This is a genomic window from Glutamicibacter sp. NPDC087661, assembly GCF_044743275.1.
GTDB lineage: Bacteria > Actinomycetota > Actinomycetes > Actinomycetales > Micrococcaceae > Glutamicibacter.
Genome location: NZ_JBIUWE010000006.1, coordinates 57,672 through 113,556, shown reverse-complemented (window position 1 = coordinate 113,556; position 55,885 = coordinate 57,672). Strand labels below are relative to the sequence as shown.

Sequence of the window (55,885 nt, the reverse complement as noted above, 5' to 3'; positions counted from 1 at the left end):
CGCTGCGCGTTCTTCAGCTTTTCCCGCACGGCTTTGGCATCGGCAAGGGTGCGCAAGGGGTACACCGCGTCCAATTCAGCGCCTGGGCAGGGCAGGTCGCGGTTCCGGGCACCGGTGGCGAAGACCAATTTCGTGTAGTCCAGCAGCTTCCCGTTCGATAGGGTCACGGTGCGCGCGGCGGTATCTACCGCGACGGCGGTCATCGAATGCACCGTGATCGCCTGCCGAACGTAAAACTCGGGCGCGCGTAGCGGGAGTACGGCATCGCAGCTGACCAGGTCCTTGGACAACGGCGGGCGCTGGTAGGGCAAGGTGCCTTCGTCGTCGATGAGGTCGATCGCGCCGGCAAACTGCTGCTCGCGCAGCGAGTCGGCCAGCTGGACTCCGGCGTGGCCGGCGCCGATGATGATGATGCGCTCCATGCTCACACCTGATCGCTGGGAATGCTCACGTGCAGGCTTTGGCCGGCACCCACCGAGATCTGGCAACCGAGCCGGCTGAATTCGGAGCGCGGTGCGGTGGTGCAGTCCAGCATTTCTTCCTCGTCGTCGGCTATTGCAGGCAGCTGGGCTGCATCGGCCGGGTCGACGTAGACGTGGCAGGTGGCGCACATGGCTTGGCCGCCGCATTCGCCGACTATCCCCGGGACGCCCCGGGTGACCGCGGCACGCATGACGTTGGTGCTTTCGGCGAGCTCGACCTCGGTGGCAGTGCCGTCGGGTTGGGTAAAGATGATGGTAGGCATAATTCCTTCTTAGAAAAGTACTGGCATTTTGGTCATGCCGCGGAAAACCCAGCCGGCATCGGTGCTGGCCTGCTCGGGGTCAAGACGCAGCTGCGGCAGCTGGTCGATCACCGCGGGCAGAGCGACCTGGGCCACCTGGGCGCGGGCGATCCAGGTGCCGGCGCAGAAGTGGACCCCGCCGCCAAAGGCCAAATGCGGCTTCTTCTCGCGGAAGATGTTGAAGCTTTCGGGATCCTCGAATATCTGCGGGTCGCGATTGGCTGCGCCGAGCACCACCCCAAGCCGGGCGCCGGCGGGCAATTCGATCCCCTCGAGCACCACCGCCTGGGTCGTCTCCCTCGGGTACATGCCGATCGGGGCGATCCAGCGCACCGACTCCTCGAAGGCCTTGGCGTGAAGCGCCGGGTCTTTGCGCACCGCGGCCAGCTGCTCTGGGTGGTTCAGCAGCGCCCAGACGGTGTTGGCCAGCACGTCGCGTGGTTCATTGAGCCCGCCGCCGATGGTCATCTTCAGGTTGGCGCGGATCGCTTCTAGCGGGATTGGCATGGTGGCCAGGTTGGAGAGCAGCGAGTGGTCAGGGTTGGCGGCGAGGTACGGGATCATTTCGTCGATGGCGGCGTCCACCTCGGCCGAGGACTGCGCTGCCTTGGCCCAGATCTGCGGGTCGTCGGCATAGTTGCCGGTGCCATCGATCATGGTTTGGCTCCAGCGCTGCATATCCTGCTGGGTGGCATTGTGGAATCCGCAAATCAGGCGTAGGTTCTCCGCGGTGTAGGGAGCCGCATAGTCCCAGACGAAGTCGGCGCCGGGGCCCGCCTCCCGCAGGTTTGCCAGCCAGGTGGCGTGGTTTTCTTCGAAAATGCCCATCCAGTGCTTCTTGATGGTGCCCGGACGCAGGGTCGCTCCATAGGCATCGCGGTCCACCTGGTGTTCCGGGTTGTCCTTGCGCAGCATCGAGTGGCCCATGGAGCGTTTCATCAGCGAGTTGCGCTCGTTTGCGGAGAAACGCGCCTCATCCTGTTCGATCTCATGCGCGGCGGCGTAGGAGGTCACCATGTAGCGGTTGACCGCCGGAACCCAGTGCACCGGTGCCTCCTCCCGTAGGCGCTGGTAGATCGGGAACGGGTCCTGGTGCAGGTCTTCGATGCGTACCCAGTCGGCGACCGGGGCGGGGTGGCCGGGGGTGCTGGCTGGGGCAGCCGCAGGGGCTGGGGTGGCAGTGGCCCCGCTGAAGGGGCAGGTTGCGGTATTCATTCGTTCTCCTCGGAGTTGCTTCTCACTTCAGTGTGAGGCGTGTCATAACCTCGGGTAAAGTGGTTATTATCGATGAGTATCCGCGGTTTTAGTGAGGTGATGATGAGATATACGTTGCGCCAAATCGAATGCCTGCGCGCCGTGGGGCAATATGGTTCCATCGCCGCCGCAGCGCAGGCACTGATGCTGTCGGCTTCGGCTGTAAGCGGTGCACTTAACGAGCTCGACCGCGCATTCAATACCCAACTGACCGTCCGTCGCAAAGCGCATGGCGTGAGCCTGACCGCATCCGGTGAATATGTGCTAACAGAGGGGCGCAATCTCTTGCAGCTGGCCGAAGACCTGGACGCGATGGCCGCCGAGGCCGGGGCGGTGCTGCGCGGACGGGTGCGCATTGGGTGCTACCAGTCGCTGGCGCCGACGGTCCTAGTTGAATTGCTCGACGAGTACCTCAAGCGCTACCCGCAGGTGCAGGTGGATTTCTTCGCCGGCACCCAAGAGCAGATTCACCGGAAATTGCAGGCCGGGGAGCTGGATTTGGCGGTGGTGTATGACTTCGGCATGCCCGATGGGCTCAATCAGCGCGTGCTGCAGATCTCCGAACCGGTCGTGGTCCTGCCGCCAGCGCATCCGTTGGCGCAGCAGCCCAAGATCGCTTTGGCACAACTGGTTTCCGAGCCGATGATCCTTCTTGATGTGCAACCCAGCCGCGAGCATACGAATATGCTCTTCGCGGCCGCCGGGTTGACCCCGTGGATCCGGTACCGGACTACCGATTTTGAAGCCACCCGTTCGATGGTTGCGCGCAATATGGGTTACGCGATCCTGATCCAGCGTCCGCAGGGAGATCGCTCCTATGAGGGCAAAGAGCTGGCCGTGCGCGGCATTCATCCGGTGGTCAGCAAGGTCCGGGTATGTCTGGTGAGTCCCGAGGCGCTGCGACCATCGCGTGCGGTGGCCGCCATGCATGAATTAGCTGTAGCGCTGCACTAAAAATGGCCCGTTCCAAAAGGAACGGGCCATTTGCATGGAGATTAGGCGTCCTGGGTGGACTTCACTGCTTCAGCGCGGCGCTTGTCGAAGACCAGCGCGCCCACTTCCTGCTCCGCCTGGTTGCGGAAGGACAGGTCGATTCCTGCCCGGTCGCGGATCAGCGAGACCGCGGTGAACGAGATTGCAACGACGATCAGCAGGTAGATGGCCACCGCGGTGGTGCCGCCGGTCGCCTGCACCAGCGCCTGGGCGATGGTCGGTGCGAACGCGCCGCCGACGATCGCGCCGATCGCGTAGGAGATCGAGACGCCGGAGAAGCGTACCGAGGCCGGGAACAGCTCCGAGTAGAGCGCCGCCTGCGGGCCGTAGGTCAGCCCCAGTCCGATGGAGAACAGGCCGAAGGCCAGGTAGAGCAGGCCCAGCGAGCCGGAGTTGACCAGTGCGAAGACCGGGAAGAGCGAAGCTGCCAGAATAATGAAGCCGATCTGGTAGGTGCGCTTGCGCCCGATCTTGTCGGCCAGCAGGCCAGCGACCAGGGTCATGACCAGCCATACGGCGGCGCCGAAGGCCACGGCGACCAGCACGTCGGTGCGCTCCAGCCCGACCGGGCCATCAGGGTTGGTGGTGTAGGCCTGGAAGAAGCCGCCGGTGGTCATGTAGCCTGCGGCGTTGTTGCCGGCGAAGACCAGCGCGGCAATGAGCACCAGTGGCCAGTGCTTCTTGAACAGCACCAGGATCGGCACGGCGGTCTGCGCCTTGTTCTCGCTGATTTCCTCGAAGACCGGGGACTCGTCCACCGAGCGGCGCACGAAGTAGCCGACGGCGATCAGGATAATCGACACCAGGAACGGAACGCGCCAGCCCCATTCGAGGAACGCATCGCCGGGGGAGATCACCCCGGTCATCAGCGCCATGGTGCCCGAAGCTAGCAGCATGCCCAGTGGCACGCCCACCTGCGGGTAGGAGCCTGCGCGGCCGCGGTGGCCGTCGGAGGCGTGCTCGACGGCCATCAGCACTGCGCCGCCCCATTCGCCGCCAGCGGAGATGCCCTGCAGGATGCGCAGCAGCAGCAGCATGATCGGCGCCCAGATGCCTGCGGTCTCGTAGGTCGGCAGCACGCCGATCAGCGTGGTGGCTGCACCCATCAGCGCCAGGGTCAGGACCAGCATCGCACGGCGGCCGATCTTGTCGCCGAAGTGCCCGGCCAGGAATGCGCCCAGCGGGCGGAAGAGGAAGGACAGGCCGACCGAGGCGAAGGAGATCAGCAGTGCGATCTCCTGGCCTGCTGGTTCGAAGAACAGCTGGCTGAAGACCAGGCCCGCTGCGGTGGCGTAGATGAAGAAGTCGTACCACTCCACGGTGGTTCCGATGACCGTCGCGAAAGCTACGCGGCGCTGGTTGGCCTTGGCGGCCTTGGGTTGTGTCATAGTGCTTCCCTTGCGAGTGGTACCGAGGCGTCAATCACTGGCACCTGAGTTTTGGGTCACTCCAGTGTGGCACCAAGCACAAGTAAGGTAAACTTCAAATATCTGCAAAACTTCTGAAGGTTGGCTTATGTATTCGATGCGCCATCTGGAAATCATGGCTGAACTTCCCGCACACAGCACGCTCGGTTCGGCGGCCAGTGAATTGAGAATCTCGGAATCGGCCTTGTCGCAGGCAATTACCGCCATCGAGAAGCATGCCGGGGAGACCTTGTGCCTGCGCCGCAAGGCCCACGGGATCCGGCTCACCGCTTCGGGTCAGCACTTCGCCGCCATGGCCCGGAAGATCCTCTCCGATGTCGGCGAATTGCGTGCAACATTCCCGCAAACCGAAGGAGCGCTGCGCGGGCCGGTGCGCTTCGGCTGCTTCGCTTCGCTCTCTCCGCACCTGATTCCGGCCACGCTGGAAGGGTTCGACCACCCCGAGGTGCAGCTCGATGTGCGCGTAGGCACCCACGAGGACTTGCTGCCGGCCCTGCGAGAGGGCGAGATCGATGTCGCTTTCGTCTACGACCTGCAGCTGCCCGCGGACATGGACAAGCAGAGGATCTACCAGACCGAGATGCAGGTCGTGCTGCATCCCGAGCACCGGCTGGCCAACCTCGCCCGGCCGCTGGAATTGGCCGACCTGGTCGACGAATCGCTGATCATCTACGAGTCCGACCCGAGCACCGAACACCAGCAGCAGCTCTTCGCCTCCCAGGGCCTGCAGCCCAGGATCGCCGCCTCGGTCCCGCAGATGATCCTGGTCTCCGCGATGGTGGGCCGCGGCCTGGGCTACGGGCTGCTCATGCGCCGCCCGAACAATGCCGAGGTCTCCATCGAGGGCCGCCCGCTGGCCTTCCGCGAGCTCAAGGCCCCCAACTACCCGAACGCGGTCGTGGCGATCACGCCCAAGGGGGTCCAGATCCCGGCCCGCGTCCAGGCGCTGATCGACCACTGCACCTGCGCGATGGCTGAGTCCTGGTAGACGCGAACACCTGGTGCGCGCATAATGGCCACATGATTGGCACGTGGCAGGCCATGGTCATCGACTGCGAGGACCCCGATGCACTGGCCGGATTCTATGAACAGCTCCTCGGGATGGTGCGCATCGACAACGAGCCCGACTGGGTTTCCATTGGCGATGCCCCGGATCACCCTGCGCTCGCCTTCCAAGCGGTCAGCCCGTACGTGGCCCCGCAATGGCCCGGGCATGTGCACCCGCAGCAGGCGCATATCGACGTGAGAGTCGCCGACCTGGACCTGGCCGAAGAACAGGTGCTGCACCTCGGTGCGCGCCCGACCGGCGAAGGGTCCAAGACCTTCAGGGTCTATCTGGACCCGCAGGACCACCCGTTCTGCCTGGTGAGCTGGTAGCCGCGTAGGCGATCTTCGCCGCCTGCAGCCGGGTCGAGACCCCGAGCTTGGCCAGCACCTGGGAGACATGCGTCTTCACGGTGCTCTGCCCGATGCCCAGCCGCTGCGCCAATTGCGGGTTGCTCAGCCCTTCGGCCAACCCGTCGAGCACCTCGCGTTCCCTGCCTGTCAAGCCATCGGGCAGCTTCGCGGTGCCGGGTTCCGGCGCCAGCGCCCGGGCCAGGATCCGCGAGGTCACCTGCGGATCCAGCACGGATTCGCCGCGGGCCGCGGCCCGCACGCCCATGATGATCGCCTGCGGTTCGGCGCTCTTGAGCAGGAACCCGTGCGCCCCGGCCTGCAGTGCGCCAAAAAGGTACTGGTCGTCATCGAAGGTCGTGAGCACCACGACGCGGCAGCTGCCATGCAGGGCCTTGGTGGCCTCGATGCCATCGAGCACCGGCATGCGCAGGTCCATCAGGATGACGTCGGGGGACAGGGCACGGGCCATGGAAATGGCCGATCGCCCGTCGGCCGCTTCGCCCACGACTTCCAGGTCTTCCGCGGCCTGCAGCACCAGCCGGATCCCCATGCGCACGGTCGCATGGTCATCGACGATCAGGACTTTCACGGCTTCTCCATTGCTTCGGCTGGGCCCGGGAATTCGACGTGCACTGCGAAATCCGGGCCGGTGCGGACCCCGAACCGGCCATCGAGCGCGGCGACCCGGGTGCGGATATTCTCCAGCCCGGTGCCCGCTCCCGGGCCGCGGCTGGCGTTGGGCCGCAGGCCGTTGCTCGCCGTGATCGCCAGGCCCTGGTCCTGGATCACGCTCAGTTCCAGGGTAGTGCCCGGCGCATGCTTGGCGTGGTTGACCAGCAGCTCGCAGACCGTGCGGTGCGCGGCGGTATGCACCGCAGGACTGAAGCGCTGCGGATGCGCGACCCGGTACTCCCAGCGCACCGGGCTGCCGAATCCGGCCACCAGCTCAGGCAGATCCTCGATCCGCGCCTGCAGCGCAGGGCCCCCGGCATGCAGCATCCGCACCATCGCGGCCATGTCTTCCAAGCCGGACACCGACTCATCGCGGATGCTCTGCAACGGAGCCCGCACCTCCTGGGGTGCGGCCGGAAGCAGGGCGCCGGAGAGCAGCGCGATTGACGAGAACCTGGCCGAGAGCACGTCATGCATCTCGCGGGCCAGCGCAGTGCGCTCCTGGACGCGGGAAAAGTCGTGCTCGGCGACCAGCTGGTCCTCGCGGGCATCGGCCGCCGACTGCACAGCCTCTGCCCGCTGGGCTTCGGCCTTGGCCAGCTCCTTGGCGGTGCGCACATTCTCCGCCCAGAGCATCGGGGTGAAGAGGATGAAGCCGGCCATGAGCAGGGCCAGCACCACCTCCTGCGGATTCCCGGTGACCAGCCAGGCGGCGATGGCCAGCGAGATGGCCGCCAGGCACAGCAGCGCCAGCGCCACCGTCCGCGTGCGCACCGAACCGAGCAGGAACAACCCGAAGACGCATTCGAAGATCAAGAAGTACCCGCCCAGGCTTCCCACGGCCAGCAAGCCGGCCCCGGCGAGCAGCATGGCCACGGAGCTGGCTACGAGAAAACGGCGACGGACCAGCACAGCGGCCAAGCCGATGAGCAGCAAGACGATCCATTCGTACCCGCGGATCGCGAACCATGGGGGATTGGCCAGTCCCGAAAGATGCAAGATGGCGGTGAGCACCAGATAGGTGCCGACGACCTCGGGTTCCTTGTCGCCGCTGCCCATCCGCCGAATGAAGTCCATGCTTCCAGCATCCCCGAACTGGCTGCCCGCCGGTATCCCCCTTAAGGAGGAGAAGGCGCAGCCCACTGGCCGATACCGCGATCCGGCAGGCCGCGGAACAGTGGAACCCATGGACATCATGACAAGCAATCCCGAACTATCCCTTCTCATCCTGGCGCTGATCGATTCGACCAGCATCGGCACCCTGGTCATTCCGCTGTGGCTGCTGCTGCGGGGACGCCGCGCGGCCATTGCCAAGGTCCTGGCCTATCTGCTGGTGATCGCCGGCTTCTACTGGGTCATCGGCGTGCTGCTGCGCAGCGGGTTGCTGCTCATCGACCCGGCCATCTTCGAGCACCGGTTCTTCCGGCTGGCAGGAATGGCCGCCGGGGCGCTGATGATCATCTGGGCGCTCACCTACCGCACCGATGCGCAGAAGGAAGCCAGCGCACGGAAGAAAGCCATCGCGCATAGCGGCGCGGCACCGGCAGCGCCGGAACCGGCGGATGCAACCGAACAGGTGCCGCTGCGCCTGCGCAGCCGCTTGGGCACTGCGCTGGATACCCGCACCGGGTTGATTGCCCTGGCCCTGTTCGCCGGCCTGCTGGAACTTCCCACGATGCTTCCCTACCTCGCAGCCGTTGGCGTCATGCAGGGCGCCGGCTGGGGCACCGGCCTGCAGCTGCTCGCGCTGATCGGCTACTGCCTGGTGATGATCGTCCCGGCATTGGTGCTGGTTGGCGCGCTTGCGCTCGCCGGGCCGCGCATCGAGGCCTGGTTGCAGAAAATGGGGGCCAAGGCCTCGGCATACGCCCAGGAAACCCTTGGCTGGGTGGTGGGCATCGGCGGATACCTGCTGATTCGCGCGAGCCTTTCCGGGCAGGACCTGCACAGCCTGTTCGGCTAGCCACGCTGTGGGCGAAAGGGCACGGTTCCAATTGGCTTGAAGCGGGGTAATGATGCGAGAATTGACGGCATGGAACCTCTAGGCAGCAGCGCGAAGCAGGGCAGGAAAGTCACCCTGAACGCATCAACTTTGGCAATGTCCGTCATGGTCATCGTCCTTCTGGTGGCAGTGGTATTCGCTGCCAACTCCAACCAGATCGTCGGCTGGTTTGTAGTCGTCATCTCCGCCGGTTGGCTGCTGCTGGCCGCATTCATGATGTTCGGCCTCAAGCGGGGCGCCGAGAAGATCAACAACTCGCTGCGCGAAGCCACCGCGGCGGCCACCCCGCGCGCCCAGCCCGGCACTGTGGTGGTTGACGAAGCCACCAGCCAGCGCGACATGAAGCTGGATCACTCGTTCAAGATCGTCCAGGTCCAGGCACGCGTGATCGCCGAACAGCGCCAGAGCCGGGGCGAGGATCACGAGGCCATGATCGACCGGGCGCTGGAGACGATCCAAATGACCGCGACGAATGCGCGGGACATGATCAAGCCGGCCAAGCCGATGGATGGCGAAATCATCGACTAATTGTCCAGGGCAACGCGCAAGCGTTGCCCTTTTTCGTTGCCCGTGTTCCGGCGCAGGCCAGATCAGCGCGTAATCGATCGCATAATTTTGTAAGCTGGAATAGTGATACCTACCAGTGTGGAAATTCTCAACAAGGACGCCGGCGCGCTGCGCGTCGCGTCGGTCAACGTCAACGGCATTCGCGCGGCCTACAAGCGCAATATGGCGGACTGGATCGCCGCCCGTGACGTGGACATCCTGTGCCTGCAGGAAGTACGCGCACCGGACAAGATCCTGCGCGACCTGATTGGCGAGGGTTGGCATATCCTGCATGCCGAGGCCAAGGACAAGGGCCGCGCAGGCGTTGCCGTCCTCTCGCGCACCGAGCCGGTAGCCGTGCGCGAGCACATCGGCGAGGACTACTTCGCAGAATCCGGCCGCTGGGTCGAGGCGGACTTCGATATCAACGGCGAGAGCTTCACCGTCGTCTCGGCCTACGTCCATTCCGGCGAGCTGGGCACCCAGAAGCAGGAAGACAAGTACCGTTTCCTGCAGCGCATGAACGTGCGCCTGGTGGAATTGAAGAACGAGAAGGACCACGTCCTGGTGGTAGGCGATTTGAACGTCGTGCACACCGAAAAGGACATCAAGAACTGGAAGCCGAACCACAACAAGCGCGCCGGCGTGATGGACGAGGAGATCGCCTACTTCGACGGGTTCTTCGGTGAGATCGGCTACAAGGATGTGGCGCGCGAGCTGGCCGGCGACGTGCAGGGACCGTACACCTGGTGGTCCTTCCGCGGACAGGCCTTCGACAACGACGCAGGTTGGCGCATCGACTACCACATGGCCACTCCGGCGCTAGCCGCCAAGGCCATCAAGTCCCACGTAGACCGTGCCTCGGCCTACGATTTGCGCTTCTCCGACCATGCACCGCTGGTCGTCGACTACCAGTTCTAAGGAAAACCATGGAAACAACCCGTCCCCGCGTCCTGTCCGGAATGCAGCCATCGGGCGATTCGCTGCACCTGGGCAACTACCTGGGCGCGCTGGTCAATTGGGTCAAGACCCAGGATGACCACGACGCATTCTTCTTCATCCCGGATATGCACGCGATCACCGTCTCGCAGGATCCGGCGGAGCTGCGCGCGCGTACCCGAAAGACCGCTGCGCAGTTCATCGCCGGCGGCATCGACCTGGACAAGTCCACCCTGTTCGTCCAGTCGCAGGTCCCCGAGCATGCGCAGCTGGCCTGGGTGCTGAACTGCATCACCGGTTTCGGCGAAGCCAGCCGCATGACCCAGTTCAAGGACAAGTCCTCCAAGGGCGGCGCGGATGCCGCCAGCGTCGGGCTGTTCACCTACCCGGTCCTGATGGCCGCGGACATCCTGCTCTACCAGCCCGAAGGGGTCCCGGTGGGCGATGACCAGCGCCAGCATGTGGAGCTGGCCCGCGATCTGGCCAAGCGCTTCAACCACCGTTTCGGGCAGACCTTCACCGTGCCGGAGGCGTTCATCCCCAAGGAGGGCGCACGCATCTACGACCTGCAGAACCCGACCTCGAAGATGTCCAAGTCCGCCGAATCCCCTGCCGGCTTGATCAACGTCCTGGATGAGCCGAAGCTGATCGCCAAGCGCATCAAGTCCGCGGTGACCGACGCCGGGTCCGTCGTGGCCTACGACAAGGCCGAGAAGCCGGGCGTTTCGAACCTGCTCGATATCCTGGCTGCCGTGACCGGCAAGAATGTGCCAGAACTGGTCAACGAGTTCGAAGGCAAGATGTACGGGCATCTGAAGGTGGCTGTGGCAGAAGCCGTGGTGGAGCAGCTGGCTCCCATCCGCACCCGTACCCTGGAGCTGCTCGATGATCCGGCGGAGCTGGATCGCCTGCTGCTTGCCGGTGCGGCCAAGGCGCGCGTCGTCGCGTCGAAGACCGTTGCCGACGTCTACCAGAAGGTCGGCTTCCTGCCGCCGCTGGGAGTCTAAGAGCCAATGGTTTTCGAGTACACCCTGGGCGTGGTGATCCCGGTGCCGCAGCCGCACCGCGAGACTCTGCGCGCGTGGCGCCAGGAATACGGGGGAGAGGCCACCGCGCCGATTGCCCCGCATATCACCTTGGTGTCCGGGTCGTACCTGAATTCCTGGGAGAAGGCGGCTGCCCAGGTGCGCCGGGTAGCCGCCACGGCGGAGCCCTTCACCATCCATCTGGGTCCGGCCCGGACCTTCCGGCCGGCCAGCGAAGTAGTCTTCCTGCCGCTGGAAACCGGAGCGGACGAATGCTGGAAGCTGCACCGCGCGCTGCTGGGCGACGCGCTGAGGCACGAATCGGCTTTCGCCTACCATCCGCACCTGACCATCGCGCAGAACGTGGCTGCACGGCAATTGGACGCCGCGCAGGCAGCATTGGGCGAGGCGCACCTGTCCTTCGCAGCGGATCGTATCCATTTGTTCGATACCCGTGGCGGGGATTGGAACTTCAGCGAGCAGATTCCGCTGGGTTCCTCGCTTGCCTAGTTCACCCTGCAGAAAACGCCAGCCTCGCGGCTGGCGTTTTCCGTGTCGGCTGGCGAGTCACTTCTGGCGGACGTTGGCCTCGATCTTCGCTCCGGTATCGGCGTCGATGTTCTTCCAGTATTGGATCGCGTTGGACAGCACCGGCTCGATGACGCCATCCAGCGCCCCGGTGACGGTGTCCACCAGTTCGGCGCGCTGGGCATCATCCATCACCTCGCGGACCAGGATGCCGGGTTGTACGAAGTCCCCATCGTCCTTGCGCAGCGTGTAGGCCTCGCGGACCAGTTCGCCGTCGGACTCGAAGGAATTCTCCGCCGGTCCGGTTTCATCGCTCCATGAATCCCCGAAGGAGTTCGGCGCATAGACGCTGCGATCCCCGGTGTGATCGTAGGTCATGCTCCCCTCGAAGTTGTACGAGTGGACCGGGCACTTGGGCTTGTTCACCGGCAGCTGCTGGAAGTTGGTGCCGATGCGGTAGCGCTGCGCATCCGCGTACGCGAAATTGCGTCCCAGCAGCATCTTGTCAGGACTCATCCCCATGCCCGGGACCATGTTCCCGGGGGAGAATGCGGCCTGCTCGATTTGCGCGAAGAAGTTCTCCGGGTTCCGGTTCAGCGTCATGGTGCCGACCTTGATGCGCGGATAGTCCTTCTTGGACCAGACCTTGGTCAGGTCGAAGGGGTTGAACCGGTAGGTCTTGGCTTCCTCGTAGGGCATGATCTGCACGTACAGGTCCCACTGGGGAAAATTTCCGGCCTTGATGGCATCGAACAGGTCGCGACGGTGGAAGTCGGCGTCGGATCCGGCCAGTGCCTCGGCCTGCGCCCCGCGCATGGTCTCGAACTTCTCGGACTGCTTGTTCAGGAAATGGTACTTGACCCAGAATTTCTCTCCGGCAGCATTGACCCACATGTAGGTGTGCGAGCCGTAGCCGTTCATTTCGCGCCAGGTCTTGGGCAGGCCGCGCTGGCCCATGATGTAGGTGACCTGGTGGGCGGATTCCGGATTCTGCGTCCAGAAGTCCCACTGCATGGTTCCATCGCGCAGCCCCGAATCGGGCAGCCGCTTCTGGGAGCGGATGAAGTGCGGGAACTTCATCGGATCGCGCACGAAGAACACCGGCGTGTTGTTCCCGACCAGATCGAAATTGCCTTCGGAAGTGTAGAACTTCATCGAGAAGCCGCGCACATCGCGCCAGGTGTCGGGAGAGCCGAGCTCGCCGGCAACGGTGGAGAAACGCATCAGCGTTTCGGTTTTCACGCCAGGCTGGAACAGGGCCGCCTTGGTGTACCGGGATACGTCCTCGGTGGTTTCGAATTCGCCGAAGGCTCCGGAACCCTTGGCATGCGGGCGGCGCTCGGGAACGTTCATCCGGTTGAAATGTTGCAGGGTCTCGACCAGATGATGATCGTGCAGCACGATGGGGCCGTTGGCGCCCACCGTCAGCGAGTTGCGGTCGCTGGCTGCCGGGATTCCTGCTTGGGTTGTCGAGGTGGTTTCTTCACTGGCCATGTTTGCTCCTCAGCTATGTGGTGCATTGGGAAAAGGGCGAGTACTGCCCATCATGCCACGCGAGGCGGGGGCGTTGAAGGGATGCAAAAAGGGCCCGAACCGTTGAACGGTTCGGGCCCTCAGCGCGTCCTTAGACGGTGCGCGCCAGAATTGCCTGCTTGACCTCGGCGATAGCCTTGGTCACCTGGATGCCGCGTGGGCATGCTTCGGTGCAGTTGAAGGTGGTGCGGCAGCGCCACACGCCTTCCTTGTCGTTCAGGATCTCCAGGCGCATGTCGCCTGCATCATCGCGCGAGTCGAAGATGAAGCGGTGGGCGTTGACGATCGCGGCCGGGCCGAAGTACTGGCCATCGGTCCAGAACACCGGGCAGGAGCTGGTGCAAGCAGCACACAGGATGCACTTGGTGGTGTCGTCGAAGATCTCGCGATCCTCGGCGGACTGGTAGCGTTCCTTGGTTGGCTCGTGGCCCTTGGAGATCAGGAATGGCATGATCTCGCGGTAGGACTGGAAGAACGGTTCCATGTCGACGATGAGGTCCTTTTCAAGGGGCAGGCCCTTGATGGCTTCAACGGTGATCGGCTTGGAGGTGTCCAGGTCCTTGAGCAGGGTCTTGCAGGCCAGGCGGTTGCGGCCGTTGATGCGCATGGCATCGGAACCGCACACGCCGTGGGCGCAGGAGCGGCGGAACGACAGCGAGCCGTCCTGCTCCCACTTGACCTTGTGCAGGGCGTCCAGCACGCGGTCGGTGCCGTACATGGTCAGCTTGAAATCTTCCCAGTATGCGTCCGCAGTAGCCTCTGGCAGGTAGCGGCGAACGCGCAGGGTGATGTCGAAGCTCGGGATCTCTCCGCCGCCGCCAACGCCTGGCTTCAGGTCGATCTTTGACGGTGGTTCTGGCAGTTCGGTGCTCATTAGTACTTACGCTCCATTGGCTGGTAACGGGTAAAGACCACTGGCTTGGTCTCCATGCGGATGCCCTTGATGTCCTCGGTGACGGCTTCTGCGTCACGGTAGGACATCGAGTGCTTCATGAAGTTCTCATCGTCGCGGTCTGGGAAGTCCTCGCGGTAGTGGCCGCCGCGGGATTCCTTGCGGTGCAATGCAGCAACGGTGATGACCTCGGCCAAGTCGAGCAGGAAGCCCAGCTCGATGGCTTCGAGCAGATCCAGGTTGAAGCGCTTGCCCTTGTCCTGGATGCTGATGTTCTTGTAGCGCAGGCGCAGATCCTCGATCACGTCGCGCGCTTCCTTCAGCGAACGCTCGTCGCGGAATACCTGGACGTTGGCGTCCATGGTCTCCTGCAGGATCGAGCGCAGGTCCGAGACGCGCTCGGTGCCGTTGCCGGTCAGCACGCCGTCGATCTGCGCGGTGACGAATGCTTCCGGGTTCTCCGGCAACTCGACGAAGTCGGCGGTCTTGGAGTACTCGGCAGCGGCAACGCCGGCGCGCTTGCCGAACACGTTGATGTCCAGCAGCGAGTTGGTGCCCAGGCGGTTCGAGCCGTGGACCGATACGCAAGCAACCTCGCCGGCAGCGAACAGGCCAGGAATGACGGTGTCATTGTCCTGCAGCACTTCGGTGTTGATGTTGGTTGGAACGCCACCCATTGCGTAGTGCGCAGTGGGGTAGACAGGCACCGGATCGGTGAATGGCTCGACACCCAGGTAGGTGCGGGCGAACTCGGTGATGTCCGGCAGCTTGGATTCGATGTGCTCTGGTTCCAAGTGGGTCAGATCCAGCAGCACGTAGTCCTTGTTCGGGCCGCAACCGCGGCCTTCGCGGACTTCGTTGGCCATCGCGCGGGCCACGATGTCACGTGGAGCGAGGTCCTTGATGGTCGGCGCATAGCGTTCCATGAAGCGCTCGCCATCCGAGTTGCGCAGGATCGCGCCTTCGCCACGTGCACCCTCGGTGAGCAGGATGCCCAGTCCGGCAAGGCCCGTTGGGTGGAACTGGAAGAACTCCATGTCCTCCAGCGGCAGGCCCGAGCGGAAGGCGATGCCCATGCCGTCACCGGTCAGGGTGTGCGCGTTGGAGGTGGTCTTGAAGACCTTGCCGGCGCCGCCCGAAGCGAAGATGACCGACTTGGCCTGGAAGACGTGCAGTTCGCCGGTAGCCAGGTCGTAGGAGACGACGCCGGCAACGCGCTTCTGCTTGTAGGCGGTGCCGTCCTCGCGGTAGGCATCTTCTTCGACCATCAGCAGGTCGAGCACGTAGTACTCGTTGTAGAACTCGACGTTGTGCTTGACGCAGTTTTGGTACAGGGTCTGCAGGATCATGTGGCCCGTGCGGTCAGCTGCGTAGCATGCGCGTCGCACGGCGGCTTTGCCGTGGTCGCGGGTGTGGCCGCCGAAGCGGCGCTGGTCGATCTTGCCCTCTGGGGTTCGGTTGAATGGGAGGCCCATCTTCTCCAGGTCCAGCACGGCGTCGATGGCTTCCTTGGCCATGACCTCGGCTGCGTCCTGGTCAACCAGGTAGTCGCCACCCTTGATGGTGTCGAACGTGTGCCACTCCCAGTTGTCTTCCTCGACGTTGGCAAGTGCTGCGCACATGCCGCCCTGGGCCGCACCGGTGTGCGAGCGGGTTGGGTAAAGCTTGGTTAGCACTGCGGTGCGTGCGCGCTGACCGGATTCGATCGCTGCACGCATGCCTGCACCACCGGCACCGACGATAACAACGTCGTACTTATGTACCTGCATTCTTGATGCTCTCTTTTCTAAAAATCTGTGTGGCTATTGGCTGGAACTAGGGGAGTTCCAATTAGCACTGCGGCAGGGTGCTGCCGGCTACGCATGGATCGAAGGTGAAGATCACCAGGGAACCAAGCACGATGATGAAGATCGTGGCGACGTACAGGATGCCCTTGAGCCATGCACGGGTAGCGTGCTTCTCTGCGTAGTCGTTGATGATGGTGCGCACGCCGTTGGTGCCGTGCAGCATGGCCAGCCACAGCATGGCCAGATCCCAGAACTGCCACAGCGGCGAGGCCCACTTGCCGGCCACGAAGCCGAAGCTGATGCCGGAGATGCCTTCGCCGACCATCAGGTTGGAGATCAGGTGTCCGAAGATCAGGACGATCAGCACGACGCCGGAGAGGCGCATGAACAGCCATGCCAGCATTTCGAAGCTTCCGCGGGACTTTGGTCCGCGCTTGTACTTTGGATCAATGCGCTGGCTGCGAGGAGCAGGAATAGAAACGCTCATGGCTTAGTGGCTCCCAAATGCGATCGACAGGTGACGGATGGCGAAGCCCGCAAAGACGATGACCCAGAGGATCAATACGCCCCAGAGCAACTGGCGCTGGTACTTGGTACCCTGCTTCCAGAAGTCGACCAGGATCAAGCGCAGACCGTTGAATGCGTGGAAGAGGATTGCTGCAACCAGACCGGTTTCACCAAGTGCCATCCACGGGGTCTGGTAGGTGCTAATGATTGCGTCGTAGGCGCCGGCATCGACACGGACCATGGCCGTATCGAGCACGTGCACCAGCAGATAAAGAAAAATAACGACACCGGTGACTCGGTGTCCCACCCAGGACCACATGCCTTCATGGCCGCGGTATAGGGTGCCTGACGAAGTCTTCGACACTGAACTAAACCTCCAAGGCTCGCAACGGCGCATGTGTATATTGCACACAATGAGATTTGACGCACTTGTGCGAGCGTTCCTTGTGCGAGTCTAAACCACTTGGCTAGCTCCAATCTATTTCGTGTCTCGTTCCTGTGAGCATGTTCACCGAAAAGGGGTAATTATGCGCTAAAAGGCCGAAATCCCGCCCGTAATACCTCATGCGATGTTTTCGTATTTAATCTGTTGCACAGGTTTCAATGGACAGGATTATCCACCGAATGAATTAGTCTGGAAGGCGTGAATGCAGACCTATTAGCCCGATTCCACGGCGTGATCCCCGCCGGCGGCGTCGGCACCCGATTGTGGCCCCTCTCCAGGGCTTCCGCTCCGAAGTTTTTGCACGATCTGACCGGATCCGGATCCACGCTGATCCGCGCCACCTATGACCGCCTGGTCCCGCTGGCCGGCGAACGGATCATGGTGGTCACCGGGCGTGCGCACCGCGGAGCCGTAGTGTCCCAGCTGCCCGAGCTGTGCGACGAGGACCTGGTGCTCGAGCCGGAGCCGCGCGACTCGGCCGCCGCCATCGGCCTGGCCGCCGCGATCCTGTACCGCCGCGACCCGAACATCATCATGGGCTCCTTCGCCGCGGACCAGGTCATCGCGCCGGTTGAGGTGTTCCAGGCCGCGCTGAGCGAAGCGATCCACACCGCTGCGACCGGCAAGATCGTGACCATCGGCATCCACCCGACGCACCCTTCCACCGGTTTCGGCTACATCCAGACCGGCGAACCGCTCCAGGTTCCCAATGCGCCGTCGGCGCGCGGCGTGGTGCAGTTCGTGGAGAAGCCCGATGAGGACACCGCCCGCAAGTACCTGGCCTCGGGCGGGTTCCTGTGGAATGCCGGCATGTTCGTCGCGCCGGTGAGCCTGATGCTCAAGCACCTGGAAGCCAACGAGCCGGCGCTGTACGCGGGCCTGATGAAGATCGCCGATGCCTGGGAAACCGATCAGCGCGAAACCGTGATGCGCGAAGTCTGGGCCGATCTGCCGAAGATCGCCATTGACTACGCGGTGGCCGAGCCGGCCGCCGCGGCTGGGGACGTCGCGGTGATCCCGGGCGTTTTCAACTGGGACGACGTGGGCGACTTCGCCGCGATCGGCCGCTTGAACAAGGCCAGTGCCGAGGAGGGCATCATCAACCTGGGCGGCGAGTCGGTGCGCGTGTATGCCGACAGCGCTACCGGCGTGGTCTATTCGGACCGCCCGCGCGTGGTGGCCCTGGTCGGGATCGAGGATGTGGTCGTGGTGGATACCGCCGACGCGTTGCTGGTGACCACCAAGGAGCATGCGCAGAAGGTCAAGCAGACCGTGGAGGCCTTGAAAGCCGACGGTGCTACCGAGGTGCTCTAGCACAGCAGGATTGCGAACGGGGCGAGCTGGCCGGCAATAGGTCGGCGCGCCCCGTTTCCCTTGCCTGATGTTGCGCAATGCGCCCGAACATTACGGAAAACTGTCATTTTCTGCACCGTGCCGAGTATCTTCAAAAGGTGTCCACCGTGAATGAAAATGGCAATCCGGCTTCCGTCAGCGACTTCACCGAGCCGCTGATCGACCAGCTGATCGGCTTCCGCAGGGAACTGCATCGCAACCCGGAGCTGTCCTTTGCTGAGCACCAAACCACCGAGCGGATTCTCGAAACCCTGCGTGCTGCCGGGCTGGCTCCGCAGAAAATGGCCGACACCGGCGCCTTCGTGGACATTGGCGAAGGGCCCATCCGCATCGCCTTCCGTGCCGACATCGACGCGCTGCCGGTGGTGGAGGAAACCAACCTGGACTTCGCCTCGATGACCCAGGGCGTGGCGCACGCCTGCGGCCACGACATCCACACCACCGTGATGATTGGCGTGGCCTTGGCCCTGGGCAGGATCCATGCCGCCGGCAAGCTCGATGGCTGCGTGCGGGTGATCTTCCAGCCCGCCGAGGAGAAGCTTCCCGGCGGGGCGCTGTCGGTGATCGAGCAGGGCTTGCTCGATGGCGTGCCGCGGGTGCTCGCGCTGCATTGCGACCCGCGGATCGACGCCGGGCATATCGGCACCCGCATCGGTGCGATCACCTCGGCCAGCGACACCATCCGCATCGAGGTCAACGGCCGGGGCGGGCACACCTCGCGCCCGCACCTGACCGAAGACATCGTTTTCGCGATGAGCCAGATCGCCACCCAGGTCCCGGCCGTGCTCGGACGCAAGGTCGACGTGCGCTCGGCCGTCTCGGTGGTCTGGGGCCAGATCCATGCCGGCAGCGTGCCGAACGCGATCCCCGCCACCGGATACCTGGCCGGCACCATGCGCTGCCTGGACGGCGATGTCTGGTACGAGGCCGGTGAGCTGCTGGACCAGGCCGTGCGCCAGATCGCCGCTCCCTACGGAGTGGAAATCAAGCTGCAGCACACCCGTGGAGTGCCTCCTGTGGTCAACGCTCCGGCGGAGACCGCATTGATCGAGGACGCCGCGCGCCGCGAGTTCGGGGCCGAGGCCATCGAGCTGACTCCGCAGTCCATGGGCGGGGAGGACTTCGCGTGGATGACGCAGAAGGTTTCCGGTGCGATGCTGCGGCTGGGAACCCGCACCCCGGGCGGCAAAACCTATGACCTGCACCGCGGGGACTATATCCCGGACGAATCGTGCATTGGCGTGGGGGTTCGCATCATGGCGGCCGCCGCCATGCAGGCTGTGCGCGAGGCGAACGCCAAATAGGGCGTTGGCCACATCAAACCCGAAAGTTTTTAACATTTCTTTGACGCTTTAACAATTCGGTCAGTGACTTGGGCTTTGGCGTTAAGCGCTTGCCGTTTTGCGGCCCGTAAGTTATCTGTTTGTAATCTTTATCGTCTTTACCTGTGACATATCTCCGATAGGCTATGGAAACGATGGGAATGCTATGACTTTTGGTGTGCTCGAGTAAGGCCTAGGCAATGAAGCCTTGCACGAGGGTCAGGTGTCTTGCCTCCCGCATTATCTCGCAAGATTCTTTGGAGGAACAGATGCGCTTCGTATCGCGCAAGACCGGTATGGCTGCAGCCATGCTCGGCATCTCGGCATTAGCTTTGAGCGCCTGCGGCGCTGCACCGGAAGAGACCAGCTCGGCTGGCCAGTTCCCGGACTACGTTGGCTGCATTGTGTCCGACTCCGGTGGATTCGACGACCAGTCCTTCAACGAATCTTCCTTCCGCGGCTTGAAAAACGCCGAGAAGGACCTGGGCATCCAGACCAAGGATGCCGAGTCCAAGTCGAACGCCGACTTCGCGACCAACCTCAACGGCATGGTCAACGCAGGCTGCGACCTGACCGTCACCATCGGCTTCCTGCTGGGCGACGCAACCGCTGAGGCTGCCGCGGCCAACCCGGACAAGAACTTCGCCATCGTCGACTTCCAGTACGAGAAGCCGATCGAAAACGTCAAGCCGATCATCTACGACACGGCCCAGGCTGCCTACCTGGCAGGCTACGCAGCAGCTGCCGCTTCGAAGACCGGCACCGTTGCCACCTTTGGCGGCATCAAGATCCCTACCGTCACCATCTTCATGGACGGCTTCGCTGACGGCGTGGCCAAGTTCAACGAAGACAAGGGCAAGGACGTCAAGCTGCTGGGCTGGGACAAGAAGAAGCAGGACGGCACCTTCTCCGGCGACTTCGAGAAGCAGGATAAGGGCAAGCAGATCACCAAGAACTTCATCGCTTCCGGCGCTGACGTTGTCATGCCTGTCGCCGGCCCAGTGGGCAAGGGCGCTGGCGCTGCAGTGGTCGAGGCCAACGACGGCGGCAAGGAAGCCAAGCTCGTGTGGGTCGACTCCGACGGCTTCCTGACCGCTCCCGACTACAAGGACGTCATGCTGACCTCGGTCGTGAAGACCATGGACACCGCAGTCGAAGATGTCATCCGCACCGATGCCGAGGGCAAGTTCGACTCGACCCCGTACGTGGGCACCTTGGAGAACGAGGGCGTTGCACTGGCACCGTTCCACAACTTCGATGAGGAAATCGGCGAAGACACCAAGAAGGAGATCGATGCCCTGAAGCAGCAGATCATCTCCGGTGAGCTGGAGATCGAATCGGCCTCCAGCCCCAAGTAGGTCTAGGCAAACCAGCCATGGAGCGCGTCACCGCTCGCCGCAATACAGCGGTGGGCAGGTGACGCGCTTTATGCCTGCCTAAGGGCCAAAACAACCTGCAAGCAAGAACCTCGCCAAACGAACAATGAAGATGGTGGAATCGTGAAACTCGAACTACGAGGAATCTCGAAAGCCTTCGGTTCTTTCTACGCCAACAAAGATATCGACCTGACGGTCGATGACGCCCAGATTCACTGTCTGCTCGGCGAAAACGGTGCTGGAAAGTCCACGCTTATGAACGTGCTCTACGGGCTGTACCAGCCGACCGAGGGCCAAATTTTGCTGGACGGGAAGCCCGTCGAGTTCTCCGGACCGGGCGACGCCATGGCCTCGGGCATCGGCATGGTGCACCAGCACTTCATGCTGGTCCCGGTCTTCACCGTGGCAGAGAATATTGCCCTCGGCGCAGAAACCACCAAGGCTGGCGGCGTGCTTGACCTGCAGGTCACCCGCAAGAAGATCCGCGAGATCTCCGACCGCTACGGCTTCGACGTGGACCCGGACGCGGTCGTCGAAGACCTGCCCGTTGGCGTGCAGCAGCGTGTCGAGATCATCAAGGCCCTGGTGCGCGAGGCCAAGATCCTGATCCTCGATGAGCCGACCGCGGTGCTGACCCCGCAGGAAACCGACGAGCTGCTGGACATCATGCGCCAGCTCAAGGCCAACGGCACCTCCATCGTCTTCATCTCGCACAAGCTGCGCGAAGTGCGTGCCGTGTCCGATGTGATCACCGTGATCCGCCGCGGCCAGGTCATCGATTCGGTCTCCCCGGAATCCTCCACCACCGAGCTGGCCAACCTCATGGTCGGCCGCGCCGTGGAACTGAACCTGAACAAGGCCGCAGCCACTCCCGGGCAGGCGGTACTGCAGGTCAAGGACCTGACGGTCGTCGACCCGGCGGGCACCACCACGCTGGACTCGGTCACCTTGGATATCCATGCAGGCGAGATCCTGGCGATCGCCGGCGTGCAGGGCAACGGCCAGACCGAACTGACCGAAGCGATCCTGGGCACCCAGCCGGTGACGGGCGGCTCGGTCAAGCTCGCCGGCCAAGAGCTGGTTGGCAAGTCGGTCAAGCAGATCCTGCGCTCGGGCCTCGGCTTCGTTCCCGAAGACCGGTCGGTGCACGGCCTGGTCACCCAGTTCTCCATCGAGGAGAACCTGGTGCTGGACCTCTACGACCGCCCGCCCTTCGGCAAGGGCATCTCGATGAACCTGGAGGCGATCAAGAAGAACGCCGCGCAGCAGATCCAGGGCTTCGACGTGCGTACCGATAATCCGCTGAACCCTGCCTCCAGCCTCTCGGGCGGCAACCAGCAGAAGGTCGTGATGGCCCGCGAGCTGAGCCGCGATTTGAAGCTGTTCATCGCTTCGCAGCCGACCCGCGGCGTGGATGTGGGATCCATCGAGTTCCTGCACCGCCGCATCGTGGCCGAGCGAGACAAGGGCACCCCGGTGATGATCGTTTCCACCGAGCTGGACGAGGTCATGGAATTGGCCGACCGCATCGCCGTGCTCTACAAGGGCAGGATCAACGGCATCGTGCCGGGCGACACCTCCCGCGAGGTGCTGGGCTTGATGATGGCCGGCGTTTCGCAGGAAGAAGCCCTGGCCCAGGCCGAATTCGCGAAGGCGGAGAACGAGCCGGTTGAAGCCCAGCCAGCTAGCGAGCATGACAACCAGGAAGGAGAAGCGCAGTGAGCGAGAAAGCACCTGTGGTTCCCGGCTCCGGCAAGCCGGGCAATGACCTCTTGCGCCAAATCACCCAGGGACCAGGCCTGGTCTCGGTCCTCGGCGTCATCGTCGCACTGGTCATCGGCGGCCTGCTGATTGCGGTCACCGATGAGAAGGTGGGCGAAACGGCCGGCTACCTCTTCGCCCAGCCTTCGGCCTTCTTCGGCGAATTCTGGCGTGCGGCCACCGAAAGCTATGTGGCGCTGTTCAACGGCTCGATCTACAACTCCTCGCAGGGGTTCAAGCCGTTCCTGGAGACCCTGACCGTCTCCACCCCGCTGATCTGCGCCGGCTTGGGCGTGGCCGTGGCATTCCGCGCCGGCCTGTTCAACATCGGTGCCCAGGGCCAGATCATCATCGGCTCGGTGCTGGCCGCCTACATCGGCTTCGCCTGGCACCTGCCCATCGGCCTGCACCTGCTGCTGGTGATCGTCTTCGGCCTGCTCGGCGGCGCGATCTGGGGCGGCCTGGTCGGCCTGCTCAAGGCCAAGACCGGCGCCCACGAAGTGATCCTCACGATCATGTTCAACTACGTGGCCGTGTACCTGATCGACTTCCTGATGAACACCCAGGCCTTCCGCCGTCCCGGCGAGACCAACCCGATCTCGCCGATCCTGGACAGCTCGGCCATCTTCCCGGCGATCCCCGGTTCGCGTTTGCACCTGGGCTTCGTGATGGCGGTGCTGCTGGTGCTGGCCGTGTCCTGGATGTTCAAGCGCTCCACCGTGGGCTTCGAATTCCGCGCCGTGGGCCACAACCCGGAAGCCGCGCAGACCGCCGGCATCAACGTGGCCCGCACCACCATCATTGCGATGGCGCTGGCTGGCGCCTTGGCCGGTGCCGCAGGCGTGGCACAGGTGGCAGGCACCGAAAAGGTGCTCACCGGCGGCATCGCCGGCTCGCTGGGCTTCGACGCGATCACCGTGGCGTTGCTGGGCCGCTCCACCCCGTGGGGCACCTTCTTCGCCGGCCTGCTCTTCGGCGCGTTCCAGGCCGGTGCGGTGAACATGCAGATCACCACCGGCACCCCGATCGACATCGTTTCGGTGGTGCAGTCGCTGATCGTGCTGTTCATCGCCGCCCCGCCGCTGGTCAAGGCCATCTTCGGCATGAACCGCAAGAAGAAGCGCAGCTCCAAGCTCGAACCTACTAAGGCAGGTGCCAAGTGACCTCTTCCACCTTGCAGCCGGCAATCAACGTCCTGCCGAGCAAGAAGACCCCGATCATCCTCTCGGTGATCGCAGTGATCGTCTTCTTCAGCTTCGGCCTGCTGGGCAACGACCAAGCCGCCCACTTTACGCTGAACAGCGCCGGCGACGCCTTCGAGCTGCCCGAACTGGTCTTCCCGGGCCGCATCACCAACATCGTGTTCGGCGTGCTGCTGCTGGCCATTGCCGCCTACGCGTGGATGCAGCGCAAGCAGGGCAGGATCCTGGCCACCTGGATGGTCGCCATCGCGGCGGTCCTGTTCGTGCTGGGCTTCCTGATCTGGGTGGTTTCCGGCGCCAACATCAACAGCATTTCGCTGGCCAGCCTGCTGGCCGGTGGCGTGGTGCTGGCCGTGCCGCTGGTCTTCGGTTCGCTTTCGGGCGTGCTGTGCGAGCGTGCCGGCGTGGTCAACATCGCCATCGAGGGCCAGCTGCTGGGCGGTGCTTTCACCGCGGCACTGGTCGCCTCGCTGACCCAGAGCGCCTTCGCGGGCCTGGTTGCCGCCGGCCTGGCCGGCGCCATGGTCTCGCTGGTCCTGGCGGTCTTCTCCATCAAGTACGTGGTCAACCAGATCATCGTCGGCGTGGTCCTGAACGTGCTGGTTTCGGGCATCACCGGCTTCCTGTTCACCACCGTGATGCAGGAGGACCCGGAGCGCTTCAACTCGCCAGCGCACCTGCCGGTCATTGAAATCCCGCTGCTCTCCTCGATCCCGGTCATCGGCCCGATCCTGTTCAAGCAGTCGGTGATCGGCTACCTGATGTACCTGGCCGTCTTCCTGGTCTGGTTCGGCCTGTTCAAGACCAAGTGGGGCCTGCGCGTGCGCGCCGTGGGCGAGCATCCGAAGGCAGCCGATACCCTGGGCATCAAGGTCAACGCGATCCGCTTCTGGAATGTCACCCTCGGCGGCATCGTGGCCGGCATCGGCGGTTCCTTCTTCACCCTGGTGGCCATCGACTCCTTCACCAAGGAAATCTCCGGCGGCCGCGGCTTCATCGCGCTGGCCGCAGTCATCTTCGGCCGGTGGAACCCGATCGGCGCTTTCCTGGCCGCCCTGCTCTTCGGCTTCGCCGATAACTTGCAGGTGATCCTGACGATCATCGGCACCCCGGTACCGAGCCAGTTCATGGCCATGATGCCTTACCTGGTGACCATCTTCGCGGTGGCCGGATTGGTGGGGCGTTCGCGCGGACCGGCAGCTGCGGGCGAACCCTACGTGAAGGAATAGCGATTTCCCATGAATAGCAACAACGCGCCGTGGCCGCAGCTCGAAGCTGCGGCTGCGGCCGCGCTGTCCCAGGCCTACGCGCCCTACTCCGAGTTCCGGGTGGGTGCGGCGGCACTGACCAGCGACGGCCGCCTGATTTCCGGGTGCAACATCGAGAACGCCGCCTACGGGGTCACCCTGTGCGCTGAATGCGCCATGGTGGGCCAGCTCTTCGCCACCGGCGGGGGCACCATGGAATACTTCCTGTGCTTCGGCCAGCTGCGCGAGGGCGAGCTCGAACTGATTACCCCGTGCGGCCGGTGCCGCCAGCTGCTTTTCGAGCACCGCGGGGCGCAGCTGCTGATCAAGACAGCCCGCGGCATCGTGGGAATCGACGACCTCTTGCCTGACGCGTTCGGGCCGCAGAATCTCAACTTCTAGCGCCGGAGCACACCGGCCAACAGCAGAATGGAAGGTGCCTGATATGGCTACCGAGCAATTCAGTGCCGTCGAAGTCATCCGCGCCAAGCGCGATGGCGGCGAACTGAGCAACGAGATGATCGACTGGACCATCGATGCCTACACCCGCGGGGCCATCGCCGAAGAGCAGATGTCCGCGCTGAACATGGCCATCTACTTCCAGGGCATGAACCGCAACGAGATCTCGCGCTGGACTACTGCGATGATCAACTCCGGGGAACGCATGGACTTCTCTGCCCTCACCGACCCGTCGGGCAAGAAGCTGGCCACCACCGACAAGCACTCCACCGGGGGCGTGGGGGACAAGATCACCTTGCCGCTGGCTCCGCTGGTCGCCAGCTTCGGCGTGGCCGTCCCGCAGCTCTCGGGCCGCGGGCTGGGCCACACCGGCGGCACCCTGGACAAGCTCGAAGCCATTCCCGGCTGGAAGGCGGATCTGTCCAACGAAGCGCTGTTCTCCCAGCTGTCCAACGTCGGCGCGGTCATCTGCGCCGCCGGCACCGGACTGGCTCCGGCGGACAAGAAGCTCTATGCCCTGCGCGATGTCACCGCCACTGTGGAAGCCATCCCGCTGATCGCGTCATCGATCATGAGCAAGAAGATCGCCGAAGGCACCGGCACCCTGGTGCTGGATGTGAAGGTCGGCTCCGGCGCGTTCATGAAGGACGAGGCCATGGCCCGCGAACTGGCCGAGACGATGGTGAACCTGGGCACCGATGCGTCGGTGAACACCGTGGCTCTGCTGACCAACATGGAAACCCCGCTGGGCCTGACCGCCGGCAACGCCATCGAGGTCGAGGAATCCGTTGAGGTCCTGGCAGGCGGCGGACCAGAGGACGTCGTGGAGCTGACCGTGGCCCTGGCCACCGAGATGCTTGCCGGGGCAGGCATCAAGGATGCGGATGTCCCCGGTGCGCTGAAGAACGGCAAGGCCATGGACATCTGGCGCAAGATGATCGCGGCCCAGGGCGGCGATCCGGATGCCAAGCTGCCGGTAGCCAAGGAATCGCACACCGTGGTGGCGCCCGCCGAGGGCGTGCTGATCAAGCTCGACGCGATGGACATCGGCCTGGCCGCGTGGACCCTGGGCGCAGGACGTGCCCGCAAGGAAGACAGCGTCCAGGCCGGCGCCGGCGTGCGCATGCACGTGAAGCCAGGTGCCTTGGTTCGCCGTGGCGAGCCGATTGCCACCTTGCTGACCGACACCCCGGCCAAGATGGAGCGTGCCATCGAGCTGGTCCAGCGCGCCATCAGGATCGGTTCGGCCGATGACCGTCCGGACACCCGCCTGATCCTGGACCGCATCGCCGCCAAGTAGCCGAATCCGGATTGGCGCTCAAGGAGCCGGGAAACACGTTGCCGTGTTTCCCGGCTCTTTCGCTTGCCGGCGACCGATCCGCTGGCAATCAGTGCCCCGCTCCAGAAATATCGGGAGCCTGGTCGCCCTGCGAGTGCTCTTCCCCGGCCTCGCTGCCTGCATCAGCTGGGCTTTTCTTTTCCGGAGGGCTCTGCAGGTCCGTTCGTCTTCGAAGTTGCGGTAGCAATGGCCTGGCATCCTGGTGGTTCCCAGGCCAGCTGCCGCAGTGGAAGTTCCCAGAAAGTTCCCGGGAACAATAACGGCGTAGTCAAACGTTAGTCAGTTAACTCCTACCTGGGTAGCAGATGGGAATTGTCCACAACGCAACGTAAGCAGGATGCGCGCAGGTGAGTTCTCGAGCGAAAATGGAGAGACATTCAGCGCATGGAGCGCCTTGGGAAAGTAGATGTAGGCACGCATGGAATTAGTCAATGAGGCAATCACGCAGGCCGCCAGCGCATGGTGGATCCTGCCGTTATTGTTTCTGTTCTGCATGATCGATGCGATTTTCCCCCTCGTCCCGAGTGAATCCTTTTTGGTTTCGCTGGCCGCGGTCGGCGTCCACACCGGTGTTCCCAACCTTGTCTTGATTGGCTTGCTCGGTGCCGGCGGTGCCTTGCTCGGCGACCAGATCACGTACGCCATCGGACGCAAGATCGGATCCAGGGGCTTCAAGTGGATGCGCGGGCAACGCGCGCAGCGGGTGCTGAACTATGCCGAGAAGAAACTTGAAACCTCGGGCGCTCTGCTGATTTTCACGGCCCGATACATCCCGATTGGCCGAGTGGCCGTGAACCTGACCGCGGGCGCCACCGGATTCAGCCACAAGCGCTTCACCCTCTTCGACACCATCGGCGTACTGACCTGGGCTGCCTACTCCGTCAGCATCGGTGCGCTGGCCGGCAACTGGATGCACGACAACAAGCTGCTGGGCATTGCAGTTTCCATTGTCATCGCCGTAGTGCTCGGATTCGTCATCGACCGGATCGTCAGCTGGGTGCTGGATCGCCTGCATCGGCGCGCGGCGAAGCGCGAAGGGCACCCGGTGCAACCAGCCAGGCAGACCGTCCCGCCAACCCCTGACGAGGGTTAACCTCCCGTATTGATCAGGGTCACATAGTGGCTCGCAGATCTTTACCCGTTGGAGCTGTCAGTTCCGCGAAAATGCGACTAGGCTCAGTGGTGTGACTGAAGAAATGATTCATACTGACTACGATCCCGAATTCGACTTCCGGGATCTGCCTAAAGTTTCGCTCCATGACCACCTCGACGGTGGTTTGCGCCCTCAGACGATCATCGAGCTGGCCGCCGAGATTGGACACGAGCTGCCAGAGACCGAAGCAGAAGCTTTGGGCGAATGGTTCCGTGAATCAGCCGACTCCGGCTCGCTGCCACGCTACCTGGAAACCTTCGAGCACACCGTCGCGGTCATGCAGACCCGAGATGCGCTGATCCGCGTTGCCCGCGAATTCGTAGAGGACCTCGCTGAAGACGGTGTCATCTACGGCGAAGTCCGCTATGCACCAGAGCAGCACCGCCGCGAAGGCTTGAGCCTGGACGACGTCGTCGACGCCATCCAGGAAGGCCTGGACCAGGCCTGCGAGCAGCTCAACGCCGAGGGCCACCCGATGCAGATCGGCCAGATCGTTACCGCCATGCGCCACAGCGACCAAGGCGTGGAAATCGCCAAGCTGGCCCTGCGCCACCGTGGTCGTGGCGTCGTCGGTTTCGATATCGCCGGTGCTGAAGATGGCTTCCCGCCCTCAGTGATGAAGGAAGCTTTCGACCTGCTGGCCGAGAATCTCTTCCCAACCACCGTGCACGCTGGCGAAGCAGCCGGCCTGGATTCCATCAAGGAAGCCATCCTGATCGGCCGCGCCCAGCGCCTGGGCCACGGAGTCCGCGTAGCCGAGGACATCGAGATCGAGTTCGGAGCTATCGACGAGAACGGCGAAGAACTCAGCGACGATACCGGCCTGGTATCGCTGGGCCCGGTAGCGAACTGGGTCCGCGAACGCGGCATCCCGCTGGAAGTCTGCCCGTCCTCGAACCTGCAGACCGGTGCTACCTCCAAATTCGGCGAAGGCATCGGGAACCACCCGATCGACCTGCTGGTCCAGACCGGTTTCAATGTCACCATCTCGCCGGATAACCGCCTGATGTCCGGCACCACCTTGTCCGATGAGTTCGAATTGCTGGTAGAAGCCTTCGACTACGACTTGGAAGATCTGCTGGATCTGACGCTGAACGCCGCCGAAGCTGCTTTCGTCCCGCTGGAAATGCGCGAGCTGCTCGTTGAGTACATCAACGACTACTACGACAACCTGCTGGATGACGAGGACTACGAAGAAGACGAATACGAAAACGTCGCCGACTAGTTCCAGGACCCAGCCGCCAGGCAACCACCGAAGCCGTCCCTTGCCCAAGCAAGGGGCGGCTTCGCTGGTTCCAAGGGCAGGTGGTTCCTAGAACGGGTACTGCTTCTTGGTGGACTGCACGCCGACCCAGTGATCGGTGGTGAATTCCTCGATAGCCCACTCGCCGTTGAAACGGCCCAGACCCGAATTCTTCTCGCCACCGAACATCACATGCGGTTCATCATTGACGGTGATGTCATTGACGTGAGTCATCCCGGCCTTGATGCCGCGGGCAAAGGCGACGCCCTTCTCCAGGTTTTGCGTGAAAACGGCCGAGGACAAGCCGAATTCGGTGTCGTTGGCCAGTTCCAGCGCATGCTCTTCGGAGTCGGCCTTGGCGATGCCCACGACCGGGCCGAAGATCTCCTCGCGGAACAGTTCCATGCCGCTGGTGACATCTGCGAAGACGTGGGGAGAGACCACACGGCCTGTGATCGAACCTGCCAGGACTTCGCGGGCGCCCTGGCCACGTGCGGTCTTGATCTTGCCGCTCACCGACGCCAACTGCGCATCATTGATGATCGGTCCCACGAGGTTGGCTGGATCGGCGGCATCGCCATAGCCGAGCTTGCCGACCTGCTCGATGAACTTCTCGATGAAGGCCTCGTAGACCGGAGCCTGGACGATGATGCGGTTGATGGCCATGCAGATCTGCCCCTGGTGCAAGAACTTGCCCAGGGTCGCGGCCTTGGCTGCTTCGTCAAGATCAGCGTCTTCGAGCACGACGAATGGCGCGTTGCCGCCAAGCTCCAGCGCCACGCGTTTCATGTGCTCGCCGCTGACCGCGATTTTCCCGACGTTCTTGCCCACCGGAGTCGAACCGGTGAACGAAACCAGCGACGGGGTCCGATGCGCCACGAAGTAATCGCCGATTTCCGAACCGGACCCAACCACTGCGTTCAGCACGCCATCTGGCAGGCCAGCCTCGGCGAAAGCCTTGGCCAGGACCAAGGCTCCCACCAGCGGGGTATCCGAGGCGGGTTTGAGCACCACCGCATTGCCCAGGGCCAGGGCCGGCGCTACGGACCGGGCCGACAGCAGCAGCGGGAAGTTCCACGGGCTGATGACGCCCACCACGCCGACCGGTTCGCGGTAGACCCGGTTCTCCTTGCCCTCGGCATTGGAGGGCAGGATCTTGCCGTGCACGCGGGTGGGGAAGGTGGCTGCTTCGCGGATGGCAGCGATGGTGCCGCCCAGTTCGATGTTCGCCTTCAACTGCGTGGAACCGGACTCGGCGGTCAACAGCGCCAGGATGCCCTCGAAGTTCGACTGCAGGTAGTCGGCGGCCTGGTTCAAGACCTTCGAGCGCTTGCCGGGGGAGAGCGCCGCCCAGCCTGGCTGCGCAGCGGCGGCAGCGCCATAGGCGTCGTCGACGTCGTCGGTCGACGCCTGGCGGATCTCGGCCAGGAGCGAGTCATCAAAAGGGTTGGCAGTGCGCAGGATGCGCTCGGAGCGCCCCTCAACCCACCGGCCGCCGATGAAGAGTTTGGCTGGAAGCTGATCCAGGAATTCCAGCTGGGCGGTGTCTTGGACGGTCATTGGCAATCCTTCGCGTCGTCGGGATGAACTACGGCCATGCTAGCCCGAATGGGCAGCAATGGGCAGCTCCTTGGCCGCAGGCTGAAAGCCCGCTTCGATAGCATGTTCCTATGCCGGAGAACAGAACGCAGCTAGAGCAGCTCAACGCCACCGTACGGACCCTTCGCAGCAGATGCGCCTGGACTGGCGCGCTGACTCACGAGTCGCTGCGCACCTACCTCATTGAGGAAAGCTATGAGGTACTGGACGCCATCGCCGAACGGAACCCGGATCTGTTGAAGGAGGAGCTGGGGGACTTGTTCTTCCAGATCCTGCTGCATTCGCTGATCGCCGAGGAGCAAGACCATTTCGGCCTGGAAGATGTCGCCGAAACGCTGAATGCGAAGCTATTGCGCCGCAACCGGCATATTTTCGACGAGCAGGGCCAGGTCCGCCAGGACGTCATCACGGATGTGGATGAGATTATCCGCGTGTGGGATGCGGCGAAGCAGGCCGAACGCGCCGGCCAGCCGAAGAAGCGGAAGAACGCGGGACTGCCCGCTGGGCTGCCGTCCCTGGCGCTCGCGCAGAAATTGCTTGATCGCCATGCCAGAGCAGGATCGGCACAGCCCGCGGCCGGGCTAGTCACCGAGCAGATCCGTGAACGAATCGTCGACGAGTTCTCCCTGGCCAAGGAATTAATGGCCCTGTCAGCGAGGGCCGAGGAGCTGGGCCTGGATGCCGAATCGGTGCTGCGTGCGGCCCTGGGCCAGCAATACGGCGCGGAAACTGGCGCAACAACATCGCCCAAATCACCTTCGAAGCGCTAGGCTAGAGACAGGCAATGGCGCCGACGGTCTTATCAGCGACCGCTGGTTGACCTGCCCCAAGACCACCCCTTTTCTACAAGGAGTCCATACTCATGGCATTGATTGACGCCATTCACGCGCGCGAAATCCTTGATTCCCGCGGCAATCCGACCGTCGAGGTCGAGGTCCTGCTATCCGACGGCTCGCATGGCCGTGCTGCTGTTCCTTCCGGTGCATCCACCGGCGCTTTCGAAGCAGCTGAGCGTCGCGACGGCGACAAAGACCGGTACCTCGGCAAGGGCGTACTGGGTGCTGTAGAGTCCGTCATCGACGAAATCGCCGACGAGCTGGAGGGCCTTGACGCCACCGACCAGCGCGCCATCGATGCCACCATGATCGAACTGGACGGCACTGCCAACAAGTCCAAGCTGGGTGCAAACGCCATCCTCGGCGTCTCCCTGGCAGTGGCCAACGCCGCTGCAGTGAGCGCCAACCTGCCACTGTTCAAGTACCTGGGCGGCCCTAACGCGCACGTACTGCCAGTGCCACTGATGAACATCCTCAACGGCGGCTCCCACGCCGACTCCGACGTGGACATCCAGGAATTCATGATCGCCCCGCTCGGCGCGCCGACCTTCTCCGAGGGCCTGCGCTGGGGCGTCGAGGTCTACCACAACCTCAAGTCCGTGCTGAAGGAGAAGAACCTCTCCACCGGCCTGGGCGACGAGGGCGGTTTCGCTCCGAACCTGCCAAGCAACCGCGCGGCTCTGGAACTGATCACCGAAGCGATCAAGCGCGCTGGCTACACCCCGGGCGAAGACATCGCCCTGGCGCTGGATGTCGCTTCCTCCGAGTTCTACGAGAACGGCGCTTACCAGTTCGAGGGCCAGGCGCTCTCTGCCCAGGAAATGAGCGACTACTACGCTGGCCTGGTGGCCGACTTCCCATTGGTTTCGATCGAGGATCCACTGGATGAAGACGACTGGGATGGCTGGAAGACCCTGACCGACGCCATTGGCGACAAGGTGCAGCTGGTAGGCGACGACCTGTTCGTCACCAACCCGCAGCGCCTGGCCGACGGCATCGCCAAGGGCACCGCCAACTCGCTGCTGGTGAAGGTCAACCAGATCGGCACCCTGACCGAAACCATCGATGCAGTGACCATGGCGCAGCGTGCCGGGTACACCACCATCACCTCGCACCGTTCGGGTGAAACCGAAGATGTCACCATCGCTGACATCTGCGTGGCAACCAACGCCGGGCAGATCAAGACCGGTGCACCAGCTCGCTCCGAGCGCGTAGCCAAGTACAACCAGCTGCTGCGTATCGAAGAAGACCTGGGCGCCTCGGCGGTCTACGCTGGCCGTAGCGCGTTCCCGCGTTTCAACAGCTAATTTTCAGTAATAGCGAATAAGCTCGTCGGTAGTGGATACCGGCGGGCTTTTCGTTATTTAATGGAATTATCTTGCCAAGTCCACGGCAACACCGCAAGAAAAGCACCACGGGAATTGGGGGAGTATGGCTCAGCGACCACCGCGAATGCCTCGCCGTAATACTCCGGATCCGGCCGAAGAAGCCGTAATAACCCCGGTTGACCAGACGAAACATGACGGCGCAGGTTCCGAAGCTGAACCGCCTACCGACGCTCTGCGCATCGTCAGGCCACAAGCGCAGGCCAGGCAAACTCCTGCAACGCCGCGCCCACCGAAGGCCGCTCCCGCTGCGCAGAAGCCCAGAAGCGTTGCAGCACAGCCGAAATCGACGGCACGCCCAGCGTCAGATGCGTCACGTGAGCCGAAAAAATTTGCAGGAAATTACGCGCCGAAGCCGAAGGTGCCGCTGCGCGAACGTGCCAAGGAAAAGCAGAACGAACGCCGACGCGATGACCGGGTGAAGTTCTCTGCTGCCGTACGCCGCAAGCCGGGGCAGAAGCCGTCTGGCCAGAACCACGTCCCCGAGGGCGAACCCGTTGCTGCGCACCGGTTTTCCGGCCGTATCGCCGCCTTGATCGTGGTCCTGGCCTTCTTCGCAGTGATGCTCGTGCCCACGGTGAATTTCTACCGCACGCAGATGGCGGAGCTGAATGAGCTGAATGCCTCGATCGAAGCGCTGGAGACGCAGCGCGATGACCTCAAGGCAGAGATCGCGCGCTGGGATGACCCGCTGTACATCAAGCAGCAAGCACGCGAGCGGATAAACTTGGTAATGCCTGGTGAAAAGCTCTACATGGTGGTGGGTGAACGCCCTAAGGATGAAGAGACGCCCGCCGACGGCAACGGAAGCACCTTCGAGGTGCGCCAGGAACTTCCATGGGTTGATGCTCTGCTCGACTCCGTTCGACGTTCTGCCACTGACTAACCACTTTAAACACGAAGAGACTTATAACCGTGACTGAACAGCCAATCCGCGAAGCCCTTGACGCCGCCGGACGAGTACCCAGCGAAGCTGACCTCGACACCCTGTCCCGCCAGCTGAACCGCCCGGTGCGCGATGTGGTGGAGATCGGTGCGCGCTGCGTTTGCGGAAACCCTCTGGTAGCCACCACGGCACCGCGCCTTTCCTCGGGTATTCCCTTCCCCACCACCTACTACCTGGCGCACCCGGTGATCACTGCGGCAGTGTCGCGGTTGGAAGCTGCCGGGTTGATGAACGAGATGAATGACCGCCTGGGTGAGGACGCGCAGCTGGCGCAGGCTTATGTAGCTGCCCACGAGTCGTACCTGGCCAACCGCGATGCGATTGGCCAGCGCTCGGGAACCGGGGCCGTTCCGGAAATCGCTGGGGTCTCCGCTGGTGGCATGCCGACCCGCGTCAAGTGCTTGCACGTGCTGGTAGGGCACTCGCTGGCTGCCGGCGAGGGCGTGAACCCGCTGGGTGATGAAGCGCTGGCTGGGATTGCCCAGTGGTGGACCAAGGACAAGTGCTACTGCGTAGGTGCTTGGGATACCGAATCCGAGGCGCCGAGCCGTGACCGCTCGCGCCACGTGAAGACCCAGGAACAGCAGGACCCAGCGGCCAAGCGCGCAGAACGCGCCCGGAAGCGTGCCGTGCGTGAATCCGCACAGGGCGCTGACCAGGATGACGCCTAATGCGCGTGGCCGGTATTGACTGCGGAACCAACTCCATCCGTCTGCTGATCGCGGACATCGGGGCCGATGGCCCGCTGGTCGACGTGCTGCGCACCATGCGCATCGTGCGCTTGGGCCAGGGCGTTGACGCTACCGGCGCTTTCGCTCCCGAGGCCTTGGAGCGCACCTTTGAAGCTGCTCGCGAGTACAAGAAGCTGTGCGATGAGCATGGGGTGGAAGCCATCCGTTTCGCAGCGACCTCGGCGGCCCGCGATGCATCGAATCGCGAGGTCTTCACCGAGCGGATCACCAAGATCCTGGGCGTCGCCCCGGAAGTGATCAGCGGTGAAGAAGAAGCCTCCCTGTCCTTTGCCGGTGCGGCTTCGGTTCGGGACGGGCAAAGCGGCAAGAGCCTGGTGATCGACCTCGGTGGTGGATCCACTGAATTCGTTCTCGGTGATGCCACCGGCCCGTTGGCAGCCAAGAGCCTGGACATGGGTTGTGTGCGCGTTACCGAACGGTTCCACCAAGCGGGATTGCGTTCGGACCAGGCCTTGGAATTCATGGACAGCACCTTGGAATCCTTGGCCGGATCGGTTGACGTTGCGCAGGTCGACGCGGTGATCATGGTTGCAGGCACTTTCACGACGCTCACCGCCCAGGCCCTGGGATTGAAGCAGTACGAGTCGGAAAAGATCCATGGGGCGCAGCTGAGCTTCGCCCAGATGCGCCAAGCCACCGCCAGCATGCTTTCCTACAGCCGGGAAGAGCGCGCGGCACTGGGCTTCATGCATCCGGGACGAGTTGATGTGATCCAAGCTGGCGCAGCCATTGTGCAACGCATCCTTCATTACCTTGAAAAGGCCAGCGGGAACCGCGAAATGGTTCTGATTGCTTCCGAACACGATATTCTCGACGGAATCGCGGCTTCAGCTGCCGCCGCCTGAACCTGTCACCCAGTCACCGACCCAAGGAGATGTCTTGAGCTCAGCTTTGCGTGCCAGGAAAAGAATGGGCTTCCTCAAGCTCGGCTCTCTGCTTGTCGCAGCGCTGTTGGCCTTCACCCTGCTCAGCGTGGGCGTACCTGCCCGCGCTGACAACATGCGTGAGTCCGAATACTGGCTCAAGTCGTTGGGCGTGGCCGAAGCGCACAAGACGACAAAGGGCGAAGGCGTCAAAGTCGCGATCATTGATACCGGCATTGATACCGCGCATCCAGACTTGAAGGGTGCCGTGGTTGGCGGTGCTGATATGTCCGGCTCAGGCGGAGACAAGGGCAACAAGCCCATAGGCGTCATGAGCGAGCACGGCACCTTGGTGGCTACCTTGCTCGGCGGGCGCGGCAACAACAAGGGCGAAATCAAGCGGGTTAAATCCGAGAACGAGCGCTTGAAGGCCGCGTGGGAAAAGGCCAAGAAGACCGCCGAAGACGAAGACGAGGACATTCCCCAGGAACCTGAGTACGAAAAGGTGCCAAAGCTGAAGAGCGGCAAGGACGGCGTGCTCGGCGTCGCTCCGGCAGCAGACCTGCTGTCTGTGTCGCTGTGGATGGGCGAAGGCAACCCGGCGAAGATTCCAGTGGAAACCCAGATCCCCCGTGCCGTGAAATGGGCCGTGGATTCCGGGGCCAAGGTCATCAACATGTCTCTCGGTTCAACCAGCCCAGCATGGCCGGAAAGCTGGGATGACGCCTTCAAGTACGCAGAAGACCATGACGTGGTTATTGTTGCCGCTGCAGGCAACCGTTCGGGCGGCATGAGCCAGGTGGGCGCCCCGGCCACCATTCCGGGAGTGCTGACCGTGGCCGGCGTTGATGCCAGCGGCAAGGCTTCGCAGGATTCCTCGACCGAAGGCATTTCCATCGGCGTTGCAGCCCCTGCCGAGCAGTTGGTCGGCGGCTTGCCAGATGACGGCTACGCGCGCTGGTCCGGTACCTCCGGCGCGGCTCCTTTGGTGGCGGGCGTGGCCGCATTGATTCGTTCGGAATACCCGAACATGAAAGCTCCTGAGGTCATCAACCGCATCCTGAAGACCGCCAAGGACACCGGCACAGCCGGCGTGGACAACCTCTACGGCTACGGAATCATCGATGCGCAGGCGGCAGTGACGGCGAGCGTCCCCTCGGTATCCGAGAACCCGCTGGGCACGATCAGCGAGTGGATTCGCGTGCACCGCCGCGACACCCAGAAGACTGCTGATACCCCAGCTCCGGGCGTCTCGATGGAGAAATCGGACCTCAAGCAGGTCGCGGCGCCAGATCCGGTTCTTCCCGATGACTCGGCACCGGCGCTTCAGCCGTTGCTGATCGTCGGCGGGGGAGTGCTCTTGCTGCTGGTGATCATTGCAGGCATCGCCCAGACCCTGGTGCGTCGTCGACGCGAGAAGGCTGCGGCGCGGCTTGGTTCGGCTTCCTTGAGTTCATTGAAAGTCCCGGATCAAGCTGGCGGCCGGGATCTGTTCGACGAGATTCCCGAAGAAGAGAAGTAAATAGCGGACAAAGCGGAGTGGAAACTGAAGATCCACCCCGCTTTTTCGCGCCTTCCGATGCTTAATTCGACAGGTTGGCGCGAACCTCGGCAGTCGGAAACGCCCATGCCTGGCGACGACGTGACACACCGAACGGAAATAGTTAGTGAATGTTTTCACTAACTCGAAAAATCCGCGTAGAATCAACAGTATGTCGATCATCGAAACCTCCCAGAAGCGTCCGCGCATTCTTATCGTCGGCGGTGGCTACGTAGGCCTGTACGTCGCGATGAAGTTGCAGAAGAAGGTCAAGGCACACGGCGGCATCGTCACCGTTGTCGACCCGAACCCGTACATGACTTACCAGCCATTCCTGCCAGAAGTTGCCGGTGGCCAGATTGAACCACGCCACGTTGTGGTCTCGCACCGTCAGCACCTGAAGCACTCCGAGCTGGTCAACGGCCGCGTGCTGAGCATCGACCATGCCAACAAGAAGGCTGTCATTGCTCCGGTCAACGGCGAGCAGTTCGAGCTGGAATACACCGATGTCGTGATGTCCGCTGGTGCGGTCACCCGTACCTTCCCCATCGCTGGCCTGGCTGAAACCGGCATTGGCCTGAAGACCATCGAAGAGGCCGTCGCCCTGCGCAACAAGGTTGCCGAGCGCATCGAGTCCGCTTCGAACATGAGTGATCCAGTTGCACGCAAGCGCGCCCTGACCTTCGTGGTTGTCGGCGGCGGCTTCGCCGGCATCGAGACCATCGCCGAGCTGGAAGACATGGCCCGTCACTTGATCGGCCTCAACGACCGCATCGATGCGAAGGAAGCACGCTTCGTCCTGATCGAGGCCATGGGCCGCATCATGCCAGAAGTCACCGCCGAGCAGGCGGAGTGGGTTGTCGATCACCTGCGCAGCCGCGGCATCGAGGTCTTGCTGAACACTTCGCTGAACAATGCCGAAGAAGGCAACCTGGAACTGATCAACATGGCCGACAAGTCCCCAGCGGGCGAGTTCGGTTCCGACACCTTGATCTGGACTGCTGGCGTCATGGCCAACCCGATGGTTCGCTCCACCGATTTCCCAATCGAGCAGCGCGGCCGCATCGAGACCCGCACGGACCTTCGTATCAAGGATGCCAACGGCGAACCTCTGGAAGGCGCCTGGGCAGCCGGCGATATCTCGGCAGTCAAGGACGTCACCGGCGGCCTGCCGGACGGCACCTGCGTTCCCAACGCACAGCACGCAGTGCGCCAGGCCAAGCTGTTGGCCAAGAACCTGTACGCTGCGCGCTACGGTGTTGGCACCATCAAGGAATACAAGCACTCCAACCTGGGCGCAGTTGCCGGCTTCGGCCGCAACAAGGGCGTTGCCAAGGTTGTTGGCATCAAGCTCAAGGGCTGGCCAGCATGGATGGCACACCGCGGCTACCACGGCATGGCCATGCCGACCTTCGAGCGCAAGTTCCGCGTCGTTGGCGACTGGCTGGTTGCACTGGTCTTCAAGCGCGATGCCCTGCAGCTGAACAACCTCGAAGCACCACGCACTGCTTTCGAAGAGTCGGCCAAGCCGAAGAAGTAGGCTTGAGCCGTAGTTGATCGACGATGATGCGAGGGGCCAAGCAATTGGCCCCTCGCGTACGTCAGCAAAGAAGGATTTTCTATTTGCTTTGCCGATCACGTAAAATTTGAGAGTCTTGCCCCTATGGTGGAATTGGCATACACGGCTGACTTAAAATCAGCTGCCGAAAGGCTTGTGGGTTCGAGTCCCACTGGGGGTACCAACACATAAGGCCTCTACTTCTCTTTATTTACAAGGGAGTAGAGGCCTTTGCTGTTTCTGAAAACAATCAAAAGGGCACATTTAGGGCACATTCATCCGTGAAACAGCCTCATTCAAGGCGACTGCAACACCGTCTAAATCGTCATCAAACAGCTCTGCATACACGTCTAGAGTCATCGCAGCCGAGCTATGCCCAAGCATCCTCTGAACCGCTTTCACGTTCGCCCCGGCACTGACCGCGAAGCTTGCAGCGGTGTGCCGTAGATCGTGTGGTGTCACCCTGGGCACGCCTGAATCTATGACGGCTGAACCGAACCATGATTTCCGTTCGCGCATGTCGATATGGCGCAGGTAAGTGCCATCAGGATTCGGGAACACCAGGTCTTCACGATGCTTGCCTCTGCAAAGTTCACCGATGGCCGGCGCTAGGAACGCGGGAAACGGCACAGATCTTTGCTCATGGCTTTTCGGTGTGCCAACTTTGATCTTCCCGCCAACATCGACGGCATTCTGATTGACGTTCAAGCGCCGGCGAATCATGTCGACATCTTGCACCCGTAGCGCGGTGGCTTCACCCCAGCGGAGCCCGCAGTAAGCCAGCACGCGCACCAGGGCTGGATACTTCGAGCAATCAGCCAAATCGCGTATTTGCTCATGGCTCAGGAACACGTGGGCCTTTTTGGTTTTTCGTGGCAGATCCACTCCACGCGCAGGATTGGTCTGTAGCCGGCGGTCTTTCACCGCGTCATCCAGGATCGCAGCCAGAACGCCATATGCGCGGATTACTGTTGTCGCTGATTTGGGCTTTACAGCGGGCGTTGCTTTTGCTTCACCGATGGACAGTTTCGTAACCCATGCTTGCACTTCGGTATGGACTATCTCAGCGATGGGCCACTTGCCCCAGACTGGCTCCACATGCACCCGCCAAGCTATCTCTAACGGACGATACGCGGACGGCTTGAGTGCTTGCTTGCGTTCCAACCAGGACGGCCCCAGTGACGCTACAGTGACGTTAGCCTTAGCCGGGTCAATATATGTTCCACTGGCTTTATCGACCTCCACTGTTGCCATGAATAGCTTGGCGTCGCGTTGGTTTTTGAAGCCCTTCTTCTTGGTTTGAGTGCGATCAGGTTTCCTGTATCTGACCATGTACCTTGTTGCGCCGTCTTGCAGCAGATACTTCTCAATCGTTGCCATCGAAATATTCCTCGAATAACCCCATATCTCGTGCCTTCTTGATCCATTTAGTAGCTGTGGTTCGGGGCAGTGGTGTAAATCCGTCCGCAAAAACCTCTTGAACGAACAATGCAGGGGCGAGCCCAATAGTGTCCGCGAACGTGTAGAGATCGACTACATATTCGAGCGTCGAGCGCTCAGGTCCCCGTAATCGCATTCGATCCAGCATGTGTGTGGGCAGTTTGATGGATGATTCTCGGGCAACTTTGCCATCCCACTCTTCCCACTCGAATCGGAATAGGCGCTGATACGTAACATGCTTGACGATGGCTGCACGCCAAAGATTCTTTGTCTGCACTGCCCGTAGATCGGTTGAAGTTATTTCTTCACCAATTAAGGATGAAACCGTAATCGCTACAGGGCGCACGCCTGTGCCCTCGATCCAGTCAACGCGGAATGAAACTGATTGGCCGCTCACTGGTTGACCCTCGACTACCAGCGTTCCGGGAAGCTCGATGATTACCGAGCCGAGATGAACCCTCTCGGAATCGGCGTCTGGCTGATACGTCGAAACAATTTCTTTTACTTCCATGATTTCTAGTTTGTCACGGTGGTTCACCGATGACAACCCAAGGTCTTAGTGATTCACGCTTGACGACACTGCGCACGTGTTGTTACGCTGAGTGTAGATTCACAGATGACAACAGTGACTCACTCGAAAATTAGGAGAGGAAATGACCACCCAAGCTTCGTTGGAGAAGTTACTTACGGTAGATGAGTATTGCGAATGGAGGGGAATCTCAAAAGGCGCAGCCGCGCAAGAACGCTACCGAGGCAATGGCCCCAAGTTCATCAAGGCAGGAAGGCAGATTCGCTACACGGCATCTAGCATTCAAGCCTGGCTTGAACAGCAGACCCGAGACCGCACCTAAACATTCTTTCGCCTGAATAGGCGGCTAAGGAACAGACCAATGGAAACAGACGTAATTCTGTGCTCGGTCACCATGAAAGACCTTGCAAACTACTTTCGTAGTCGCGACGGTGGCAGCCATAACCGCAGGTTCGCGGAAAAGCTCGCCCGTGAAGTGACCAAGAATTCAGAACAGTCCAAGGAACTTTTGCCCACCGGCTGGCATGAAATTCTTCATCCGCCAAAGCAAGCGTTCATCCGAAGATTAGGTTTCGACCTATTTGCAGATTCACGCGGCGGGGGAACTCAGTATCTCCCAGCCACGGACACAGAGAGACAAGACGCTCTCGAACAGATAAAGAACGGCCCCGATGCCCTGTCGCCAAACATTCGCATCGAAGCCGCCTAACCAACCCACAGAAAAGGGATTGATCCATATGAACAAGACTACCCGCATCTCCCCAGCAACTCCACCAGCAGGATTCCCCAAAGCTGTCTACCTCGATTGCGCCGACGAATCCGGCGAAATCCCCGCAGAATGCCAGCCCTACGGCTCATGCGCTTGCGACCGCGAGATCAGCTACCACGGCCCAAACGCCTCGGGAGAGACTTTCGGCGGCGTCACCTCGCAGTGGACACCAGAAAAGGGCATCTTCTTCATCCTGCAAAAGACTGACGGTGAACTGTGGACCCGTGAGCAGCTGGCAGAACTGCCGGCACTCATCGACAGCATCGAACAGAAGATTGACCAAGAGATAGCAGTAGATCTCATGAAGAGCCGGCCAGAGATGCTTCGCGCAACCACCACAGTAAATAAGCTCTGCGACTTCGCTGTAGATAACGGTGTCACCGCTAGTGCAGCGTTCGCCGCCTACCAGGAACTCACCAAGGGCGGTCACCATGCATAAGGTCACCCGGGGCATCGTGCGCAGCGTCTTCTACAGCACAATCTTCATCATCATGGTCACCGTTCCCCAAGCCATCGCACAAGCGGTAGGAGCACCCATTGCATATTGACCCGAATGCGCTCATAGAAGGCGTGCACGTAGTAGTCGTGGAAGTCGAGAAGCCAGACAGCCTGCACTACAAGCGGCGCACCTACTTCAACCTCCCAAGCGCACAACGAGCCGTAGACCTCGCACACGCACGCGGACAATCCGCAGAACTGATCCTCTGCAAACTAGTCCCAGCAGGTGAACCAGATGACTGAATACTGGCAAGCCCTGAACCCTGAAGCATTCCACCAAGGGATGCTCCACGGCTATAAGCAGGGATACAAACACGGAATGCAAGACGGCATCAGAGAATGCGACGAAGCCGACCAGCAAGCCCGAGAAGCATTCACCCGGCAAGCAGCCAGATCCGCAGCACAGGGCATAGAACTGCACGACGCAAGGATGAGGCTCATCGCAAGCTGAATCCACCACCTAACTCATTCGAACTCACTTGAAGGCTCCCGGCACCACGCTGGGGGCCTTCTGCGCACCCACCAGAAAGGGAAAACTTGACCATCAGCCCCACCGCAGCAGACCCGTTGGACGAAGTGTTCAGTTCAGCTTGGCTCACAGCTCAGCAGTTCCAGCCGGTCGAATATGTTGTTCCAGGAGTAATCCCGGAAGGTCTGACTATCCTCGTTGCACCCCCAAAAGTCGGCAAATCGTGGATGGTGCTTGGCATAGCTCAAGCCGCCGCATCAGGCGGTAAAGCGTTCGGTGCGATTCAGGTGAAGCAACGCCCAGTCCTATACCTCGCATTGGAGGATGGGCCCCGGCGTTTGCAGTCCAGGCTCAGCGTCATCGGGGTTACTGAGGGGATTCAAGATCTCATGTTCCTAACGAGGCTTGGAGCCAGTGTTGTCGATACGATCACCGCGTTCCTTGAGCGTCACGGTCACAACAAGCCGCTAATCATCCTGGACACCCTCGGCAAGGTTAGGGGCACGTATGGGGGCAATGACGCTTACGGAAACGACTACTCGCAAATGTCCGCACTCAAGGGCTTAGTGGACGACGTTCCAGGTTCTTCGCTGCTCGTTGTGCACCACACTAACAAAGGCGAAAAGTCGGACTTTCTCGATAGCGTCTCAGGCACTCAGGGTTTAGCCGGCGCAGCGGACTCAATTCTTGCTATCAAGCGCGAACGCAACACAGACAATTCAACGTTGCACGTCACAAGCCGAGATGCAGCTGAAGGCGAGTACGCGCTCACGCTCACGGACGGCGTATGGAGCATGGACGGCACAACGCTGCAAGAGGCGGCAAACGCAGTCGTAGCCCGAGAAGCATCAGCCGGTGTTGGCGACGACATGAAGCGAATCATCGAGCAAGTGAATAAGTATCCCGAAGCGCGAAACGCTGAGGATATTGCCATTCCGTTAGGCCTGGACAAGAAACTTGTCGGAACCTATTTGGCTCGCGCAGCCGAAGACGGTCGCATTCATCGGCAGTCTCGCGGAATGTATGCGCCAATACCATCGCCGGTCGCAGTTCACCATCCGTAGAAACCGTGTGGAAAGTGTGGAAAGTGGAAAGCAGGTTCAAAACCCAATTCCACTTTCCACACAATCCACACACTTTGAAAGCAACAGGAACAGTCTTGGCCTACTCACCAGCATGGCGACCATCAGCCAGCGCCAAAAAATACAACTGGCTAACACCAAACGGCGAAACCATCCCCGGCATCGCACTCATGCACCGGCACAAGGTACTAGCCCACATGACACCCGCCGAAGCCCGAGCAATAGCCGACAAGCTCCACGACATAGCGGACCAACTCGAACAGGACGAAACCTAATGGCTCCCATCTACGGAGAACTCAAAAACGGCAAGAGGTACGTGCTCACGCCAGCCTCGGAAATTCCGCCACGAAAAGCCATCGACCCCTATAACCGTGAGCAGGTCATCAAGCTACTGCGCCGCAGTGCCGACCACATCGCCCAGGGCATCCCGAATAACCAACTACACACTGAGCTTCACCAGCTCAGCGACCACCTAGAACAGGAAGACTAAACCATGGCACGACTCAACGACCTCACCTCGAACAAGGTCCAGGAACGCAAACGCCAAGTACGAACCTACGGCACCAAAACAGACCTCGCTTCAAGCACCATCGACCGAGGCAACACACACTGGACCCAAGGCTCCCGCGTATCCATCGACGGACTACTCGACATTGACGGAACCGCCACAGTCTCAGGACTGCTCTCAGTCACCGGCACACTCAACGGCAGCGGAAACATTAACCTCTCCGGCAGTACGGCGATTACTGGTCCGTTGAACGTTACTGGTACGACGACTATCGGTGGTAATACGAACATTACGGGCGAGCTGAACGTGACTGGGCCGACCACGTTGGATGGCGTTTTGGACATTGGTGGGGACACCACGCTCTCAGGCACGCTGGCAGTTGACGGGCCAACAACGATCTCCGGAAAGCTCGACGTTACCGGGGCGATGTCAACGAAGGGGACGCTTTCAGTCGAAGGTGTAACGACACTCAAGAACGACCTGAACGTGACCAGCGGCGGCAAGATCCGCGCAGGAAATCTGGAAATCGAACCAGCCAACGGCGGCCAAATCAACTTCACCGGAGGATCACTCTCAGCATCGCCAACATTCGGCGCACTACTCAACAACACCAAGGGTGTCCGCATCGAAGGGCCAACCGTAGAGATAAACGCGCCTAACACCAACGCAAGCGGACGAATGACAGTCGAAGGAAGGCTCACCGCAAAAGAGAGAGTAGTCCTCCCCAACACGCCACAAGCCTCCTGGCCAGCGGCACCAAACATATATATGGACGCCAATGGCGTTCTCTACCGTACACCGTGGACCCCATCCCCCTAAGGAGTGAAACCAATGGCCGGCTACCACTACTCAGACCGACAAATCCAAACCTATACAGAACACGCACAAGCAGCAGTCCTATGGGAACGCGCAAGGCACTTCGAACTGAACGCGAACTACTGGAAACAGCGGGCACAGTCCGCAGAACGTCGAATGCTCGAACACCACTGCGAAGGAGACAAATAAATGACTCAGCAACCCTCAATCCGCGACTTACTCGCAACACACCTCGGAGCAAGCAAACCTCCCATCAGCGTGGACCTCTCAGGCAACCACACCGAAGACCCCAGACAGCCACCAGCGCTCAACGGCCCCGAACTCAAAACCAGCATCATGAACGCAATCGCAGGAACCACCGAACAGGACGGCAAATAACCATGAAAACCACCCCCGCAGACTTCATCAACCAGGTAAACACCATCACCGAAAACGGCGGCACCACCACCACCAAATTCGAAGCACTCACCAAACGGTGGAACACCTTCGCCAACCTCGAAGATGACATGCAAGCCGAACTCATCAAAGCCGTCCTCGACCCCAAAGTAAAGCCCGAAGAACTCGCACGCCTACACGCCCTCGCAATCGCCGCAGCAGGTAGCAACCCGGTCACCGAAGCAACCGTGCGCAACAGCGTCGCAGCCGAGATCCTCGCAGCGCTCCGCATCGAATACCGCACCGTCGCCGAAGCCAACTACGAAACCATCCGCGAACGCTTCAACGACCTAGCAGAACAACTCACCGACGCACTCGAAGTAGTGGACTCAGACGCCAGCCCAGAACTCATGGTCAAAGCCGACAGCACCACCCGCACCGCATGGGCAGACGCACCGGCTCACGCCTACCAGCTCACCGCACTACTCCCCACCCTGCACACCGCAGCACTACTCGCCGGCACCACCCAACCAAGCGGACACGCAGACAAACTACTCATCGGCCTCACCACCAACACCGAAGGCCTCCACCGACGCCGAGTCTGGGAAGCCTGGAACAACACCACCGGACGCGCCCTGCAATGGCGAGAACTATGGAAGCTCGGCGCAACCATCGAAGCACCAGCACTCAACGACATCAAGCCATACCGGGAACCAAAGCCAATGGAAACACGAGCCGAACGAGCAAACTACGGTGTTCGACAGTTCGCCTACGACCCCGAAGACGAAACCTACGAAGCCGAACGCGACCAACTACAGCGCACCGCAATCGCAGCAGGCATCAACCAGATCGACTACACCGACAACGAAACCGGCGTACACATCAACTAAGCACCAACACCCAACTGTGAGCCGTCACCACAACGGCGGCGGCTCACAGCGCACCCGGGGCGGCATATCCCCACCCCACCCCCAGGGCACTCCTCTGGCATAGGGCTGTTCTCTCTCCCGCCTGCTGAATGATTAGACCTATTCTTCGATTTACCCGCTTGTTCTCAATGAAAGGAGTGTTCGAATATGGAACACAAAACACCTACTACTCTCAAGGCCGGCGGCAAGAAGCTTTGGGAGGCAATAACCGGAGATTTTGAGCTTGGACAGCATGAACTATCCGTGCTGCTCGAAGCTTGTCGCACTGTTGACGCTTTGGGCGCTTTGGAGAAGATTGTCCGTGACGAGGGTGTCACGCATCAGTCTCCTCAAGGCGTTCGCGCACACCCCGCTTTGGTAGAAGCCCGCCAGCAGCGCGTTACCCTGGCTAAGCTTGTTGCTTCACTCAGAATCCCATTGGATGACGCTCAGGGCGAGGGCCGGCTACCTCAGCAGCGGTCAGGAGTACGCGCTATTAGTGGCGTTGCCTAGTGCGTCGCCGCGAGAAGCCCGTAGAGAGCCTTACAGGTGCCCCGTTAGAGCCACATCTAGAATGGTTCGACCCTGCTCATTATGAGGGCGGATCAGATTGGGAAAAATACGAGGCTTGGCAAGATGCGAGACAGGCTTGGGCTAAAGACAATTTGCCTGAAGGGTGGCTGCCGATACCTTTGGGTATGCCTGTGCCGAGTCAGCCGTTCAACCCGTATGGGCCTAATGGTGAGCGGCATATTTCCTTCGGGGTCTATTCGCACCTGTAGGGGTTATCGGATAACCGTTTTTTGTTTTATTGGTGTTAACGTCGCGGCGTACTGCAACAAGGTAAGTGCCGAACGATGGCAGCGAGCATCCCAGTAGAAGTTGCGAAGACCTGCCAGCACCAGGAGCAGCAGAAATATGGTTGCTTTTACTTGAAAGGAAGCACCCCCACCTGTAGCGACTATGCTATTCCAACCGTTTAGCCCCCAGTGTCTTCGGATGCTGGGGGCTTTTCGTGTTTACGGGCATGTTGTCCGAGCAGTCGGATATGCTCGCGCATACCAGTAATCACACATTGGAGTTAGTCATGGACATGAACACCGAGCTTCTGCAGAAGATCTTGAAGACGCTGGATAATATCGATGCTTCGATAGTGGATATTCAGGACAATGTTTCTGAGTTGCGTCAGAACCAGGAGCGAAACTCATAGAAGCATGTTTAGCGGCGGCATCCTTCACGGGGTGTCGCCGTTTGAGCCTCTCTGATCAGGTTCGAATACAGTTGGTTACATAATTTACTCAAAGTATGGCTCATCTAACTGAATAAACATTATCTTCCCTCATAATAGACCTGTGAATAAAGATTTCAGAGTGGGTGGAATTAAGCGAGCTTGGAATCGAATTAGTGTCTTTGTCTTTGTGCTTTGCGGTTTGCTGTCGTCACTAATTCTGGCCTTTACCGGCCTCGGTTTCGAATGGATGAAAGGATGGCTGGGCGCTCCTGATTATTGGGTTTCCGCAATACTTGGGATCGTTCTCGGTGTCGCAGGGTCCATTGGAGCGACAGCCGCGGCCGTTCGGCGTGAGTCAGCAATTCTGGCGGACGGGACCGCGCTCATGGATTCAACTTTGATTCCAACAGCGAAACTTCTAATCGGATTCATGGCCCTTCAAAGCACGAATGAGTCTAGCGAGAGACAAGTTGTTACAGGGATTGTCGGCCGACTGCGAGAGTATCTGAAGGCAGGTAAACCGCTTGGGTTTTCGGCAGATGCTAACTTTTATTTGCTGATAAATGGCAACAGTAGTTTGCATGAGAGAAAGCTTGTCAGGATTAATGAAACTGAGACAGGCGCACGTGTTTCTTTCAATGGGAGCAAAGCGACGAAGCTTCAGTCGGACACTGCGAAGGAAGAAGCTGCGGTCATCGCACGGGTTTGTCAAGAGATGACAGTTCAGTGCAACAACATAAACGACGAGTCTGAGCAGGAACGACTCTCGCTCGACCCCAATCAGAAAAGGTCCTACAAAAGCTTCGTCTCGGTGCCCGTAGTGATCGAGAACCGTAGTGGTGGCTCCCCTACCCCTGAAGTGATCGGTATGCTGTCAGTGAATGCAGACCAAAAAAACTACTTTCAGCGACAACACCTTGTGTATATCTCAGGTATAGCGAGACTCATAGGAAAATTACATGAGGAACGTAGCCTAACCCCACCGGCTAAATGGCATACTGTAAGTAACGGCAAGGATTGGAGCCAGAATGAAGCAAAAGAAGTCGCTCGACGTGCCGAGCGTAACTAACTCGCGTATCTCGGTTGCTGACAAGATTGCTTCGCTTCGAGACACCGAAGTGCGAAAGAACAGAAGCTTGTTTTTCCGATCGGGACGAAATGGGTCAATTTCCGAACGGACTGAATCATACTTCGATTTTGACATTGAACTACCTAAATCGGCTGGTAATCATCAGCCAGCCTAGAAAGGCCTGAGCTCTATCAGTACCGAGGGCACAAAAGGGGCACACCTTCCACTGAAGCACGGTGATTTGTCGTTATTCAATGTAGCCAAAAACCCCTAGAATCCGGGGGAGTGGCGCAGTCTCAAGAGGTTCGAAAGGTTTCGAGTCCCACTGGGGGTACAGAATAAGGCCGTTGCTGTTCCGGATTTTCCGGTCAGCAGTGGTCTTTTCTTTTGCCAAAAGTGGGAGCGCATCCATCGTTCAACCTCAGGCATCGTGCATTCCACCAAAATCGGCTGCCAAGGCAACCTTGATGGTAGAACTTTCAAGAATATCGCTGACAGAGTAGTTTTTCTTCGGAAAAATGCCCTATATCATCCTTCCGACTGAGTGATTTCACAGCAATGCTCAATAGGATTAAGCAAAAGATCTTCAGCTAGCCACGTGCCGGCGCAATCGCAATCTATGGGGGAATGACATTGGGCAATCCAATTTTTGGTTCCAGCAGCCGCTCTGATGCTTGGGGAACCAAGCCTGGAAGTGCTGTTGGATTCCGTGACACCGCAAATATGAGCGCAGACCAGCTGCAGCAGATGTACCAGCAGCCTGCTGCAACCAGCGCCGACACCGGCCGCATGACCATCGGAACCACGATCAACAAGACCGTGCTCTGCCTGGCCTTGGTTGTTGTTGGCGCCGCGATTGGCTGGGGCATGCCGGCCCTCATGTTGCCAGGTGCCTTGGTTGGCTTTGTCCTCGGTCTGGTTAACGCTTTCAAGAAGCGCCCATCGCCTGTGCTCATCCTGCTGTATGCCGCGGCCCAGGGCCTGTTCCTTGGTGGTCTCTCCGGCTTCCTTGAAAGCCGGCCGGGCCTTGAGGGAATCGCTATCCAGGCTGTGCTGGCTACCCTGTGTGTTGCCGGCGTAACCTTGGCGCTGTACCGCTCGGGCAAGTACCGCATGACTCCCAAGCTGAACAAGATGTTCATGATCGGCATGGTCGGCCTGATCGTCTTCTCGCTGCTCAACATGGTTCTGATGCTCACCGGCGTCATCGATGGCATGTTCGGCATGCGCGGCGGAGTGCTCGGCTTGGTTATCGGTGTAGTTGCCGTTCTGCTGGCAACCTACGCACTGGTTGCCGACTTCACCATGATCGAGGAATTGTCCGACCAGGGTGCTCCAGCCATCATGGCATGGCGCGGCGCCTTCGGCCTGACCATGACCCTGATCTGGCTGTACACCGAGATCCTGCGTATTCTCGCGATCCTGCGTGGCGACGACTAGCCGCAATAGCATAGCTTGCAAGGACCAGTGCCCATTTCGGGCACTGGTCCTTGCCCGTTAATCGCCTGTTCAAATATGAATTTTTATGATCGACTGCAACCGCCTATGCCATGGAAAATGACAGCTGATTGGGCGCTCATGCGAAACCTTGGTTAGATTCTCCTGTAGCTATTCAGTTACTCAACTCACAGCAGATTTGGCAGGAGGAACGCAATGGCAGTCGAGCAATCAGCGGGAAAAACGCCGGGGCTGGTGAAATCCTTGGGCAACTTGGATGCCCTGGCCCTAGGGTTCGGTGCAATGATCGGCTTCGGCTGGGTAGTGCTGACCGGTGGGTGGCTGGATAACGCCGGCACCATGGGGGCGGTCCTGGCCATGCTCGTTGGCGGTGGCATCATGGCGGTCGTTGGCCTGACCTATGCCGAACTGACCGCGGCCATGCCCAAAGCCGGTGGCGAGCATAACTTCATCCTGCGCGCCTTGGGCGCCCGGCCTTCGTTTATCGGATCGTGGGCAATTACCGGCGGCTATGTCACGATTGTGGCTTTCGAGGCGGTTGCTTTGCCACGAACCGTGGAATACATCTTCCCGGGCATGAGCCAGATCCCCTTGTGGACGGTTGCCGGTTTTGAAGTAAATCTGACGTGGGCGTTGGTAGGCGTGCTTTCAGCGGTGGTGATCACCTGGATCAATATTCGCGGCGTGAAGCAAGCTGGCGTATTGCAGACCTTCGTGGTGCTCTTCCTGGTGGCAATCGGTGCCCTGATGATTGCCGGCGCCTTTGCCGGCGGCGAAGCCAAGAACATGGAACCTTTCTTCACCCCTGGAACCAGCGGGTTCTTTGCCGTGCTGGTGGCGGTGCCATTCCTGTTCATCGGTTTTGACGTGATTCCGCAGTCCGCTGAAGAAGTGAAGATTCCGGCCAAGCAAATTGGCAAGCTCGTAGTCGTCTCCGTAGTCTTGGCCACCATCTGGTACGTCATGGTTGTCCTGACCACAGCGTCAGCGATGCCAGCTGCGCAACTGGCTGGAGCTGACATTGCAACGGCGGATGCTTTCGGGGCCATGTTCGGTTCGGAGCTGATGGCCAAGGTGCTGATTGCCGGTGGCATTGCCGGCATCTTGACTTCATGGAACTCTCTATTGCTGGGAGCTTCGCGATTGGTCTACTCCCTGGCCCGAAGCGGCATGCTTCCTTCCTGGTTTGGCACATTGCATCCCGAATACCGCACGCCAGCCAACGCACTGGTCTTCATCGGTGGAATCTCCATGCTGGCCCCATTCTTCGGCGCTGAAATGCTGGGGTGGCTCGTGGATTCGGGGGCGCCAAGCATCATCGTGGCCTACTTCCTGGTCTCGGTCACCTTCCTTGTGCTGCGCAAGCGCGAACCCATGATGGATCGTCCGCTGCGCGTTGGCGGCAACGGAATTGCTGGGACTATCATCGGCTGGACTTCAGTCCTGCTCACCGCTGCGCTCTTCAGCCTCTACATGCCCGGCATGCCGGCCTCGCTGAGCTGGGAACCGTGGGCCATCTTCGCCATTTGGTGGGCACTGGGGGCAATTTTCTTCTTCAAGGTACCCGCGGGCATCAAGCCCGGTGAAGACGCTGAGGAGAGGGTCCTTGAAGCGGTCATGCGCCGCCGGAGATAGCATGTGCGAAGCGCCTGATGAGCCGTGTTTTCAAGTTGGCGTGAGCAATAAGAGGCAGCCTGTGCAATCTGGTTACCCTCGGCAAGAGCAAATAAACATATTGAATTAGATTTCTAGGACCAGTGCCCATATCGGGCACTGGTCCTTGGTTTTTGTCACAATTGAGACATGGATCAAGAAGCTGTCTGGCAAACGCGATAGCGTGGTTCCATGAAGAAGAGCCGGTTGGAACGTCTACGCCGTTTTCGTGTTTCACTTCCGAGTCAGCCGGCGGAAACTCCTGCCACACCAGGGCCAGATCTGACGGATTTCAAAAGCGCCGAGGATATGCCGTATGCCATGCGCATGGCAGCAGCGTGGGCTTGGCGTTTCCTGATCATCGTCGCAGCCTTGGGCGTGCTGGTGTGGGCGCTGTCAAAAGTCTCCTTGCTGGTCATCCCGGTTTTCATCGCAGCGCTGCTAGCAGGGCTGCTCTCACCGGTTGTGAATACGATGAACTCCAAGCTTGCTGTACCTCGCGGGTTGGCCGTCGGCATTACTCTCATCGGCTTCCTTGCGCTGGTCACCGCAGGGCTATCGGTAGCAGGGCAAAAACTTTCGGCCGGTTTTACCGCCCTGTGGACCCAAGCGCTTTCGGGCATCGAGCAGGTCCAGGACTGGCTGTTCAATGGCCCGCTCAAGCTGACCAACGACGACCTGCAGAAGGTGCTGGACGATACCCTCGTCCAGCTTCGCGGCAATGCCACCAACATCCTAAGTGAAGCAATCAGCTGGACTTCCGCGATCGGGCAGATCCTGACAGGCACATTGCTGGCCGTCTTCGCCTTGATTTTCCTGCTGCTTGACGGGCGCAAGATCGGTTTGTTCCTGGTGAACCTCTTGCCGCGCCGCGCCCGCCCGGCGATGGACGGCGCCTTGACCCGGGGCTGGGCCTCGCTGGTCACCTATGTGCGAGTCCAGATGATCGTTGCGCTGATCGACGCCATCGGCATCGGATTCGGTGCATTCTTCCTGGGCGTGCCACTTGCCATGCCACTGGGCGTCCTGGTCTTCATCGGCTCCTTCATCCCGATCGTCGGTGCACTGTTTACCGGTGCCCTGGCAGTTTTGCTCGCGTTGGTAGCCAATGGCTGGGTCAACGCATTGATCATGCTGGCCGTAGTGCTGCTGGTCCAGCAGGCGGAGTCCAACATCCTGCAGCCACTGATTATGGGCAAGGCAGTGAGCCTGCACCCACTGGCAGTGGTCTTGTCAGTAGCCGGCGGCACCATGCTTGCAGGCATTCCGGGTGCGCTATTCGCCGTACCGCTGCTGGCGGTGGTCAACGCGGTCGTGAAATACCTGTCGGGCCGAACCTGGGAAACCGACCAATTCGTGATTGAGCACTACGGAAACCAAGTAGTGGCGCAGAGCCCCAAGGCGAGCGACCCAGCGAAGGCCGACCCGCCGGCTGCAGCTGCAGGACCTGCCGCCGCACCAACAGCTTCGCCGGAAACCCGGCACCCTGAGTCCACAGCAGATGAGGAATAATCCATGAGCACCGAACCTACTTTGCCGGTTACGCTGGCTGATATCGAAGCCGCCGCTGAAGTACTCAAACCGGTTATTGCCCGCACCCCGGTGGAGCATTCCCGTGTTTTGTCCCAGCATGTTGGCGCCGAAGTTTTCCTCAAATGCGAGAACATGCAGCGCGCCGGATCCTTCAAGGTCCGCGGTGCCTATGTACGCATGTCCAAGCTCAGCGACGACGAGAAGGCCCGAGGCGTGGTCGCCGCGTCGGCAGGCAACCACGCGCAGGGCGTTGCCCAGGCCGCCAGCCACCTCGGAATCAAGGCGCGCATCTACATGCCCCGGGGCGTCGCCTTGCCGAAACTGACCGCGACGCGTGATCATGGTGCAGAAGTCGTGCTTTTCGGTGACACCGTGGATGAAGCGCTGGCCGAGGCGCAGCGTTTTGCCGACGAGTCCGGGGCAGTCTTCGTGCATCCTTTCGACCACCCGGACATCATTGCCGGCCAAGGCACCATCGGCTTGGAACTGCTCGAACAGCTTCCTGAGGTGGACACCGTGCTAATGGGTGTTGGCGGCGGTGGACTGCTGGCCGGCGTCGCCATCGCGCTGAAGGCCAAGGCCCGCGAACTGGGCCGCGAGATCAAGGTGGTGGGTGTCCAGGCGGAGAACGCCGCGGCCTACCCGCCATCCCTGGCCGCTGACGCGTTGGTCCCGCTGGATAACGTGCACACCATTGCCGACGGCATCGCTGTAGGCAAGCCAGGGCAGCTGCCTTTCGCGATCATCAAGGAATTGGTTGATGACGTGGTGACGGTATCGGAAGATACGCTCGCACGAGCTCTGGTGGTGCTCCTGGAGCGCAACAAGCTCGTGGTGGAACCAGCCGGTGCGGTGGGCGTCGCGGCACTGCTGGAGAACAAGCTGGAAGCGCACGGGATCAATCCGGCAACCACCGCGGTAATCCTTTCTGGCGGCAACATCGATCCGCTGCTGATGCTCAAGGTGATCCAGCGTGGCCTGTCAGCGGCCGGCCGCTTCTTGACCATACGCATGATGCTTCCAGACCGCCCCGGCTCGCTCGCGCAGATCTCCAACATCATCGCCGAATCGGATGCGAATGTCACCCGTCTGGACCACACCCGTATCGGTGGTTCGCTGTCCATGGGCGATGTCGCGATCACCATCGACCTGGAAACCAAGGGCCATGAGCATTCCAAGACGGTGCTCAATAACCTGCGCGCCGAAGGCTTCGACCCGCAGATCACCAATACTGCCGGCGGTTCAGTCGCCTAGCGCATAAGCAGCAAAGTCCGAAGGCCGCCAACCCAGATGGGTTGGCGGCCTTCGGACTTTGCATTGCAGCCTAGTTGCTAGGACTGGTAAGGCTTTGCAGAGATGATCTCAACCTTGATGTCGCGGCCGTTTGGAGCCAAGTACGACAGCTTGTCGCCGACCTTTGCGCCGTGCACGGCAACGCCAATAGGGGACTGCTCGGAGTAGACCTCGAGGTCGGTGTCGCCGGCAACTTCGCGGGAGCCGAACAGGAAGGTGGTCTCGTCGCCAGCGATATTGGCGACAACCAGCATGCCTGGCTCAACAACACCGTCATCGGCAGGAGCATCGCCTACATCGGCGCGGCGCAGCAGATCCTTCAGGTAGAGGATGCGCGCTTCGGCCTTGCCCTGCTCTTCACGGGCGGCGTGGTAACCGCCGTTCTCCTTCAGGTCACCTTCCGAACGTGCCTGCTCGATACGGGCAACGATCTCGGCACGTCCCGGGCCTGAGAGGAAAGTCAGTTCGTCCTGGAGCCGATCGTAGGCTTCCTGAGTCAGCCAAACGACAGGTTCGTTGCTGTTGGTGCTCACGTTGTACTTCCTTTGGTCAGTTAGGACTTCGATTGGCCTTGGGACCGATAAGTGGTCCTAAAGCCGAAAGCCACCGAAACGGTGGCGTCGACGAAGTCGGATTCGGTACGGATCTGAGGGCTCACACGTTATGGGCGATGCAAGCAAAGACCCCGCCAGGCTCATGTCCTAGTACTCAGCTAGAACCATGCGCCGATGCGGGGCGAAACGTATCTTTTCAACGATAGTAGTCGCCAAAACGATTTAAGCCCAATAGATTCAGCTATTAGGGGATGAAGAAGCTGAAATATTAACCCTTGTATTCCTGCGGAACCTCGTAGCAGGACTCCACGCCAGCGGTGGTCGCCAGGTTGTCGGTGTGCAGGTCAATCTCCAGGCGTTGGGTGATGTGCCCGGTAGCTTCTCCAGGATCAAGCAAAATGGTGTCGTATCCGACGATGGCCTTGGATTCGTTCATCGCACGAATATCGCACTGCACGCGGTGCTTGGTGTTGTATTCGACTGCGACAATGGCCTTGGCCTTCGTTGCGGAAATGACCTCGAACTCGATGTCCTGCGCGCTGATGGCGCTGTAGTTGTTGAAGCCGACATAGGCGGCCCCCGCAACGCCGACTGAGAGCGCGGCAGTAATTAGCCAGTTACGCGTTTTCCTGGGAAGACTGCGTTTCTTGGGGTTGTTGTAGCGAGCCGTTAAGCTTGGATCAGACATTATTTGCCTTGCACCACTCTCTTGCCTGGCGGCATTTGAACTGGGAATGCCGTACGTTGGTTCCTTACTCAAGTTTACCGTCTTTCAGCATGGGGGAATAACCGGTGGTCGGCTGTGAGTTGTTATGGATGACGGACAGATTCGAAGCTTCGGGCCGTCCAAAACGTGGCATAAGGAAAGAAGATAAGTGGAGATTCACGACGTGAAGAAAATTGCTCCTTCGCAGGGTCTGCGGCTCATGGCTATTCACGCGCACCCGGACGACGAATCTTCAAAGGGTGCTGCAACGATGGCTGCCTATGTTGATGCTGGCGCCGAAGTGATGGTCGTTTCCTGCACCGGCGGT

60 protein-coding genes and 1 tRNA gene (2 of these 61 only partly in view) are annotated in these 55,885 nt (G+C 60.9%); 45 read left to right on the top strand and 16 right to left on the bottom strand.

Features of this window, described 5'->3' with window-relative positions; genetic code table 11:
• The 3 genes in view from ACIOTN_RS15725 to ACIOTN_RS15715 are tightly spaced (at most 9 nt apart) and all read right to left on the bottom strand, a layout consistent with a single transcriptional unit that may run on beyond the window.
• Positions 1-422, bottom strand: the 5' portion of a protein-coding gene (locus ACIOTN_RS15725) for an NAD(P)/FAD-dependent oxidoreductase (RefSeq protein ID WP_402735666.1). The gene continues 784 nt to the left of window position 1, outside the view; 422 of the gene's 1,206 nt are visible here — the first part of the coding sequence; its start codon is at positions 420-422; its stop codon lies off the left edge, out of view.
• Between the two features lie 2 nt (positions 423-424).
• A complete protein-coding gene (locus ACIOTN_RS15720) occupies positions 425-745 on the bottom strand; it encodes a 2Fe-2S iron-sulfur cluster-binding protein (protein WP_402735665.1) in 321 nt (106 codons plus the stop codon).
• Positions 746-754: 9 nt separating this feature from the next.
• Positions 755-1,999: a cytochrome P450 gene (locus tag ACIOTN_RS15715; protein WP_402735664.1), complete on the bottom strand. Its 1,245-nt coding sequence runs from the start codon at positions 1,997-1,999 to the stop codon at positions 755-757.
• 114 nt (positions 2,000-2,113) lie between these two features.
• Here ACIOTN_RS15715 and ACIOTN_RS15710 point away from each other — a divergent pair, with 114 nt between their 5' ends.
• Positions 2,114-2,992, top strand: a complete 879-nt coding sequence (locus ACIOTN_RS15710; protein ID WP_402735663.1) for a LysR substrate-binding domain-containing protein — start codon at positions 2,114-2,116, stop codon at positions 2,990-2,992.
• A 41-nt stretch (positions 2,993-3,033) separates the two neighbouring features.
• On the opposite strand, the gene ACIOTN_RS15705 is transcribed toward ACIOTN_RS15710, so the two are convergent.
• The gene (locus ACIOTN_RS15705; RefSeq protein WP_332731617.1) at positions 3,034-4,419 is read right to left on the bottom strand and encodes an MFS transporter; all 1,386 of its coding nucleotides are present in this window, start codon (positions 4,417-4,419) and stop codon (positions 3,034-3,036) included.
• 127 nt (positions 4,420-4,546) lie between these two features.
• Here ACIOTN_RS15705 and ACIOTN_RS15700 point away from each other — a divergent pair, with 127 nt between their 5' ends.
• Both ACIOTN_RS15700 and ACIOTN_RS15695 read left to right on the top strand, forming a co-directional pair.
• Positions 4,547-5,446 (top strand): LysR family transcriptional regulator, encoded by a 900-nt coding sequence (locus ACIOTN_RS15700; protein WP_105657412.1) that lies wholly within the window; start codon positions 4,547-4,549, stop codon positions 5,444-5,446.
• Between the two features lie 32 nt (positions 5,447-5,478).
• Entirely contained in the window at positions 5,479-5,835 is a 357-nt protein-coding gene (locus ACIOTN_RS15695; protein ID WP_402735662.1) for a VOC family protein, read from the top strand.
• Here the strand turns inward: ACIOTN_RS15695 and ACIOTN_RS15690 are convergent.
• On the bottom strand, positions 5,783-6,445 hold the full coding sequence (locus ACIOTN_RS15690; RefSeq protein ID WP_402735661.1) for a response regulator: 663 nt from the start codon (positions 6,443-6,445) through the stop codon (positions 5,783-5,785). The two genes, ACIOTN_RS15695 and ACIOTN_RS15690, sit on opposite strands and share 53 nt — an antisense overlap.
• Positions 6,442-7,605, bottom strand: coding sequence for a sensor histidine kinase (locus tag ACIOTN_RS15685; RefSeq protein ID WP_402735660.1), 1,164 nt, complete (start codon positions 7,603-7,605; stop codon positions 6,442-6,444). The genes ACIOTN_RS15690 and ACIOTN_RS15685 overlap by 4 nt, the downstream gene beginning before the upstream one ends.
• Positions 7,606-7,714: 109 nt before the next feature.
• Here ACIOTN_RS15685 and ACIOTN_RS15680 point away from each other — a divergent pair, with 109 nt between their 5' ends.
• The 5 genes from ACIOTN_RS15680 to ACIOTN_RS15660 all read left to right on the top strand — a co-directional run bounded on the left by ACIOTN_RS15680 (position 7,715) and on the right by ACIOTN_RS15660 (position 11,550).
• Positions 7,715-8,491: a GAP family protein gene (locus ACIOTN_RS15680; RefSeq protein WP_166650664.1), complete on the top strand. Its 777-nt coding sequence runs from the start codon at positions 7,715-7,717 to the stop codon at positions 8,489-8,491.
• 69 nt (positions 8,492-8,560) lie between these two features.
• Positions 8,561-9,058: a hypothetical protein gene (locus ACIOTN_RS15675; protein WP_402735659.1), complete on the top strand. Its 498-nt coding sequence runs from the start codon at positions 8,561-8,563 to the stop codon at positions 9,056-9,058.
• A gap of 102 nt (positions 9,059-9,160) precedes the next feature.
• Entirely contained in the window at positions 9,161-9,997 is an 837-nt protein-coding gene (locus ACIOTN_RS15670; RefSeq protein ID WP_133833097.1) for an exodeoxyribonuclease III, read from the top strand.
• An 8-nt stretch (positions 9,998-10,005) separates the two neighbouring features.
• Positions 10,006-11,022, top strand: coding sequence for a tryptophan--tRNA ligase (gene trpS, locus ACIOTN_RS15665; protein ID WP_402735658.1), 1,017 nt, complete (start codon positions 10,006-10,008; stop codon positions 11,020-11,022).
• Positions 11,023-11,028: 6 nt separating this feature from the next.
• A complete protein-coding gene (locus tag ACIOTN_RS15660) occupies positions 11,029-11,550 on the top strand; it encodes a 2'-5' RNA ligase family protein (RefSeq protein ID WP_133833095.1) in 522 nt (173 codons plus the stop codon).
• 57 nt (positions 11,551-11,607) lie between these two features.
• Here the strand turns inward: ACIOTN_RS15660 and ACIOTN_RS15655 are convergent, their stop codons facing one another.
• The 5 genes from ACIOTN_RS15655 to sdhC all read right to left on the bottom strand — a co-directional run bounded on the left by ACIOTN_RS15655 (position 11,608) and on the right by sdhC (position 16,684).
• Positions 11,608-13,062, bottom strand: coding sequence for a catalase (locus ACIOTN_RS15655; protein ID WP_332489296.1), 1,455 nt, complete (start codon positions 13,060-13,062; stop codon positions 11,608-11,610).
• A 130-nt stretch (positions 13,063-13,192) separates the two neighbouring features.
• The gene (locus tag ACIOTN_RS15650; protein ID WP_105661693.1) at positions 13,193-13,975 is read right to left on the bottom strand and encodes a succinate dehydrogenase iron-sulfur subunit; all 783 of its coding nucleotides are present in this window, start codon (positions 13,973-13,975) and stop codon (positions 13,193-13,195) included.
• Entirely contained in the window at positions 13,975-15,762 is a 1,788-nt protein-coding gene (gene sdhA / locus ACIOTN_RS15645) for a succinate dehydrogenase flavoprotein subunit (protein ID WP_105661694.1), read from the bottom strand. Before sdhA ends, ACIOTN_RS15650 begins: the two co-directional genes overlap by 1 nt.
• Before the next feature lie 61 nt (positions 15,763-15,823).
• Entirely contained in the window at positions 15,824-16,267 is a 444-nt protein-coding gene (locus ACIOTN_RS15640) for a succinate dehydrogenase hydrophobic membrane anchor subunit (protein WP_105657424.1), read from the bottom strand.
• A 3-nt stretch (positions 16,268-16,270) separates the two neighbouring features.
• The gene (gene sdhC / locus ACIOTN_RS15635) at positions 16,271-16,684 is read right to left on the bottom strand and encodes a succinate dehydrogenase, cytochrome b556 subunit (RefSeq protein WP_388025151.1); all 414 of its coding nucleotides are present in this window, start codon (positions 16,682-16,684) and stop codon (positions 16,271-16,273) included.
• A gap of 246 nt (positions 16,685-16,930) precedes the next feature.
• On the opposite strand from sdhC, the gene ACIOTN_RS15630 reads away from it, so the two are divergent.
• From ACIOTN_RS15630 to ACIOTN_RS15585, 10 genes are all read left to right on the top strand, one after another.
• Positions 16,931-18,046, top strand: a complete 1,116-nt coding sequence (locus ACIOTN_RS15630; RefSeq protein ID WP_402735657.1) for a mannose-1-phosphate guanylyltransferase — start codon at positions 16,931-16,933, stop codon at positions 18,044-18,046.
• Positions 18,047-18,192: 146 nt separating this feature from the next.
• Positions 18,193-19,389 carry an amidohydrolase gene (locus ACIOTN_RS15625; RefSeq protein WP_105657427.1) on the top strand — a complete coding sequence of 399 codons (1,197 nt, stop codon included), beginning with the start codon at positions 18,193-18,195 and terminating at the stop codon, positions 19,387-19,389.
• Between the two features lie 287 nt (positions 19,390-19,676).
• Positions 19,677-20,765, top strand: coding sequence for a BMP family protein (locus tag ACIOTN_RS15620; protein ID WP_105657428.1), 1,089 nt, complete (start codon positions 19,677-19,679; stop codon positions 20,763-20,765).
• Positions 20,766-20,906: 141 nt separating this feature from the next.
• Complete coding sequence (locus ACIOTN_RS15615; protein ID WP_105657429.1) at positions 20,907-22,505, top strand: ABC transporter ATP-binding protein; 1,599 nt, start codon at positions 20,907-20,909, stop codon at positions 22,503-22,505.
• The gene (locus ACIOTN_RS15610; protein WP_332489200.1) at positions 22,502-23,707 is read left to right on the top strand and encodes an ABC transporter permease; all 1,206 of its coding nucleotides are present in this window, start codon (positions 22,502-22,504) and stop codon (positions 23,705-23,707) included. The genes ACIOTN_RS15615 and ACIOTN_RS15610 overlap by 4 nt, the downstream gene beginning before the upstream one ends.
• Positions 23,704-24,975: an ABC transporter permease gene (locus ACIOTN_RS15605; protein WP_105657431.1), complete on the top strand. Its 1,272-nt coding sequence runs from the start codon at positions 23,704-23,706 to the stop codon at positions 24,973-24,975. The genes ACIOTN_RS15610 and ACIOTN_RS15605 overlap by 4 nt, the downstream gene beginning before the upstream one ends.
• Positions 24,976-24,984: 9 nt before the next feature.
• Complete coding sequence (locus tag ACIOTN_RS15600) at positions 24,985-25,395, top strand: cytidine deaminase (protein WP_105657432.1); 411 nt, start codon at positions 24,985-24,987, stop codon at positions 25,393-25,395.
• Positions 25,396-25,438: 43 nt separating this feature from the next.
• The gene (locus ACIOTN_RS15595) at positions 25,439-26,752 is read left to right on the top strand and encodes a thymidine phosphorylase (RefSeq protein ID WP_402735656.1); all 1,314 of its coding nucleotides are present in this window, start codon (positions 25,439-25,441) and stop codon (positions 26,750-26,752) included.
• 457 nt (positions 26,753-27,209) lie between these two features.
• Entirely contained in the window at positions 27,210-27,884 is a 675-nt protein-coding gene (locus ACIOTN_RS15590) for a DedA family protein (protein WP_105657434.1), read from the top strand.
• Between the two features lie 103 nt (positions 27,885-27,987).
• A complete protein-coding gene (locus tag ACIOTN_RS15585; protein ID WP_402735733.1) occupies positions 27,988-29,169 on the top strand; it encodes an adenosine deaminase in 1,182 nt (393 codons plus the stop codon).
• 87 nt (positions 29,170-29,256) lie between these two features.
• Here ACIOTN_RS15585 and ACIOTN_RS15580 read toward each other — a convergent pair whose 3' ends face one another.
• Positions 29,257-30,747: an aldehyde dehydrogenase family protein gene (locus ACIOTN_RS15580; RefSeq protein ID WP_402735655.1), complete on the bottom strand. Its 1,491-nt coding sequence runs from the start codon at positions 30,745-30,747 to the stop codon at positions 29,257-29,259.
• A gap of 110 nt (positions 30,748-30,857) precedes the next feature.
• Here ACIOTN_RS15580 and ACIOTN_RS15575 point away from each other — a divergent pair, with 110 nt between their 5' ends.
• The 8 genes from ACIOTN_RS15575 (at position 30,858) to ACIOTN_RS15540 (ending at position 38,850) form a co-directional block, all read left to right on the top strand.
• Complete coding sequence (locus tag ACIOTN_RS15575; protein WP_402735654.1) at positions 30,858-31,556, top strand: MazG nucleotide pyrophosphohydrolase domain-containing protein; 699 nt, start codon at positions 30,858-30,860, stop codon at positions 31,554-31,556.
• Between the two features lie 92 nt (positions 31,557-31,648).
• A complete protein-coding gene (gene eno / locus ACIOTN_RS15570) occupies positions 31,649-32,929 on the top strand; it encodes a phosphopyruvate hydratase (protein WP_105657437.1) in 1,281 nt (426 codons plus the stop codon).
• 145 nt (positions 32,930-33,074) lie between these two features.
• Positions 33,075-33,893, top strand: a complete 819-nt coding sequence (locus ACIOTN_RS15565; protein WP_105657438.1) for a septum formation initiator family protein — start codon at positions 33,075-33,077, stop codon at positions 33,891-33,893.
• 29 nt (positions 33,894-33,922) lie between these two features.
• Positions 33,923-34,624 carry a DUF501 domain-containing protein gene (locus ACIOTN_RS15560; RefSeq protein WP_105657439.1) on the top strand — a complete coding sequence of 234 codons (702 nt, stop codon included), beginning with the start codon at positions 33,923-33,925 and terminating at the stop codon, positions 34,622-34,624.
• Complete coding sequence (locus ACIOTN_RS15555; protein ID WP_402735653.1) at positions 34,624-35,550, top strand: exopolyphosphatase; 927 nt, start codon at positions 34,624-34,626, stop codon at positions 35,548-35,550. The genes ACIOTN_RS15560 and ACIOTN_RS15555 overlap by 1 nt, the downstream gene beginning before the upstream one ends.
• A 34-nt stretch (positions 35,551-35,584) precedes the next feature.
• Positions 35,585-37,090 (top strand): S8 family serine peptidase, encoded by a 1,506-nt coding sequence (locus ACIOTN_RS15550; protein WP_105657441.1) that lies wholly within the window; start codon positions 35,585-35,587, stop codon positions 37,088-37,090.
• 190 nt (positions 37,091-37,280) lie between these two features.
• Positions 37,281-38,648 (top strand): NAD(P)/FAD-dependent oxidoreductase, encoded by a 1,368-nt coding sequence (locus ACIOTN_RS15545; RefSeq protein ID WP_402735652.1) that lies wholly within the window; start codon positions 37,281-37,283, stop codon positions 38,646-38,648.
• A gap of 117 nt (positions 38,649-38,765) precedes the next feature.
• Positions 38,766-38,850 (top strand) — tRNA-Leu (locus ACIOTN_RS15540).
• A gap of 80 nt (positions 38,851-38,930) precedes the next feature.
• Here the strand turns inward: ACIOTN_RS15540 and ACIOTN_RS15535 are convergent.
• On the bottom strand, positions 38,931-40,046 hold the full coding sequence (locus ACIOTN_RS15535; RefSeq protein ID WP_402735651.1) for a tyrosine-type recombinase/integrase: 1,116 nt from the start codon (positions 40,044-40,046) through the stop codon (positions 38,931-38,933).
• The gene (locus tag ACIOTN_RS15530; protein ID WP_402735650.1) at positions 40,033-40,617 is read right to left on the bottom strand and encodes a hypothetical protein; all 585 of its coding nucleotides are present in this window, start codon (positions 40,615-40,617) and stop codon (positions 40,033-40,035) included. The genes ACIOTN_RS15535 and ACIOTN_RS15530 overlap by 14 nt, the downstream gene beginning before the upstream one ends.
• A gap of 142 nt (positions 40,618-40,759) precedes the next feature.
• On the opposite strand from ACIOTN_RS15530, the gene ACIOTN_RS15525 reads away from it, so the two are divergent.
• The 18 genes from ACIOTN_RS15525 (at position 40,760) to ilvA (ending at position 54,258) form a co-directional block, all read left to right on the top strand.
• The gene (locus ACIOTN_RS15525) at positions 40,760-40,957 is read left to right on the top strand and encodes a helix-turn-helix transcriptional regulator (RefSeq protein ID WP_402735649.1); all 198 of its coding nucleotides are present in this window, start codon (positions 40,760-40,762) and stop codon (positions 40,955-40,957) included.
• A gap of 39 nt (positions 40,958-40,996) precedes the next feature.
• Complete coding sequence (locus tag ACIOTN_RS15520; protein WP_402735648.1) at positions 40,997-41,344, top strand: hypothetical protein; 348 nt, start codon at positions 40,997-40,999, stop codon at positions 41,342-41,344.
• 28 nt (positions 41,345-41,372) lie between these two features.
• Positions 41,373-41,843, top strand: coding sequence for a hypothetical protein (locus tag ACIOTN_RS15515; RefSeq protein WP_402735647.1), 471 nt, complete (start codon positions 41,373-41,375; stop codon positions 41,841-41,843).
• 98 nt (positions 41,844-41,941) lie between these two features.
• Positions 41,942-42,145, top strand: coding sequence for a hypothetical protein (locus ACIOTN_RS15510; protein WP_402735646.1), 204 nt, complete (start codon positions 41,942-41,944; stop codon positions 42,143-42,145).
• Complete coding sequence (locus ACIOTN_RS15505) at positions 42,138-42,353, top strand: hypothetical protein (RefSeq protein ID WP_402735645.1); 216 nt, start codon at positions 42,138-42,140, stop codon at positions 42,351-42,353. Before ACIOTN_RS15510 ends, ACIOTN_RS15505 begins: the two co-directional genes overlap by 8 nt.
• Before the next feature lie 86 nt (positions 42,354-42,439).
• A complete protein-coding gene (locus tag ACIOTN_RS15500; RefSeq protein ID WP_402735644.1) occupies positions 42,440-43,435 on the top strand; it encodes an AAA family ATPase in 996 nt (331 codons plus the stop codon).
• A gap of 95 nt (positions 43,436-43,530) precedes the next feature.
• A complete protein-coding gene (locus ACIOTN_RS15495; protein WP_402735643.1) occupies positions 43,531-43,728 on the top strand; it encodes a hypothetical protein in 198 nt (65 codons plus the stop codon).
• On the top strand, positions 43,728-43,943 hold the full coding sequence (locus ACIOTN_RS15490; protein WP_402735642.1) for a hypothetical protein: 216 nt from the start codon (positions 43,728-43,730) through the stop codon (positions 43,941-43,943). The genes ACIOTN_RS15495 and ACIOTN_RS15490 overlap by 1 nt, the downstream gene beginning before the upstream one ends.
• 3 nt (positions 43,944-43,946) lie before the next feature.
• Positions 43,947-44,780: a hypothetical protein gene (locus tag ACIOTN_RS15485; RefSeq protein ID WP_402735641.1), complete on the top strand. Its 834-nt coding sequence runs from the start codon at positions 43,947-43,949 to the stop codon at positions 44,778-44,780.
• A gap of 186 nt (positions 44,781-44,966) precedes the next feature.
• A complete protein-coding gene (locus tag ACIOTN_RS15480; protein ID WP_402735640.1) occupies positions 44,967-45,155 on the top strand; it encodes a hypothetical protein in 189 nt (62 codons plus the stop codon).
• 2 nt (positions 45,156-45,157) lie between these two features.
• A complete protein-coding gene (locus ACIOTN_RS15475) occupies positions 45,158-46,042 on the top strand; it encodes a hypothetical protein (RefSeq protein ID WP_402735639.1) in 885 nt (294 codons plus the stop codon).
• 186 nt (positions 46,043-46,228) lie between these two features.
• Positions 46,229-46,573 (top strand): terminase, encoded by a 345-nt coding sequence (locus ACIOTN_RS15470; protein ID WP_402735638.1) that lies wholly within the window; start codon positions 46,229-46,231, stop codon positions 46,571-46,573.
• A 574-nt stretch (positions 46,574-47,147) separates the two neighbouring features.
• Positions 47,148-47,270 (top strand): hypothetical protein, encoded by a 123-nt coding sequence (locus ACIOTN_RS15465; RefSeq protein ID WP_402735637.1) that lies wholly within the window; start codon positions 47,148-47,150, stop codon positions 47,268-47,270.
• Positions 47,271-47,412: 142 nt separating this feature from the next.
• Complete coding sequence (locus ACIOTN_RS15460; protein ID WP_402735636.1) at positions 47,413-48,360, top strand: GAF domain-containing protein; 948 nt, start codon at positions 47,413-47,415, stop codon at positions 48,358-48,360.
• A gap of 723 nt (positions 48,361-49,083) precedes the next feature.
• Positions 49,084-49,800, top strand: a complete 717-nt coding sequence (locus ACIOTN_RS15455; RefSeq protein WP_332489193.1) for a Bax inhibitor-1/YccA family protein — start codon at positions 49,084-49,086, stop codon at positions 49,798-49,800.
• A 213-nt stretch (positions 49,801-50,013) separates the two neighbouring features.
• A complete protein-coding gene (locus tag ACIOTN_RS15450) occupies positions 50,014-51,453 on the top strand; it encodes an APC family permease (RefSeq protein WP_105661706.1) in 1,440 nt (479 codons plus the stop codon).
• Positions 51,454-51,792: 339 nt separating this feature from the next.
• On the top strand, positions 51,793-52,983 hold the full coding sequence (locus ACIOTN_RS15445) for an AI-2E family transporter (RefSeq protein ID WP_286134180.1): 1,191 nt from the start codon (positions 51,793-51,795) through the stop codon (positions 52,981-52,983).
• Between the two features lie 3 nt (positions 52,984-52,986).
• Positions 52,987-54,258, top strand: a complete 1,272-nt coding sequence (gene ilvA / locus ACIOTN_RS15440; protein ID WP_105657446.1) for a threonine ammonia-lyase — start codon at positions 52,987-52,989, stop codon at positions 54,256-54,258.
• Positions 54,259-54,335: 77 nt separating this feature from the next.
• Here the strand turns inward: ilvA and greA are convergent, their stop codons facing one another.
• Together greA and ACIOTN_RS15430 are read right to left on the bottom strand one after the other, a co-directional pair.
• Entirely contained in the window at positions 54,336-54,830 is a 495-nt protein-coding gene (gene greA, locus ACIOTN_RS15435) for a transcription elongation factor GreA (RefSeq protein ID WP_105657447.1), read from the bottom strand.
• A gap of 289 nt (positions 54,831-55,119) precedes the next feature.
• Positions 55,120-55,539: a DUF4307 domain-containing protein gene (locus ACIOTN_RS15430; protein WP_402735635.1), complete on the bottom strand. Its 420-nt coding sequence runs from the start codon at positions 55,537-55,539 to the stop codon at positions 55,120-55,122.
• A 238-nt stretch (positions 55,540-55,777) separates the two neighbouring features.
• Between ACIOTN_RS15430 and mca the strand changes: the two genes are divergently transcribed.
• Positions 55,778-55,885: the 5' portion of a mycothiol conjugate amidase Mca gene (gene mca, locus ACIOTN_RS15425; protein WP_105657493.1), read on the top strand. 759 nt of this gene lie beyond the right edge of the window; only the first 108 of its 867 coding nucleotides appear in the window; the start codon lies at positions 55,778-55,780; its stop codon lies beyond the right edge, outside the window.

Excerpts from the sequence above, each read along its gene's own strand:
- ACIOTN_RS15580 (WP_402735655.1), bottom strand. The coding sequence starts at position 30,747 with ATGACCGTCCAAGACACCGCCCAGCTGGAATTCCTGGATCAGCTTCCA.
- eno (WP_105657437.1), top strand. The coding sequence starts at position 31,649 with ATGGCATTGATTGACGCCATTCACGCGCGCGAAATCCTTGATTCCCGC.
- ACIOTN_RS15480 (WP_402735640.1), top strand. The coding sequence starts at position 44,967 with ATGACTCAGCAACCCTCAATCCGCGACTTACTCGCAACACACCTCGGA.
- ACIOTN_RS15455 (WP_332489193.1), top strand. The coding sequence starts at position 49,084 with ATGAGCGCAGACCAGCTGCAGCAGATGTACCAGCAGCCTGCTGCAACC.
- ACIOTN_RS15595 (WP_402735656.1), top strand. The coding sequence starts at position 25,439 with ATGGCTACCGAGCAATTCAGTGCCGTCGAAGTCATCCGCGCCAAGCGC.
- sdhC (WP_388025151.1), bottom strand. The coding sequence starts at position 16,684 with ATGCGCCGTTGCGAGCCTTGGAGGTTTAGTTCAGTGTCGAAGACTTCG.
- ACIOTN_RS15555 (WP_402735653.1), top strand. The coding sequence starts at position 34,624 with ATGCGCGTGGCCGGTATTGACTGCGGAACCAACTCCATCCGTCTGCTG.
- ACIOTN_RS15620 (WP_105657428.1), top strand. The coding sequence starts at position 19,677 with ATGCGCTTCGTATCGCGCAAGACCGGTATGGCTGCAGCCATGCTCGGC.
- ACIOTN_RS15715 (WP_402735664.1), bottom strand. The coding sequence starts at position 1,999 with ATGAATACCGCAACCTGCCCCTTCAGCGGGGCCACTGCCACCCCAGCC.
- ACIOTN_RS15700 (WP_105657412.1), top strand. The coding sequence starts at position 4,547 with ATGTATTCGATGCGCCATCTGGAAATCATGGCTGAACTTCCCGCACAC.
- ACIOTN_RS15655 (WP_332489296.1), bottom strand. The coding sequence starts at position 13,062 with ATGGCCAGTGAAGAAACCACCTCGACAACCCAAGCAGGAATCCCGGCA.
- ACIOTN_RS15660 (WP_133833095.1), top strand. The coding sequence starts at position 11,029 with ATGGTTTTCGAGTACACCCTGGGCGTGGTGATCCCGGTGCCGCAGCCG.
- ACIOTN_RS15585 (WP_402735733.1), top strand. The coding sequence starts at position 27,988 with ATGATTCATACTGACTACGATCCCGAATTCGACTTCCGGGATCTGCCT.
- ACIOTN_RS15575 (WP_402735654.1), top strand. The coding sequence starts at position 30,858 with ATGCCGGAGAACAGAACGCAGCTAGAGCAGCTCAACGCCACCGTACGG.
- ilvA (WP_105657446.1), top strand. The coding sequence starts at position 52,987 with ATGAGCACCGAACCTACTTTGCCGGTTACGCTGGCTGATATCGAAGCC.
- ACIOTN_RS15450 (WP_105661706.1), top strand. The coding sequence starts at position 50,014 with ATGGCAGTCGAGCAATCAGCGGGAAAAACGCCGGGGCTGGTGAAATCC.
- sdhA (WP_105661694.1), bottom strand. The coding sequence starts at position 15,762 with ATGCAGGTACATAAGTACGACGTTGTTATCGTCGGTGCCGGTGGTGCA.
- ACIOTN_RS15675 (WP_402735659.1), top strand. The coding sequence starts at position 8,561 with ATGGAACCTCTAGGCAGCAGCGCGAAGCAGGGCAGGAAAGTCACCCTG.
- ACIOTN_RS15565 (WP_105657438.1), top strand. The coding sequence starts at position 33,075 with ATGCCTCGCCGTAATACTCCGGATCCGGCCGAAGAAGCCGTAATAACC.
- ACIOTN_RS15545 (WP_402735652.1), top strand. The coding sequence starts at position 37,281 with ATGTCGATCATCGAAACCTCCCAGAAGCGTCCGCGCATTCTTATCGTC.
- ACIOTN_RS15535 (WP_402735651.1), bottom strand. The coding sequence starts at position 40,046 with ATGGCAACGATTGAGAAGTATCTGCTGCAAGACGGCGCAACAAGGTAC.
- ACIOTN_RS15485 (WP_402735641.1), top strand. The coding sequence starts at position 43,947 with ATGGCACGACTCAACGACCTCACCTCGAACAAGGTCCAGGAACGCAAA.
- ACIOTN_RS15515 (WP_402735647.1), top strand. The coding sequence starts at position 41,373 with ATGAACAAGACTACCCGCATCTCCCCAGCAACTCCACCAGCAGGATTC.
- ACIOTN_RS15720 (WP_402735665.1), bottom strand. The coding sequence starts at position 745 with ATGCCTACCATCATCTTTACCCAACCCGACGGCACTGCCACCGAGGTC.
- ACIOTN_RS15695 (WP_402735662.1), top strand. The coding sequence starts at position 5,479 with ATGATTGGCACGTGGCAGGCCATGGTCATCGACTGCGAGGACCCCGAT.
- ACIOTN_RS15490 (WP_402735642.1), top strand. The coding sequence starts at position 43,728 with ATGGCTCCCATCTACGGAGAACTCAAAAACGGCAAGAGGTACGTGCTC.
- ACIOTN_RS15430 (WP_402735635.1), bottom strand. The coding sequence starts at position 55,539 with ATGTCTGATCCAAGCTTAACGGCTCGCTACAACAACCCCAAGAAACGC.
- ACIOTN_RS15600 (WP_105657432.1), top strand. The coding sequence starts at position 24,985 with ATGAATAGCAACAACGCGCCGTGGCCGCAGCTCGAAGCTGCGGCTGCG.
- ACIOTN_RS15470 (WP_402735638.1), top strand. The coding sequence starts at position 46,229 with ATGGAACACAAAACACCTACTACTCTCAAGGCCGGCGGCAAGAAGCTT.
- ACIOTN_RS15465 (WP_402735637.1), top strand. The coding sequence starts at position 47,148 with ATGGACATGAACACCGAGCTTCTGCAGAAGATCTTGAAGACGCTGGAT.
- ACIOTN_RS15705 (WP_332731617.1), bottom strand. The coding sequence starts at position 4,419 with ATGACACAACCCAAGGCCGCCAAGGCCAACCAGCGCCGCGTAGCTTTC.
- trpS (WP_402735658.1), top strand. The coding sequence starts at position 10,006 with ATGGAAACAACCCGTCCCCGCGTCCTGTCCGGAATGCAGCCATCGGGC.
- ACIOTN_RS15445 (WP_286134180.1), top strand. The coding sequence starts at position 51,793 with ATGCGCATGGCAGCAGCGTGGGCTTGGCGTTTCCTGATCATCGTCGCA.
- ACIOTN_RS15475 (WP_402735639.1), top strand. The coding sequence starts at position 45,158 with ATGAAAACCACCCCCGCAGACTTCATCAACCAGGTAAACACCATCACC.
- ACIOTN_RS15525 (WP_402735649.1), top strand. The coding sequence starts at position 40,760 with ATGACCACCCAAGCTTCGTTGGAGAAGTTACTTACGGTAGATGAGTAT.
- ACIOTN_RS15505 (WP_402735645.1), top strand. The coding sequence starts at position 42,138 with ATGACTGAATACTGGCAAGCCCTGAACCCTGAAGCATTCCACCAAGGG.
- ACIOTN_RS15685 (WP_402735660.1), bottom strand. The coding sequence starts at position 7,605 with ATGGACTTCATTCGGCGGATGGGCAGCGGCGACAAGGAACCCGAGGTC.
- ACIOTN_RS15530 (WP_402735650.1), bottom strand. The coding sequence starts at position 40,617 with ATGGAAGTAAAAGAAATTGTTTCGACGTATCAGCCAGACGCCGATTCC.
- ACIOTN_RS15640 (WP_105657424.1), bottom strand. The coding sequence starts at position 16,267 with ATGAGCGTTTCTATTCCTGCTCCTCGCAGCCAGCGCATTGATCCAAAG.
- ACIOTN_RS15650 (WP_105661693.1), bottom strand. The coding sequence starts at position 13,975 with ATGAGCACCGAACTGCCAGAACCACCGTCAAAGATCGACCTGAAGCCA.
- ACIOTN_RS15680 (WP_166650664.1), top strand. The coding sequence starts at position 7,715 with ATGGACATCATGACAAGCAATCCCGAACTATCCCTTCTCATCCTGGCG.
- ACIOTN_RS15520 (WP_402735648.1), top strand. The coding sequence starts at position 40,997 with ATGGAAACAGACGTAATTCTGTGCTCGGTCACCATGAAAGACCTTGCA.
- ACIOTN_RS15590 (WP_105657434.1), top strand. The coding sequence starts at position 27,210 with ATGGAATTAGTCAATGAGGCAATCACGCAGGCCGCCAGCGCATGGTGG.